Source organism: Enterobacter sp. DVT3837, from assembly GCF_056238685.1.
Genome location: NZ_JBWDLA010000002.1, coordinates 1,435,267 through 1,489,712, shown reverse-complemented (window position 1 = coordinate 1,489,712; position 54,446 = coordinate 1,435,267). Strand labels below are relative to the sequence as shown.

At 57.8% G+C, this 54,446-nt stretch carries 59 protein-coding genes, 1 tRNA gene, 2 pseudogenes and 2 riboswitches (2 of these 64 only partly in view); of the genes and pseudogenes, 42 read left to right on the top strand and 20 right to left on the bottom strand.

The genetic code is table 11. The features are described from left to right. The 4 genes from AC0XWG_RS22260 to AC0XWG_RS22245 all read right to left on the bottom strand — a co-directional run. A protein-coding gene (locus AC0XWG_RS22260) for an acyl carrier protein (RefSeq protein ID WP_008499867.1) crosses the window boundary here: on the bottom strand, positions 1-142 show its 5' portion. Its footprint begins 77 nt before the window's first position; only the first 142 of its 219 coding nucleotides appear in the window; its start codon is at positions 140-142; the stop codon falls past the left edge of the window. Positions 143-159: 17 nt separating this feature from the next. Beyond that, the gene (locus tag AC0XWG_RS22255; RefSeq protein WP_128348106.1) at positions 160-1,593 is read right to left on the bottom strand and encodes an AMP-binding protein; all 1,434 of its coding nucleotides are present in this window, start codon (positions 1,591-1,593) and stop codon (positions 160-162) included. Then, the gene (locus AC0XWG_RS22250; RefSeq protein ID WP_049008462.1) at positions 1,590-2,708 is read right to left on the bottom strand and encodes an MBOAT family O-acyltransferase; all 1,119 of its coding nucleotides are present in this window, start codon (positions 2,706-2,708) and stop codon (positions 1,590-1,592) included. The genes AC0XWG_RS22255 and AC0XWG_RS22250 overlap by 4 nt, the downstream gene beginning before the upstream one ends. 128 nt (positions 2,709-2,836) lie before the next feature. Beyond that, positions 2,837-3,973, bottom strand: a complete 1,137-nt coding sequence (locus AC0XWG_RS22245) for a D-alanyl-lipoteichoic acid biosynthesis protein DltD (protein ID WP_028019195.1) — start codon at positions 3,971-3,973, stop codon at positions 2,837-2,839. Positions 3,974-4,252: 279 nt separating this feature from the next. Here AC0XWG_RS22245 and AC0XWG_RS22240 point away from each other — a divergent pair. Next, positions 4,253-4,340: transfer RNA gene (locus AC0XWG_RS22240), tRNA-Ser, on the top strand. Positions 4,341-4,381: 41 nt separating this feature from the next. On the opposite strand, the gene AC0XWG_RS22235 is transcribed toward AC0XWG_RS22240, so the two are convergent. Further along, positions 4,382-4,576, bottom strand: a complete 195-nt coding sequence (locus tag AC0XWG_RS22235; protein ID WP_129324420.1) for a hypothetical protein — start codon at positions 4,574-4,576, stop codon at positions 4,382-4,384. Between the two features lie 245 nt (positions 4,577-4,821). Here AC0XWG_RS22235 and AC0XWG_RS22230 point away from each other — a divergent pair. The 23 genes and pseudogenes from AC0XWG_RS22230 to cobT all read left to right on the top strand — a co-directional run. Further along, positions 4,822-5,271 (top strand): annotated as a pseudogene (locus AC0XWG_RS22230) (LysR family transcriptional regulator); the annotation flags it as partial. Positions 5,272-5,328: 57 nt separating this feature from the next. Further along, positions 5,329-6,026 (top strand): IS1 family transposase gene (locus tag AC0XWG_RS22225; RefSeq protein ID WP_223216367.1). Its coding sequence is split into 2 segments (ribosomal slippage): positions 5,329-5,578 and positions 5,578-6,026, totalling 699 coding nucleotides; the frame shifts between segments, so codons are not numbered across the junction. A 140-nt stretch (positions 6,027-6,166) separates the two neighbouring features. Next, positions 6,167-6,341: riboswitch (cobalamin riboswitch) on the top strand. 100 nt (positions 6,342-6,441) lie between these two features. Then, positions 6,442-7,821 (top strand): cobyrinate a,c-diamide synthase, encoded by a 1,380-nt coding sequence (locus AC0XWG_RS22220; protein ID WP_475681089.1) that lies wholly within the window; start codon positions 6,442-6,444, stop codon positions 7,819-7,821. Then, positions 7,818-8,777, top strand: a complete 960-nt coding sequence (gene cbiB / locus AC0XWG_RS22215) for an adenosylcobinamide-phosphate synthase CbiB (protein WP_475681088.1) — start codon at positions 7,818-7,820, stop codon at positions 8,775-8,777. The genes AC0XWG_RS22220 and cbiB overlap by 4 nt, the downstream gene beginning before the upstream one ends. Before the next feature lie 12 nt (positions 8,778-8,789). Continuing rightward, entirely contained in the window at positions 8,790-9,422 is a 633-nt protein-coding gene (locus AC0XWG_RS22210; RefSeq protein WP_049008368.1) for a cobalt-precorrin-8 methylmutase, read from the top strand. Then, positions 9,419-10,558, top strand: coding sequence for a cobalt-precorrin-5B (C(1))-methyltransferase CbiD (gene cbiD / locus AC0XWG_RS22205; protein WP_475681087.1), 1,140 nt, complete (start codon positions 9,419-9,421; stop codon positions 10,556-10,558). Before AC0XWG_RS22210 ends, cbiD begins: the two co-directional genes overlap by 4 nt. Beyond that, positions 10,552-11,157 carry a cobalt-precorrin-7 (C(5))-methyltransferase gene (locus AC0XWG_RS22200; protein WP_475681086.1) on the top strand — a complete coding sequence of 202 codons (606 nt, stop codon included), beginning with the start codon at positions 10,552-10,554 and terminating at the stop codon, positions 11,155-11,157. The genes cbiD and AC0XWG_RS22200 overlap by 7 nt, the downstream gene beginning before the upstream one ends. Then, positions 11,147-11,716 (top strand): decarboxylating cobalt-precorrin-6B (C(15))-methyltransferase, encoded by a 570-nt coding sequence (locus tag AC0XWG_RS22195; protein ID WP_475681085.1) that lies wholly within the window; start codon positions 11,147-11,149, stop codon positions 11,714-11,716. Before AC0XWG_RS22200 ends, AC0XWG_RS22195 begins: the two co-directional genes overlap by 11 nt. Next, positions 11,709-12,482: a cobalt-precorrin-4 methyltransferase gene (locus tag AC0XWG_RS22190; RefSeq protein WP_475681084.1), complete on the top strand. Its 774-nt coding sequence runs from the start codon at positions 11,709-11,711 to the stop codon at positions 12,480-12,482. The genes AC0XWG_RS22195 and AC0XWG_RS22190 overlap by 8 nt, the downstream gene beginning before the upstream one ends. Next, a complete protein-coding gene (gene cbiG / locus AC0XWG_RS22185; RefSeq protein WP_475681083.1) occupies positions 12,463-13,518 on the top strand; it encodes a cobalt-precorrin 5A hydrolase in 1,056 nt (351 codons plus the stop codon). The genes AC0XWG_RS22190 and cbiG overlap by 20 nt, the downstream gene beginning before the upstream one ends. Continuing rightward, on the top strand, positions 13,518-14,243 hold the full coding sequence (locus AC0XWG_RS22180) for a precorrin-3B C(17)-methyltransferase (protein WP_475681082.1): 726 nt from the start codon (positions 13,518-13,520) through the stop codon (positions 14,241-14,243). Before cbiG ends, AC0XWG_RS22180 begins: the two co-directional genes overlap by 1 nt. Further along, positions 14,240-15,025 carry a cobalt-precorrin-6A reductase gene (locus AC0XWG_RS22175; RefSeq protein ID WP_475681081.1) on the top strand — a complete coding sequence of 262 codons (786 nt, stop codon included), beginning with the start codon at positions 14,240-14,242 and terminating at the stop codon, positions 15,023-15,025. Before AC0XWG_RS22180 ends, AC0XWG_RS22175 begins: the two co-directional genes overlap by 4 nt. A gap of 10 nt (positions 15,026-15,035) precedes the next feature. Then, positions 15,036-15,830 (top strand): sirohydrochlorin cobaltochelatase, encoded by a 795-nt coding sequence (gene cbiK, locus AC0XWG_RS22170; RefSeq protein ID WP_475681080.1) that lies wholly within the window; start codon positions 15,036-15,038, stop codon positions 15,828-15,830. After that, on the top strand, positions 15,827-16,540 hold the full coding sequence (locus AC0XWG_RS22165) for a cobalt-factor II C(20)-methyltransferase (protein ID WP_475681079.1): 714 nt from the start codon (positions 15,827-15,829) through the stop codon (positions 16,538-16,540). The genes cbiK and AC0XWG_RS22165 overlap by 4 nt, the downstream gene beginning before the upstream one ends. Beyond that, a complete protein-coding gene (cbiM, locus tag AC0XWG_RS22160) occupies positions 16,537-17,274 on the top strand; it encodes a cobalt ECF transporter S component CbiM (protein WP_462071117.1) in 738 nt (245 codons plus the stop codon). Before AC0XWG_RS22165 ends, cbiM begins: the two co-directional genes overlap by 4 nt. A 1-nt stretch (position 17,275) precedes the next feature. Next, on the top strand, positions 17,276-17,557 hold the full coding sequence (locus tag AC0XWG_RS22155; RefSeq protein WP_028019167.1) for an energy-coupling factor ABC transporter substrate-binding protein: 282 nt from the start codon (positions 17,276-17,278) through the stop codon (positions 17,555-17,557). After that, complete coding sequence (locus AC0XWG_RS22150) at positions 17,544-18,221, top strand: energy-coupling factor ABC transporter transmembrane protein (RefSeq protein WP_108090290.1); 678 nt, start codon at positions 17,544-17,546, stop codon at positions 18,219-18,221. Before AC0XWG_RS22155 ends, AC0XWG_RS22150 begins: the two co-directional genes overlap by 14 nt. 11 nt (positions 18,222-18,232) lie before the next feature. Next, positions 18,233-19,051, top strand: coding sequence for an energy-coupling factor ABC transporter ATP-binding protein (locus tag AC0XWG_RS22145; RefSeq protein ID WP_475681078.1), 819 nt, complete (start codon positions 18,233-18,235; stop codon positions 19,049-19,051). Then, complete coding sequence (locus AC0XWG_RS22140; protein ID WP_475681077.1) at positions 19,048-20,571, top strand: cobyric acid synthase; 1,524 nt, start codon at positions 19,048-19,050, stop codon at positions 20,569-20,571. The genes AC0XWG_RS22145 and AC0XWG_RS22140 overlap by 4 nt, the downstream gene beginning before the upstream one ends. Further along, on the top strand, positions 20,568-21,119 hold the full coding sequence (gene cobU / locus AC0XWG_RS22135; protein WP_049008387.1) for a bifunctional adenosylcobinamide kinase/adenosylcobinamide-phosphate guanylyltransferase: 552 nt from the start codon (positions 20,568-20,570) through the stop codon (positions 21,117-21,119). The genes AC0XWG_RS22140 and cobU overlap by 4 nt, the downstream gene beginning before the upstream one ends. Next, positions 21,110-21,868, top strand: coding sequence for an adenosylcobinamide-GDP ribazoletransferase (gene cobS, locus AC0XWG_RS22130; RefSeq protein ID WP_475681076.1), 759 nt, complete (start codon positions 21,110-21,112; stop codon positions 21,866-21,868). Before cobU ends, cobS begins: the two co-directional genes overlap by 10 nt. Before the next feature lie 3 nt (positions 21,869-21,871). Continuing rightward, entirely contained in the window at positions 21,872-22,480 is a 609-nt protein-coding gene (gene cobC, locus AC0XWG_RS22125) for an alpha-ribazole phosphatase (protein ID WP_475681075.1), read from the top strand. A gap of 10 nt (positions 22,481-22,490) precedes the next feature. Then, positions 22,491-23,546 carry a nicotinate-nucleotide--dimethylbenzimidazole phosphoribosyltransferase gene (cobT, locus tag AC0XWG_RS22120; RefSeq protein ID WP_475681074.1) on the top strand — a complete coding sequence of 352 codons (1,056 nt, stop codon included), beginning with the start codon at positions 22,491-22,493 and terminating at the stop codon, positions 23,544-23,546. A gap of 114 nt (positions 23,547-23,660) precedes the next feature. On the opposite strand, the gene AC0XWG_RS22115 is transcribed toward cobT, so the two are convergent. Beyond that, positions 23,661-24,518 carry an AraC family transcriptional regulator gene (locus tag AC0XWG_RS22115; protein WP_028019160.1) on the bottom strand — a complete coding sequence of 286 codons (858 nt, stop codon included), beginning with the start codon at positions 24,516-24,518 and terminating at the stop codon, positions 23,661-23,663. Positions 24,519-24,746: 228 nt separating this feature from the next. On the opposite strand from AC0XWG_RS22115, the gene AC0XWG_RS22110 reads away from it, so the two are divergent. The 4 genes from AC0XWG_RS22110 to AC0XWG_RS22095 are packed head-to-tail and all read left to right on the top strand — an operon-like array spanning position 24,747 to position 29,661. Then, positions 24,747-26,585: a DUF2264 domain-containing protein gene (locus AC0XWG_RS22110; RefSeq protein ID WP_475681073.1), complete on the top strand. Its 1,839-nt coding sequence runs from the start codon at positions 24,747-24,749 to the stop codon at positions 26,583-26,585. Beyond that, entirely contained in the window at positions 26,582-27,862 is a 1,281-nt protein-coding gene (locus tag AC0XWG_RS22105) for an oligosaccharide MFS transporter (RefSeq protein ID WP_475681072.1), read from the top strand. Before AC0XWG_RS22110 ends, AC0XWG_RS22105 begins: the two co-directional genes overlap by 4 nt. Before the next feature lie 13 nt (positions 27,863-27,875). After that, positions 27,876-29,066 (top strand): glycoside hydrolase family 88 protein, encoded by a 1,191-nt coding sequence (locus tag AC0XWG_RS22100; protein ID WP_336212316.1) that lies wholly within the window; start codon positions 27,876-27,878, stop codon positions 29,064-29,066. 22 nt (positions 29,067-29,088) lie between these two features. Next, the gene (locus tag AC0XWG_RS22095) at positions 29,089-29,661 is read left to right on the top strand and encodes a DJ-1 family glyoxalase III (protein ID WP_475681071.1); all 573 of its coding nucleotides are present in this window, start codon (positions 29,089-29,091) and stop codon (positions 29,659-29,661) included. A gap of 37 nt (positions 29,662-29,698) precedes the next feature. On the opposite strand, the gene AC0XWG_RS22090 is transcribed toward AC0XWG_RS22095, so the two are convergent. Genes AC0XWG_RS22090 through hpxO form a run of 3 tightly spaced genes read right to left on the bottom strand, consistent with a single transcriptional unit; the run spans position 29,699 to position 32,852 of the window. Continuing rightward, positions 29,699-30,634, bottom strand: a complete 936-nt coding sequence (locus AC0XWG_RS22090; protein ID WP_475681070.1) for a PDR/VanB family oxidoreductase — start codon at positions 30,632-30,634, stop codon at positions 29,699-29,701. Between the two features lie 11 nt (positions 30,635-30,645). Then, positions 30,646-31,680: a molybdenum cofactor-independent xanthine hydroxylase subunit HpxD gene (gene hpxD / locus AC0XWG_RS22085; RefSeq protein ID WP_475681069.1), complete on the bottom strand. Its 1,035-nt coding sequence runs from the start codon at positions 31,678-31,680 to the stop codon at positions 30,646-30,648. A 17-nt stretch (positions 31,681-31,697) separates the two neighbouring features. Then, a complete protein-coding gene (hpxO, locus tag AC0XWG_RS22080) occupies positions 31,698-32,852 on the bottom strand; it encodes an FAD-dependent urate hydroxylase HpxO (RefSeq protein ID WP_049008400.1) in 1,155 nt (384 codons plus the stop codon). 169 nt (positions 32,853-33,021) lie between these two features. Between hpxO and uraD the strand changes: the two genes are divergently transcribed. Then, positions 33,022-33,522, top strand: coding sequence for a 2-oxo-4-hydroxy-4-carboxy-5-ureidoimidazoline decarboxylase (gene uraD, locus AC0XWG_RS22075; protein ID WP_475681068.1), 501 nt, complete (start codon positions 33,022-33,024; stop codon positions 33,520-33,522). Beyond that, positions 33,519-33,842 (top strand): hydroxyisourate hydrolase, encoded by a 324-nt coding sequence (uraH, locus tag AC0XWG_RS22070; RefSeq protein WP_028019151.1) that lies wholly within the window; start codon positions 33,519-33,521, stop codon positions 33,840-33,842. Before uraD ends, uraH begins: the two co-directional genes overlap by 4 nt. Here the strand turns inward: uraH and guaD are convergent. Next, on the bottom strand, positions 33,822-35,138 hold the full coding sequence (gene guaD, locus AC0XWG_RS22065) for a guanine deaminase (protein WP_475681130.1): 1,317 nt from the start codon (positions 35,136-35,138) through the stop codon (positions 33,822-33,824). The genes uraH and guaD overlap by 21 nt on opposite strands. A gap of 102 nt (positions 35,139-35,240) precedes the next feature. Continuing rightward, a complete protein-coding gene (locus AC0XWG_RS22060; RefSeq protein ID WP_475681067.1) occupies positions 35,241-36,737 on the bottom strand; it encodes an NCS1 family nucleobase:cation symporter-1 in 1,497 nt (498 codons plus the stop codon). A gap of 144 nt (positions 36,738-36,881) precedes the next feature. On the opposite strand from AC0XWG_RS22060, the gene AC0XWG_RS22055 reads away from it, so the two are divergent. The 3 genes and pseudogenes from AC0XWG_RS22055 (at position 36,882) to puuE (ending at position 39,286) form a co-directional block, all read left to right on the top strand. After that, complete coding sequence (locus AC0XWG_RS22055) at positions 36,882-37,598, top strand: GntR family transcriptional regulator (RefSeq protein WP_475681066.1); 717 nt, start codon at positions 36,882-36,884, stop codon at positions 37,596-37,598. Further along, a pseudogene (gene hpxA / locus AC0XWG_RS22050) lies at positions 37,598-38,469 on the top strand (allantoin racemase). The gene AC0XWG_RS22055 and the pseudogene hpxA overlap by 1 nt, the downstream one beginning before the upstream one ends. Further along, positions 38,387-39,286: an allantoinase PuuE gene (puuE, locus tag AC0XWG_RS22045; RefSeq protein WP_229255562.1), complete on the top strand. Its 900-nt coding sequence runs from the start codon at positions 38,387-38,389 to the stop codon at positions 39,284-39,286. Before hpxA ends, puuE begins: the two are co-directional and overlap by 83 nt. A gap of 49 nt (positions 39,287-39,335) precedes the next feature. On the opposite strand, the gene hpxZ is transcribed toward puuE, so the two are convergent. Genes hpxZ through hpxW form a run of 4 tightly spaced genes read right to left on the bottom strand, consistent with a single transcriptional unit; the run spans position 39,336 to position 42,895 of the window. Further along, positions 39,336-39,722 (bottom strand): oxalurate catabolism protein HpxZ, encoded by a 387-nt coding sequence (gene hpxZ / locus AC0XWG_RS22040; protein WP_108090272.1) that lies wholly within the window; start codon positions 39,720-39,722, stop codon positions 39,336-39,338. Continuing rightward, positions 39,719-41,116, bottom strand: a complete 1,398-nt coding sequence (locus AC0XWG_RS22035; RefSeq protein WP_332617483.1) for an AtzE family amidohydrolase — start codon at positions 41,114-41,116, stop codon at positions 39,719-39,721. The genes hpxZ and AC0XWG_RS22035 overlap by 4 nt, the downstream gene beginning before the upstream one ends. Beyond that, on the bottom strand, positions 41,113-41,301 hold the full coding sequence (gene hpxX / locus AC0XWG_RS22030) for an oxalurate catabolism protein HpxX (protein WP_028019140.1): 189 nt from the start codon (positions 41,299-41,301) through the stop codon (positions 41,113-41,115). The genes AC0XWG_RS22035 and hpxX overlap by 4 nt, the downstream gene beginning before the upstream one ends. Positions 41,302-41,311: 10 nt before the next feature. Then, positions 41,312-42,895 carry an oxamate amidohydrolase gene (gene hpxW, locus AC0XWG_RS22025; protein ID WP_475681065.1) on the bottom strand — a complete coding sequence of 528 codons (1,584 nt, stop codon included), beginning with the start codon at positions 42,893-42,895 and terminating at the stop codon, positions 41,312-41,314. A 142-nt stretch (positions 42,896-43,037) separates the two neighbouring features. Here hpxW and hpxU point away from each other — a divergent pair, with 142 nt between their 5' ends. From hpxU to hpxK, 7 genes are all read left to right on the top strand, one after another. Further along, entirely contained in the window at positions 43,038-43,877 is an 840-nt protein-coding gene (gene hpxU / locus AC0XWG_RS22020; RefSeq protein ID WP_049008433.1) for a MurR/RpiR family transcriptional regulator HpxU, read from the top strand. 191 nt (positions 43,878-44,068) lie between these two features. Next, positions 44,069-44,851, top strand: coding sequence for a transporter substrate-binding domain-containing protein (locus AC0XWG_RS22015; RefSeq protein WP_049008434.1), 783 nt, complete (start codon positions 44,069-44,071; stop codon positions 44,849-44,851). Positions 44,852-44,855: 4 nt separating this feature from the next. Next, complete coding sequence (locus AC0XWG_RS22010; RefSeq protein ID WP_028019136.1) at positions 44,856-45,521, top strand: amino acid ABC transporter permease; 666 nt, start codon at positions 44,856-44,858, stop codon at positions 45,519-45,521. Beyond that, a complete protein-coding gene (locus AC0XWG_RS22005; protein ID WP_475681129.1) occupies positions 45,521-46,177 on the top strand; it encodes an amino acid ABC transporter permease in 657 nt (218 codons plus the stop codon). Before AC0XWG_RS22010 ends, AC0XWG_RS22005 begins: the two co-directional genes overlap by 1 nt. Then, the gene (locus AC0XWG_RS22000) at positions 46,158-46,895 is read left to right on the top strand and encodes an amino acid ABC transporter ATP-binding protein (protein WP_008499843.1); all 738 of its coding nucleotides are present in this window, start codon (positions 46,158-46,160) and stop codon (positions 46,893-46,895) included. The genes AC0XWG_RS22005 and AC0XWG_RS22000 overlap by 20 nt, the downstream gene beginning before the upstream one ends. Before the next feature lie 15 nt (positions 46,896-46,910). Further along, a complete protein-coding gene (locus tag AC0XWG_RS21995) occupies positions 46,911-48,152 on the top strand; it encodes a pyridoxal-phosphate-dependent aminotransferase family protein (protein ID WP_475681064.1) in 1,242 nt (413 codons plus the stop codon). Further along, positions 48,149-49,378: an allantoate amidohydrolase gene (gene hpxK / locus AC0XWG_RS21990; protein WP_475681063.1), complete on the top strand. Its 1,230-nt coding sequence runs from the start codon at positions 48,149-48,151 to the stop codon at positions 49,376-49,378. The genes AC0XWG_RS21995 and hpxK overlap by 4 nt, the downstream gene beginning before the upstream one ends. Here hpxK and cybB read toward each other — a convergent pair. Then, positions 49,371-49,922, bottom strand: coding sequence for a cytochrome b561 (gene cybB / locus AC0XWG_RS21985; RefSeq protein ID WP_475681062.1), 552 nt, complete (start codon positions 49,920-49,922; stop codon positions 49,371-49,373). The genes hpxK and cybB overlap by 8 nt on opposite strands. 95 nt (positions 49,923-50,017) lie before the next feature. Then, positions 50,018-51,019 carry a magnesium transporter gene (locus AC0XWG_RS21980; protein WP_475681061.1) on the bottom strand — a complete coding sequence of 334 codons (1,002 nt, stop codon included), beginning with the start codon at positions 51,017-51,019 and terminating at the stop codon, positions 50,018-50,020. A gap of 60 nt (positions 51,020-51,079) precedes the next feature. After that, positions 51,080-51,249, bottom strand: a riboswitch (M-box (ykoK) riboswitch). 159 nt (positions 51,250-51,408) lie between these two features. Here AC0XWG_RS21980 and AC0XWG_RS21975 point away from each other — a divergent pair. After that, a complete protein-coding gene (locus tag AC0XWG_RS21975) occupies positions 51,409-51,912 on the top strand; it encodes a DedA family protein (protein WP_049008442.1) in 504 nt (167 codons plus the stop codon). A 1-nt stretch (position 51,913) separates the two neighbouring features. Here the strand turns inward: AC0XWG_RS21975 and AC0XWG_RS21970 are convergent, their stop codons facing one another. Beyond that, complete coding sequence (locus AC0XWG_RS21970; RefSeq protein WP_128348145.1) at positions 51,914-52,663, bottom strand: SDR family oxidoreductase; 750 nt, start codon at positions 52,661-52,663, stop codon at positions 51,914-51,916. Positions 52,664-52,763: 100 nt separating this feature from the next. Between AC0XWG_RS21970 and AC0XWG_RS21965 the strand changes: the two genes are divergently transcribed. Then, positions 52,764-53,123: a winged helix-turn-helix transcriptional regulator gene (locus AC0XWG_RS21965; RefSeq protein ID WP_475681060.1), complete on the top strand. Its 360-nt coding sequence runs from the start codon at positions 52,764-52,766 to the stop codon at positions 53,121-53,123. Position 53,124: 1 nt separating this feature from the next. Here AC0XWG_RS21965 and AC0XWG_RS21960 read toward each other — a convergent pair whose 3' ends face one another. Continuing rightward, positions 53,125-53,919 (bottom strand): SDR family NAD(P)-dependent oxidoreductase, encoded by a 795-nt coding sequence (locus tag AC0XWG_RS21960; RefSeq protein WP_475681059.1) that lies wholly within the window; start codon positions 53,917-53,919, stop codon positions 53,125-53,127. Positions 53,920-54,045: 126 nt separating this feature from the next. Further along, positions 54,046-54,446, bottom strand: the 3' portion of a protein-coding gene (locus AC0XWG_RS21955) for a winged helix-turn-helix transcriptional regulator (protein ID WP_114978276.1). 43 nt of this gene lie beyond the right edge of the window; only the last 401 of its 444 coding nucleotides appear in the window; its start codon lies off the right edge, out of view; its stop codon occupies positions 54,046-54,048.

The following is a 54,446-nucleotide window of genomic DNA, read 5'->3' as shown; positions in this document are numbered from 1 at the left end:
TACAGCCGTAAACGTCCTGCACTTCCAGTACCATGTCGACCGCCAGAATGGAGTCGAGAATGTCGGATTCAATCAGTTCATCGTGAAAGCCCACCTTGCGGGATAACACTTTTTCGAACAGGGCGAGAATTTCTTGTTCCATAATTTTTCCTGGAGTTATTAATTTGTGCGGGCGTAAGCGTCCAGCAACTTGCGGTCAATTTTGCCGTTAGGATTCAGCGGCAAAGCGTCTTTTACGATAATTTGTGAAGGCACCATATAGGGTGGAACTACCTTCGACAGCGAGGTTTTGATCGCCTCCGGCGCCATATCCGTCACGCAGAATGCGGCAATGCGCAGCACGCTGCCGCAGGATTTCATCAGCGGCAGCACCACGGCTTCGTTGATGCCGGACATAGCCAGCAGGCGGTTTTCAATCTCGTTGATTTCAATACGGTAGCCATTCAGCTTGACCTGGCTATCGTTGCGGCCCTGGCAATAGATGAGCCCATCTTCATAGCCCAGATCGCCTGTCCGGTAACCGCGGAACATTTCACTCTCCCGACGCAATAATTTTGCTGCGTTCTCCTGAGGGAGACCGAGGTAGCCGCGCATGACGTTTTTACCCCAGATAATCAGCTCGCCCTCGGCGGAAATTTCCATTCTGCTGTCGGGCATCATGACCCCAACCGGCAGCACGGCGCTGTCGCTGTTGAGGATCTCATCCGTTATCTCGACCACGGTTGTCGCGATGGTCGCTTCCGTTGGGCCATAGGAGTTAATGATTTCGGCCTGCGGGAAACGGCGGCGTAACTGTTTAACCAGCGCTTTATTTAACACTTCACCAATAAAGATAAAGACGTTCAGTGCAGGCAAATACTCACTGTTGAACTGCGGTGAAAGCAGCTGCTGGTATGCAAAAGAGGGGGTGGAAACCCAGGCTGAAACGGCGTTGATTTTCAGTCGCTCCAGCCAGTTCTCTTTCTGAATATCGTCTTTGGCATTCAGCACGATGTGTCCGCCCATTGCCAGATTCGCCAGCAAAGGGATCAGGGAGAGATCAAAGCTGAACACCGCGTGGTTCATCAGGACCGGTTTTTCCGGCAGTGAAAAGTCCTGGCTGACCCATTTCATGAAGTGCCACACGCTTTCACGCCCAATCTGCACCCCTTTAGGCTTGCCGGTGCTGCCTGAGGTAAACATGATATAGGCCAGATCCTGCTCCTCCAGAACCTTGCCCGCCTCGCCGGTGGCAATGAACTGCTTTGTTGCCACGTCATAGTAGTAAGGGGCACTGGCCAGATGGCAGATCTCACGCAGTCGTTCCTGCGGATAAATACAGTCCACCGGGATGTACGGAATGTTGTGCAGCAGGCAGCTATAAATAGCCACCGCGAACTCAGCCTGCTGATGACCGTACAATACCACCGGTGTGCCGTCGCCAGGCTGGCAGCGTCGATAACGCTGCGCCCAGTCCGCCACGGCGGAGGAAAGTTGCAACCAGCTTAAGGCTTCGTCGCTGCCGGTGATGGCCAGCTGCTGCGGAGAGGCAGGATCGAACAATGCTGCACGTAAGAAATCCTGCAGTTCCTGAAGATCAGAGTGATTTTTCATAGAGGTGACATTCCACTAAAGATGTAAAGGGAGCCCGCGGCGCTTCCCAGCGTCAGAATTCGCCCCAAAAACGCAACAGCCGGATACTGCAAGCCGCGGTTCAATGCCGGGCTGCGTTTGGCTGACCACAGCAGCATGTTATGAGCAACAGAAATTGCGCCAAACAGCGCGCCGCTAATGACGTAATGGCGTTCCAGGCCATTCCATGCCCCCATACAGAACAGGGTGCAAAAAATACCGATATTTTGCGCCAGCGTTTTGTTCTGGCGGAAAAAATTGACCTTCATCAGGTTCATATAGACGGGCATAAAGACCACATCACGCAGCCATTCAGACAGGCTGATGTGGAAGCGACGCCAGAAATCCTGCGGGTTTTTCGCAAGAAGCGGCATATTGAAGTTTGCCGGAATATTCAGCCCGAACAGGCGGCCTGCGCCGATGGCCATATTGCTGTAACCTGCAAAATCAAAGTAGAGGTAGGCGCTATAGGCAATCGACATCACCACGCCCACGGTCAGCGTAAACGGCTTATGGCTCCAGGGCTGCACGACAAGCGAATCGATCAGCATGGCAAACAGGAACTTCTGGATAATGCCGGTAATGATTTGCTCTAAGGCCACTAAAAACTGTTCACGGTTAAGTGCAAACACGGGCTTGCTGACATCATTCATCCATGTCCGCCAGCGGTACATAGGGCCAGCCAGGATAATAAAAGGCATAAAGAGATAGCAGAAATAATGCAGGAAATTCTGGCCTTCTTTTTTACTGCGATAGAGCAATACATCAATTGCGCGGAACGTCATAAAAGAGAGGCCAATCATGCCCCAGTGGTTATTTAAGTGTAATTTCACCAGGAACAACGGCAATAATGTTAAAACGACCGCCTGCCACGTTTTTAACCATCCTTTGGCTTTTAACGTGGCGAAAACATAAAAACTGAAAAAAACGGCTACGGGAACAAGGTAATCACCCTGAAAAATATAGCCCCAACCTAATGCTGTCAGTATGGAGAATGCTGATAACCAGGTCAGACGATGGCGTAATACGCGGTTAACCGCCGCAAACACCAGGGCGGATGAAAACAAATAGACAAAAAACATTCCTGAGCTATACATCATTCGGCCTCAGAACTTTTGATATTCAAAATGCAGCTGCATGCTCATGCTGTCATCAACAGAGGTCCATGCGACAACGGTGATTGCCAACAGGAGATAAAGGAAAAAAAGACGGATCGCGATTTTCATCATTTAAAACTCTGTGCAATAAAGCGAATCATAGGAACCCAGGCCAGTTCGGAAGGGTGCAAACGATCCCAGTTCCAGCCATTCTGATAAGGCATGGCGTACATATCTAAATAAGGGATCTGGTTCTTTTCCAGAATGGTTTTAATTTGCTTATCAACCGGGCGGAAGGTATCGGTATTGTAAAGTGCCCAGGGATTAACCGGGTCGACGATAGCAATCACCTGCACGTGACGTTCTTTCAGCAGCTGGACGGTTTTACTGAACGCGGCGATTTGCGCAGGCACGACCGGCGTGTCATCCCACTGTTGCGGTTTACCGTCCTCTTCGTAAATCGTTTTGTCCATCCACAGCGTGGCCGCGCTCTGCTGGCGTTTTTTATTTAACTCGCGCGCGTTCGCCAGCTCTTTATCCCAGTCTGGGGCGATGTGGGTGGTTGGCTGCTGCGGCCAGGGCTGTACCGTCTGGGGCGTGATGTTGAGCAGCGCCAGCCAGTCGTTTTTTATCAGGGTGCAGACGTTCGCAAACTGGAAGCTCAGCTCGTCCCACATCAGATCGGGGTGCCAGCCAAAGACACGCATTTGGCCAAAGGTTAAATGGCTTATGTCTTTACTATCAATATGCTTTAAATAATTAACCAGCAGCGGTCGCGCCTGCGGATCTTTCATCAGCGGATTAAAAATAGAACCGGGGAAATTATCGGCATAGATAGCAGGAGGCAGACCTTTTGAGTAAAAACTGTCAGGTGCCAGAAGCAACACAACTTTACTGTTTGCGTTAAGGCTATTTTTAAAACGTGAGAACAGTAAGAATTGCGTTTCGTCATCGACAAATGCATCGCCATACGCCACGACGGGCTTGTGCAATTGCTTATTAAAGTAATTATATACAGCGTAATGTTCATCTTCAGAGGTGGCGACCTCTGATGCACCGATGAAGAAAATAGCATTCCCTTCTAAGGCATGGGAAATGGTGGCTATTTTTTCCGCTTGTTCTTTAGGTGTGCCCGCCATTGATTTAATCAGTGGCTGAAAGGCGAGGGGCGGATCGAAGCTTGTCACCAACGGGTGAACACACAGGAACAAAATGGCCAGTGTCGCCATCAGGATGTGTAAGCAAAGCGTATTTTTGATTTTCATCATCAACCAGTAAGATTACATGACAGTAATTTTTTGAAGTCTGTTGTCATTTCGATTTATAACAATTACACAACAAAAGGCCATCTGTTTATGTGGCATTCTATACCAGAGCGATTTAAACGGATGAGCGTTGCTGTGTTACGGTATGTACAAGGGTGCAGAGACTGATGTGAGGTAAGCACCTGGGTGACTTTTTGCGCAGTTAAACGCCTGTGGGGAAAAATAGAAAAATTCCTGCTTTACAAGGCGCTAATAGATGTTTATAGTGCGCCTCACTTTGGAAGCGTGGCCGAGCGGTTGAAGGCACCGGTCTTGAAAACCGGCGACCCGAAAGGGTTCTAGAGTTCGAATCTCTACGCTTCCGCCAAATTCGAAACCCAGGTCGTTATGCGACCTGGGTTTTTTGTTTTAGCCGGTTTCAGCATGCGATTCAGTCATGCTGATGTGGCGCTGGAACGGTGTTCTTCCATACACAGTGTGTATCAGCTGCAGGGCGCGCAGCGTGTTGTCAACAGGACAAAAAACCTGCTCAATTTTTAGCATAATGTTTTGTTTTATATTTTTTAACGTCCAGCCCTGGCTATTACTATTTTTAATGCCCATACGGTTTTTCGTATAATAAGACGCTGTCTCCATTACGAGAGACATCATAGTGAACAGGTTCTTAATAATTTTTCATGTTTCATTTAATTTTCTGCAAATAGTTTGGTCTGACACGCAAAACTGATTAAATCATGGTGTGGATCACTGCCGACAGAACATAACTAAAATATAATGGCGGTATCGTTCTGAAGCAGGGTTTATTCGCTTCAAAAAATTACTATTATCCACCATGAATGGAAGACATGATGAGAGGAAAAATCCCCAAGAGCGAGTTGCTGGTGACGTTCGAAGTTGTGGCGCGTCACGAAAGCTATACCCGCGCGGCAGAAGAGCTGGCGTTAACGCAGAGTGCAGTGTTCAGACAGGTGACGGCCCTGGAGGAGTTTTTACACACCTCATTATTTAACCATGCCAAAAAACGGATTTTTCTAAATGCAGCTGGAAAGCATTATCTGAATATCGTGAAAGAGACGCTTAATAGGCTGGAGCGCGATACAAATATGATAATGAGCTGGCAGCCTGCCGTTCAGGTGGTGGAGTTAGCGGTAAATCCTACCTTCAGTACGCACTGGCTGATCCCCAATTTATGGGAGTTTAATAAATTAAATCCTGATATTATTGTCAACATTCACTCGCTGGCTAATATCGGCGATTTTTTAAATCGTGAATACGATGCGGCTATTATGCGCGCAGATTTGGTAATGGTGCCAACTTACTGATTTAGTGTACGATGGTGTTTTTGAGGTGCTCCCGTGGCTTCCATCTCCATCAGTTGTCCCTCCTGCTCAGCTACTGAAGGCGTGGTGCGTAACGGTAAAAGTACTGCCGGACATCAGCGCTATCTCTGCTCTCACTGCCGTAAAACATGGCAACTGCAGTTCACTTACACCGCTTCTCAACCCGGTACGCACCAGAAAATCATTGATATGGCCATGAATGGTGTTGGATGCCGGGCAACCGCCCGCATTATGGGCGTTGGCCTCAACACGATTTTACGTCACTTAAAAAACTCAGGCCGCAGTCGGTAACCTCGCGCATACAGCCGGGCAGTGACGTCATCGTCTGCGCGGAAATGGACGAACAGTGGGGCTACGTCGGTGCTAAATCACGTCAGCGCTGGCTGTTTTACGCGTATGACAGGATACGGAGGACGGTTGTGGCGCACGTCTTCGGTGAACGCACTCTGGCCACACTGGAGCGTCTTCTGAGCCTGCTGTCGGCCTTTGAGGTCGTGGTATGGATGACGGATGGCTGGCCGCTGTATGAATCCCGCCTGAAGGGAAAGCTGCACGTAATCAGCAAGCGTTACACTCAGCGAATTGAGCGGCATAACCTGAATCTGAGACAACATCTGGCAAGGCTGGGACGGAAGTCACTGTCGTTCTCAAAATCGGTGGAGCTGCATGACAAGGTCATCGGGCATTATCTGAACATAAAACACTATCAGTAAGTTGGAGTCATTACCGAGGAAGGCGTCAATTATTCTGGCGCCACATTTTACTCAGCGTGTATTTCATTACGGTTAAGTATTTGCCTAAGATGAAGTGAAACGCCGTAAATAGCATTGCTGTTTTATAACGCGCTATTTTCTCATTATGTAAGCCGACCGGTTTGCCACATTTGTGGTAGGGAAGGGGGTGACAATCCCCCGCAGCCCCCGCTGCTGTGATGCTGACGACCCCGTAATGACCACTGATCGTGAGATTGGGAAGGACGGGCGAGGAGGACGCTAAGCCAGAAGACCTGCCTGTCGGGAACGTTCAACAACTTCGGTGGGAAGTGGGTTGTACTGATGCATCATACAGTCGAAAGACTGGGGTTACGTGTATCTATACCTCCCGACCACCCTGGACAGGATCAGGGCCATGGCGGCAAAGCAGTACGCGTTTGTTCTTGCAGGTACCGGAAGCGGTTGTGGTAAAACCACGGTGACGCTAGGCCTGTTGAGTCTGTTAAAACAGCGTGGGTTACGCGTCCAGCCATATAAAGTGGGCCCTGACTACCTTGATACCGGCTGGCATACCAAAGTCAGCGGTACGTCCTCCCGCAACCTCGACAGCTTCATGCTTCCTGAGCCGATACTCAACGCGCTGTTCTGCGAGCATATGCAGCAGGCGGATATCGCGGTGATTGAAGGTGTGATGGGGCTGTATGACGGCTACGGCACCGACCCGAACTATTGCAGCACCGCCGCGATGGCAAAACAGCTGGGCTGCCCGGTGATTCTGCTGGTGGATGGCAAGGCGGTTTCTACTTCAATTGCCGCCACGGTAATGGGCTTTCAGCGATTTGATCCCACCCTCAATATTGCCGGGGTGATTGTCAATCGCGTCAACAGCGAATCACATTATCAGTTGCTCAAAACGGCAATTGAACACTACTGCACGGTACCCGTCCTGGGTTATGTCCCCCGCGTTGAAGGCGTCGGTTTGCCCGAGCGCCATCTGGGACTGGTCACCGCCCGGGAGTCGGTCGCGGACCTGCAGACCTGGCAGAATTTTTCCGCCATTCTCGAACGTACGCTGGACATCGGGCAACTTCTCTCGCTCAGCCAGATGGCGTCGCTGCCGCAGGGCTCCTGGCCCGCGCTCCCTGACGGGGACGCCGGGCGCGGGTTGACGCTCGCGATGGCCGATGACGAGGCCTTCAACTTCTATTACGCGGATAACATCACGCTGCTCGAACGTACCGGGGTCGACATTATCCGCTTTAGCCCGCTGCGCGATACCCATTTACCTGACTGCCAGATGGTCTGGCTTGGGGGCGGTTACCCGGAGCTGTACGCGGCACGGCTTGCGGAAAACACCACGATGCTTGCCAGCCTGCGGGAGGCGCACCGGCGAGGCGTAGCGATCTACGCCGAGTGTGGTGGGCTGATGTATCTCGGCAGCACGCTCGAAGATAGCGAGGGGGCCACGCACCGGATGGCCAATGTTATCCCCGGCCACAGCAGGATGGGTAAACGGCTGACCCGTTTTGGCTATTGTGAGGCGCAGGCGCGCCAGCCCACGCTGCTGGCCGATAGCGGAGAGGTGCTGCGTGGGCATGAATTTCACTATTCCGACTTCTCTCCCCAAACCCCCGCGGTACTGGCGTGTCGCAAAGTACGCGATGGCGTGACGATGCAGGAGTGGACGGGCGGCTGGCAGGTTGGCAACACGTTCGCAAGCTATCTGCACCTCCACTTTGCCCAACGCCCCATGATGCTCAACCGCTGGCTGACGGCGGCGAGGGGGGCACTATGACCCTGCTGGCCTGGTGCGTCGCGTGGCTGCTCGATGTCACTATCGGCGACCCGCAAAACTGGCCGCATCCGGTGCGCTGGATAGGCAACCTGATCAATGCGATGCAGCGGAGTATTCGCCGCTGCTGTCATAGCGACACGGCGCTACGCGTTGGCGGCGGCGTCATGTGGCTGGTAGTGGTGGGGCTGACCTGGGGCATAGCCTGGGGCGTACTGGCGCTCGGACGGATGGTTCATCCCTGGCTGGGCTGGGCGATTGAAGTGTGGATGATGTTTACCGTGCTGGCCGGGCGCTGCCTGGCAAACGCTGCACGGGACGTTGAAGGTCCTCTGCGAGCGGGCGACCTTGATGAAAGCCGCGAAAAACTCTCCTGGATAGTGGGACGCGATACGTCTCAACTTCAGCCGGAACAGATCAACCGGGCGGTGGTGGAGACCGTCGCGGAGAACACGGTCGATGGCGTTATCGCCCCACTGTTTTTCCTCATGCTGGGCGGTGCGCCACTGGCGATGGCCTATAAGGCGGTGAATACCCTCGATTCAATGGTGGGCTACAAGCACGAAAAATACCGCGCGATCGGCATGGTCAGCGCCCGTATGGATGACCTGGCGAACTATATCCCCGCTCGTCTGAGCTGGCTTCTGTTGAGCATCGCGGCGTGGCTATGCCGTGACGATTTCTCCCGCGCGCTGCGCGTCGGCTGGCGCGACCGCTACAACCACAGCAGCCCCAACTGCGCGTGGGCAGAAGCGACGGTCGCCGGCGCGCTGGGCATCCGGCTTGGCGGACCCAACGACTATTTTGGCCAGCGCGTAGAAAAGCCGTGGATTGGCGACGCGCAGCGCCCGATTGCGGTAGACGACATTTCCCGAACGATTCGACTGATGTGGGTTTCCTCCACCCTGGCGCTGGCGCTGTTTATCGCAGCACGCTGGTTGATGGTTGGCGTGGCCTGAGGACAAGAGACAATGCAATACATCCAGCAACCCCAGGCGATTGAAGCCAAAAGTTTCGACATCATTGGCGAAATCATTCGCGAAACGCGGCCGGAATACCGGTTTGCCAGCCCGCTGCATGAGGCGATCGTCAAGCGGGTGATCCATACCACCGCAGATTTTGACTGGCTGGATATTCTCTGGTTTTCAGATGATGCGCTGGAACAGCTTTGCGCGGCGCTCCGTCGCCCGTCAGTTATCTATACCGATACCACGATGGCGCTCTCCGGGATCAACAAAACGCTGCTGGCGACGTTCGGGGGTGAATGTCGCTGCTATATCAGCGACCCGCGGGTGGTGGCGCAGGCAAAAGCGCAGGGAATAACCCGCTCGATGGCGGCGGTGGATATCGCGGTGACGGAAGAGAGCGAGAAGGTCTTCGTTTTTGGTAACGCGCCAACGGCGCTGTTTCGCCTGCTTGAGCATGATGTTGCCGTCAGCGGCGTGGTGGGTGTTCCGGTGGGTTTTGTGGGAGCGGCGGAATCGAAAGAGGCGCTGACGCACAGCAATTTGCCCGCGATTGCGGCCCTTGGGCGCAAAGGCGGCAGCAATGTGGCGGCGGCGATTGTGAACGCCATGCTCTATTACCTGCAGGGGGCGCGATGAGCGATTCAACCTTCGATGCCCCGGTATGGCATAACGGGAAGGCGTTACGTAAAGGCTACACCACCGGTTCCTGCGCGACCGCGGCAGCGAAAGTCGCCGCACTGATGGTGCTGCGCCAGCATCTTATTCATCAGATCTCCATTGTGACCCCCTCCGGCGTCACGCTATGTCTGAACGTGGAGTCGCCGCACATTGAAGGTCAGCAGGCGATTGCGGCCATCCGCAAAGACGGGGGGGATGACGTCGACGCCACACACGGCATGCTGATTTTCGCCCGCGTGACGCTCAACGACAGCGGCGAGATTACGCTTTCGGGTGGCGAAGGCGTGGGGACCGTCACGCGTAAAGGAATTGGCCTACCCATCGGCAGCGCGGCGATCAACCGCACGCCGCGTCACACCATTGAGTCCGCAGTGCGCGAGGCGATTGGTCCGACGCGCGGGGCTGACGTTGAGATCTTTGCGCCTGAAGGTGAAGCGCGGGCGCAGAAAACCTACAACTCACGCCTCGGGATCCTGGGCGGGATTTCGATCATCGGCACCACCGGTATTGTCACACCGATGTCAGAGGAGAGCTGGAAACGCTCGCTCTCTCTGGAGCTGGAGATTAAACGCGCGGCGGGGCTGGAACGGGTCGTGCTGGTGCCGGGCAATCATGGCGAGCGTTTTGTGCGCGAGCAGATGGGCATTGATGAAGATGTCGTGGTCACCATGAGCAACTTTGTCGGCTACATGATCGAAGAGTCCGTGCGGCTGGGGTTTCGCCAGATAGTGCTGGTCGGCCATCCCGGCAAGCTCGTCAAAATTGCCGCCGGGGTTTTCCACACCCACAGCCATATCGCCGATGCGCGCATGGAAACGCTGGTGGCGCATCTGGCGCTGCTCGGCGCGCCGCTGGAGTTACTGACCCTCGTCAGCGATTGTGATACCACCGAGGCGGCGATGGAGCATATCGAAACCTGGGGTTTTCAGGCTATTTACAGCCACCTCGCCAAACGTATCTGCCTGCGCGTGATGCAGATGCTGCGCTTTACCAAAACACCGCCGACCTGTGACGCCATTCTGTTTTCCTTTGATAACCAGGTGCTGGGTAGCAACCGCCCGGTCGAGGCGATTGCCCGGGAGCTGCAATGTTAACGGTTGTGGGGATGGGACCTGCGGGATTGCATCTGATGACGCCCGCTGCGCGTGAAGCCATTGAGTGTGCCGATGCGCTGGTCGGCGGAAAACGTCATCTGCTGCAGTTCCCGGCGTTTTGCGGCGAGACCTTTGTCCTGGGCGCTAACATTCCGGCGCTGCTGGCCTGGATTGAGGCGCGTCAGGCGAAAAAGGTGGTGATTGTCGCCTCCGGCGATCCGCTGTTTTACGGTATCGGAACGCGAATGGTGGCGCATTTCGGTATTGCGCGCGTGCGCATTATTCCCGGCATCAGCGCAGTGCAGTACCTGTGTGCGCAGGCGGGCATTGATATGAATGAGATGTGGCTCACCAGCAGCCATGGTCGCAGCGTGAATGTGGACGAACTGGCACGGCATCGCAAAGTGGCGATGGTCACCGATAGCCAGTGCGGGCCGAAAGAGATTGCCGCGCAGCTGGTGGCACGCGGTAAGGGCCATCGCTGGATGGTGATTGGTGAAAACCTGGCGATGGAAAACGAACGGATCCACTGGCTGCCCGTCAGTGCGGTCAGTGCCGACTATGAAATGAATGCAGTGGTGATCCTCGATGAAAGATGAACTGTTTTTGCGCGGTGAAACGGTGCCGATGACCAAAGAGGCGGTACGCGCCCTGGCCATCGCAAAGCTTGCGCTGCACTGCGCCAGCCACCTGATTGATGTCGGCGCGGGGACAGGGAGCGTGTCGATAGAGGCGGCGCTGCAGTTTCCCTCGCTGCGCGTGACGGCCATTGAACGTAACCCTGCGGCTCTGCAGCTGCTTGCAGAAAATCGCCAGCATTTTGCCTGTCACAATATCGCTATTTTGCCGGGCGTAGCGCCGTTGCCGGTGGCGGATAAGGCCGATGCGGTATTTATGGGCGGCAGCGGTGGCCATCTGACATCGCTTATTGACTGGTCCATGCGCCAGCTACATCCAGGCGGACGTCTGGTGATGACGTTTATCCTGATGGAAAACCTCAATACCGCGCTGGCCCATCTGCAGCAGATTGGCGCGCAGGACATTGATTGCCTGCAAATGCAGGTCTCCGCACTGGCCCCGCTTGGCAGCGGCCACTATTTCAAACCGAACAATCCCGTTTTTGTTATCGCCTGTCAGAAGGAAGAACATCATGTCTGAGACGTTTGATTCCCGTTGCGTGTGGTTTGTCGGTGCAGGTCCCGGCGATCGAGAGCTCATTACGCTCAAGGGATACCGGCTGCTGCAGCAGGCGCAGGTGGTCATCTATGCCGGTTCGCTTATCAATACCGAACTGTTGGCCTATTGCCCACAGGGGGCGGAATGCCACGACAGCGCGGAACTCCATTTAGAACAGATAATCGACCTGATGGCGGCTGGCGTAATGGCCGGAAAAACGGTGGTACGTTTACAGACCGGTGATGTTTCGCTCTACGGTTCCGTCCGGGAACAGGGGGAAGTGTTGACCAAACGCGGAATCGCCTGGCAGGTGGTGCCCGGCGTCAGCGCCTTCCTCGGCGCTGCGGCGGAGCTTGGGGTGGAGTACACCGTGCCTGAAGTCTCGCAGAGCCTGATTATTACCCGCCTCGAAGGTCGTACGCCGGTGCCGGCGCGTGAACAGCTGGAGTCATTTGCCAGCCATCAGACCTCAATGGCGATTTATCTTTCGGTCCAGCGTATTCATCGGGTGGCGGAACGCCTGATTGAAGGTGGTTATCCAGACACCACGCCCGTTGCCGTCATTTATAAAGCGACCTGGCCGGAAAGCCAGACCGTACGCGGCACGCTGGCGGACATCGCCGACAAGGTACGCGAGGCGGGGATCCGCAAAACGGCGCTCATTCTGGTCGGGAAATTCCTGGGCGAGGAGTATCACTACTCAAAACTCTATGCCGCGGATTTTAGCCATGAATACCGTAAAGCCTGAGTCCATCGCGCTTTTTTGCCTGACCCCGGGCGGCGTGCGGCTGGCGAAGCGGCTGGCGGCGATGCTGCCGGTAACCTGCTTTACCAGCGAGCGTTTGCAGGAAGAGGGCTTTGTTCCCTTCGACGGCGGCTTTGCCCCGGCGGTTCGCGAGGCGTTCACGCACTACCCGTCGCTGATTTTTATCGGCGCAACCGGCATTGCGGTGCGCGTCCTGGCACCGTTAATCCACGACAAACTGAGCGACCCGGCGGTGGTGGTGATCGATGAACGCGGGCAGCACGTGATTAGCCTGCTTTCCGGCCATGCTGGTGGTGCGAATGCGTTAACCCGCCACCTGGCGGGAATACTGGGGGCTGACCCGGTGATTACCACCGCCACGGACGTCAACGAGATGGCCGCGCTGGATACCCTTGCCTTCCAGCTGAATGCCCGAATGAGCGATTTCCGAACGACGGTAAAAATCGTCAACCAGATGCTGGTGAGCCACCAGCGGGTAGGGCTGTGGTGGGATGCGGAACTCGATGACGACGTCAGTCAGTGCGATCGGCGCGGGTTTATCACCGTGAGCGACCTGCAGCACCTGCCGGAACTGGATGCGCTGGTGTGTATTACGCTGCGAAACACGCTGCCGGAACTGCCATTGCCGCACTGGAAGCTGGTCCCTCAGCGGGTCGTGGCGGGCATCGGCTGTCGACGCGACACGCCGTTTCCGCTGCTGGCGACGCTGCTGGCGCGTCAGCTTGAGGCGCAACGGTTCGACCCGCTGGCCCTAAAAGCGATTGGCAGCGTCTCCCTTAAAAAAGACGAAGCGGGCCTGCTCCAGCTTGCCGCCTGCTGGGGTGTGCCGTTTGAAACCTTTACCGCTGACGCGCTGCGTGAGCACGAACATCGCTTTCCGGCTTCACCGTTTGTACGCCAGACGGTTGGAGTGGGGAGCGTCTCGGGACCGGCAGCGTGGCTGCTGAGCCATGGGCAACTACGAGGCGAAACCCTGCGCGAACAGGGCGTCACTATCACTTTGGGAGTTTCACACTGATGTTAACCGTAATTGGAATCGGCCCTGGCTCGCAGGCCATGATGACCATGGAAGCCGTAGACGCGCTGCAGGCGGCAGAAATCATCGTTGGCTACAAAACCTACACCCATCTGGTGAAGGCCTTCACCGGCGACAAACAGGTGATCAAAACCGGTATGTGCAAAGAGATTGAGCGCTGTCAGGCAGCGATCGAACTGGCGCAGGCCGGGCATAACGTCGCGCTTATCAGCAGCGGCGACGCCGGTATTTATGGGATGGCGGGGCTGGTGCTGGAGTTGGTCAGCAAACAGAAGCTGGACGTTGAGGTTCGCCTGATCCCCGGAATGACGGCCAGTATCGCCGCCGCATCTCTGCTTGGCGCACCGCTGATGCACGATTTTTGCCACATCAGCTTAAGCGATCTGCTGACGCCGTGGCCGGTCATCGAAAAACGTATTGTCGCCGCGGGAGAAGCGGACTTCGTCATCTGTTTCTATAACCCGCGCAGCCGGGGTCGTGAGGGCCATCTGGCACGGGCGTTTGAGCTGCTGTCCGCCAGCAAAAGCCCGCAAACGCCGGTAGGGGTAGTGAAGTCTGCCGGGCGTAAAAAGCAGGATAAGTGGCTGACCACGCTGGGCGATATGGACTTTGAGCCGGTCGATATGACAAGCCTGGTGATCGTCGGAAATAAAGCCACCTTCGTTCAGGAGGGGCTGATGATCACCCCCCGGGGCTATGTGCTGTGAACTATGGCGACGTACTGGTCATGGGCGGCACCAGCGATGCCCGCTCGATCTGCCAGCAACTGGATGCGGCGGGCGTGGCCTACACCCTGTCGGTGGCGACGCCCACCGGGCAGTGGCTGGCGGGCGACATTAACGGTCGGGTGCGCTGTGGCCGCCTGGAGCCACAACAGATGGTTGACTGGCTGGCGGAAAACAGGACCCGCTGGGTGATTGACGCTTCGCATCCCTACGCTGAGGTGGTCAGCCGCAACATCCTGACGGCCTGTGAAACGGTGGGCGTGTTACTTAGCCGCTATCAGCGCCCCGAACAGCTCAGCGAGCTGACGCATCCGCTGCTCTACAGCGTGCCGGGAATTGAAGAGGCCTGCGAGATCGCACGGCGGTTTGGCGAACGCGTGCTGTTGACCACCGGCAGTAAAGATCTGGCGCGCTGGCGCGCCGGGCTGCCGGAGAAAACGCTGCTGGCCCGGGTTTTGCCAGTGCCCGAGGTCATCGAGCAATGCGCCGGACTTGGCTTTGGCGTCACCGAGATCTTCGCTATGTGCGGGCCCTTCAGCGCTGAATTTAACGCGGCGTTTTATCGCCAGTGCCGGGCAGACGTGATGATAACCAAAGCCTCCGGTGCGGAAGGTGGCTATCAGGAGAAGGTTCAACCCTGTCTGGATGCGGGCATCCCCTGCATCGTGATTACACGCCCGGCACCGCTGGTGACGGGAGAGGAATTACTGGAAAGTCAGGCCGCATTCGCCGGGCGTTTAGCGCGCTGGCTGGCCGCTGTTTAAGGAGTTAGAGATGAAAAAGGCGCTTCTGGTGGTCAGCTTTGGTACCAGCTACCACGATACCTGCGAGAAGAATATTGTGGCGTGCGAGCATGCGCTGGCGGAAAGCTGCCCTGACCGCGAGCTGTTTCGGGCATTCACCTCCGGGATGATCATTCGCAAGCTCAAACAGCGTGACGGCATTGAGATCGACACGCCGCTGCAGGCGCTGAAAAAGCTTGCGGCTCAGGGATATCAGGACGTGGCGATCCAGTCTCTGCACATCATCAACGGCGATGAGTACGAAAAAATTGTCCGTGAAGTGCAGAGCCTGCGCCCGCTGTTTACCCGCCTGACGCTGGGGGCACCGCTACTGAGCAGCCACGACGATTACGCGCAGCTGATGCGCGCGTTGCAACAGCAGATGCCGACACTTGGGGCCACGGAAAAAGTGGTGTTTATGGGCCACGGTGCCAGCCATCATGCCTTTGCGGCCTATGCCTGCCTCGACCACATGATGATGGCCCAGGGCTTCCCGGCCCGCGTCGGCGCGGTGGAGAGCTATCCGGAAGTCGACATCCTGATTGAGAGCCTCGGTAAAGAAGGCGTCACCGCCGTGCATCTGATGCCGCTGATGCTGGTGGCAGGCGATCACGCCATCAACGATATGGCCTCTGACGACGAGGACTCCTGGAAGACGTTGTTTAACGCCGCCGGGATCACGGCGACGCCATGGCTGAGCGGGCTGGGTGAAAACCCGGCGGTACGCGCAATGTTTGTCGCCCATCTCCAGCAGGCGCTGAGCGTCACGATGGAGGAGGCGGCATGAGCGGCAAACTGTACGCCCTGAGTACCGGGCCGGGCGCGCCGGATCTTATCACCGTGCGTGCCTCACGGATCCTTGGTTCGCTGGATATTCTCTACGCCCCGGCGGGCCGCAAAGGCGGTGATAGCCTGGCGCTTTCTATCGTCCGGGCGTTTATCGGCGAACAGACCGAAATCCGCTGCTGCCACTTTCCCATGAGCGCCGACAGTGCTGAAAAGGAGGCGGTGTGGGATGAGGTGGCCGACGCGTTAGTGCGTGAGGTGAACGACGGGAAACAGGTTGGTTTTATCACCCTTGGCGATGCCATGCTGTTCAGCACCTGGGTGTTCTTACTTCAGCGCATTGGCAGCCCGGACTGGCTGGAGATTGTGCCCGGCGTGACGTCGTTTGCCGAGATTGCCGCGCGTTCAAAAATGCCGCTGGCGATGGAACAGCAGTCGTTGGCGGTGATTTCCTGTACTGCGCCGGAAGCAGAAATTGCACTGGCGCTGCAGCAACACGACAGCCTGGTGCTGATGAAGGTCTATGGCCGGTTTGCGCGCATCAAAGCGCTACTGACGCAGGCCGGACTGCTGGACTGTGCACTGATGATGTCAGAGGCCACGCTCCCCGGCGAGCAGTGCTGGCGGCATCTGGATGAGGTTGCTGATGACCAGCCGTTACCCTATTTCTCGACCATTCTGGTCAACAAACAGTGGGAGTATGCGCAATGAAACTCGAACAACAGCTTAAACAGCTGTCATTAAGTGGCCTGGCGGCGGCGCTATTGCTGATGGTGGTGCCGGAGCAGGCGTTCGCGATGCATATCATGGAAGGGTTTTTACCGCCGATGTGGGCGCTGGCGTGGTGGCTGCTCTTCTTACCGTGTCTATGGTACGGGCTGGTGCGCCTGCGTCGTATCGTGCAGGAGGATAATCACCAGAAAGTTCTGCTGGCGCTGTGCGGGGCGTTTATTTTCGTGCTGTCGGCGCTGAAGATCCCATCGGTAACCGGCAGTTGCTCGCATCCGACCGGCGTGGGGCTCGCCGTGATTCTGTTCGGGCCGGGCGTCGTCGCCATTCTTGGCGCCATCGTGCTGCTGTTTCAGGCGCTGCTGCTGGCGCACGGCGGGTTAACCACGCTTGGCGCGAACGGCATGTCGATGGCGGTGATTGGGCCGGTTGTCGGGTACATGGTGTGGAAGATGGCCTGCCGTGCCGGGCTTCGCCGTGACGTCGGGGTATTTTTGTGCGCCATGCTGGCGGATCTGGTGACCTATTTTGTCACCTCGGTCCAGCTTGGCGCGGCGTTCCCGGACCCGGCGACGGGTGCCGCGGGCTCGATGGTGAAATTCATGGGCATTTTCTGCCTGACGCAAATCCCCATTGCCATCGCGGAGGGCTTGTTAACCGTCATGATTTATGACCAGTTGACCAAACGTCGGCTGATTACCGCACAAGGATACTGAGATGAAAAAGACGCTGATGCTGTTGGCGATGGTGCTCGCCCTGATCGTAATGCCATTTTTTATCGATCACGGTGGCGAATTTGGTGGCTCGGATGGTGAAGCCGAAAATCAAATCCAGGTTGTGGCACCTCATTACACGCCATGGTTCACGCCGCTCTATGAACCCGCCAGCGGCGAAATTGAAAGTCTGCTGTTTACGCTCCAGGGATCTATTGGCGCAGCGGTGATTTTCTATATTTTGGGCTACACCAAAGGCAGACAGCGCCGTGATGACCGGGCTTGACAGGCTGAGCTACCAGAGCCGTTGGGCTCAGGTTGCGCCGGAACGCAAGTTTCTGCTCTGGCTGGCGCTGATGACTCTGGCGTTTGCGCTGCCGCCGCTGGGGCAGGGGATCGTCCTGGCGCTGACGGCGGGACTGACCTGCTGGCTGCTGCGGATGACCTTCTGGCGCTGGTGTCGCTGGATGTCGCTGCCGTTTGGCTTTCTGCTGGTCGGGGTACTGACGATCCTCTTTAGCGTCACCCGTGATCCGCATACGCTGGCGATGAGCGTTCCGGTGGGGCACTACTGGCTGGGGATAACCGCTTCCGGGCTGACCGCCGCTAACGAAACCTTCTGGCGCAGCCTTACCGCGCTGGCGGCAACCTTCTGGCTGGTGCTGAACCTGCCGTTTCCGCAGCTGATTGTGCTGCTTAAGCGGGCGCGCGTGCCGCGCCTGCTTACCGAGCAGATTCTGCTGACCTGGCGCTTTATTTTTATTCTGTTAGACGAAGCGCTGGCGATTCACCGCGCGCAGACGCTGCGTTTTGGCTATCGTAGCCTGCCAAAAAGTTATCGCTCGCTGGCGATGCTGGTCGGTTTGCTGTTTACCCGGGTGCTGATTCGCTATCAGCAGATGGCGACCACGCTGGATATTAAACTCTACCAGGGTGATTTTCCCCTGTAAGGAATCGCACCATGCTTACCACCGCCGATCTCTGGTTTCGCTATCAGGAGACGCATGTACTCAAAGGGTTGACGCTGGATTTTTCGACGCATGCCGTCACCGGGCTTGTGGGGGCCAATGGCTGCGGAAAGTCGACGTTATTTATGAACCTGAGCGGTCTGCTGAAGCCGCAGCAGGGGGCGGTGCTGTGGCAGGGGAAGCCGCTGGACTACAGCAAGCGTGGACTGCTGGCGCTCCGTCAACAGGTCGCAACGGTGTTTCAGGACCCCGATCAGCAGATCTTCTATACCGATATCGATAGCGACATCGCCTTCAGCCTGCGTAACCTGGGCGTAGCGGAACCGGAGATTGCGCGGCGCGTCGACGATGCGCTGACGCTGGTCGACGCGCAACGTTTTCGCCAGCAGCCGATCCAGTGCCTCAGCCACGGACAAAAGAAGCGGGTCGCCATTGCCGGGGCGCTGGTGCTGGGGGCGCGCTATCTTCTGCTGGACGAGCCCACGGCCGGGCTTGATCCTTCAGGACGCTCGCAGATGATCGAGATCATCAGGCGCATTGTGGCACAGGGGAACCACGTGGTGATCTCCAGCCATGATATTGACCTGATTTACGAAGTCAGCGATGCCGTTTACGTGCTGCGCCAGGGAGAAGTGCTGGCGCACGGCGCACCGGGTGAGGTCTTCGCCAGCGGCGAACTGATGGAACGGGCCGGATTAACGCAGCCCTGGCTCGTCAAACTGCACGCGCAGCTTGGCCTGCCGTTGTGTAAAACCGAAGATGAATTTTTCAGCCGTATGCGACAAAAAAACGTAATGAAGGAGGCCTCATGACGCAGGCAATTATGTTGCAGGGCACCGCTTCTGACGTCGGCAAAAGCGTCCTGGTGGCGGGGCTGTGCCGGATTTTCTATCAGGATGGCCTGCGTACCGCGCCGTTTAAGTCGCAGAATATGGCGCTCAATTCCGGAATCACGCCGGAGGGAAAAGAGATGGGGCGCGCGCAGATCCTTCAGGCGCAGGCGGCGGGGATTACGCCGGACGTACGGATGAATCCGGTATTGTTAAAACCAACCAGCGACCGTAAAGCGCAGGTGGTGCTGATGGGGCAGGTGGCGACCGATATGGACGCGGTCAGCTACCACGAGTACAAACCGCGCCTGCGGGAGCAGATCCGCGATGTCTATAACAGCCTGGCCGGGGAATATGACGTGCTGGTGCTGGAAGGTGCGGGCAGCCCGGCGGAGATCAACCTGCGCGATCGCGATATCGTCAACATGGGCATGGCCGAAATGGCGCAGTGCCCGGTGATCCTCGTAGCGGACATTGACAGAGGAGGCGTATTTGCCGCCATCTACGGTACGCTGGCGCTTCTGCACGACCACGAGCGGGCGCGCGTGAAAGGGGTCATCATCAATAAATTTCGTGGCGATGTTGCGCTGCTTTACTCGGGCATTGAGCAGATTGAAAACCTGACCGGCGTGCCGGTACTGGGCGTTATGCCGTGGCTGGATGTCGATCTGGAAGATGAAGACGGCGTGGCGCTGCAAAAGGGAAAATACCTGCGAACCGCGCAGCGCGATATCGACATCGCCGTGGTGCAGGTACCGCATATCTCCAATTTCACCGATTTTAACGCGCTGGCGGCGCAGCCCGATGTTCGCGTGCGCTATGTCCGTTATCCCCAGGAGCTGGCGGGGGCTGACCTCGTGATTCTACCCGGCAGTAAAAATACGCTGGGGGATCTGGCCTGGCTGCGGGAAAGCGGTATGGCGCACGCTGTGCTCCAGTCACACCAGCAGAACGTACCCGTCATGGGCATTTGCGGCGGCTACCAGATGCTTGGCGACACCATCATCGATGAGGTGGAATCTGGTATGGGAACCCAGCCAGGGCTGGGTCTGCTCCATACCATGACCCGCTTCGCGCAGCGAAAAACCACGACGCAGGTTTCGGCGCAGATGGCGTCGGCGCTCCCGGCGTGGCTTAAGTCGGCAGCGGGCATTAAGGTGCAGGGCTATGAGATTCATATGGGAGAGACCCGGCTGACAGCCGACGATTATCCGGCACTGTTTCTGGAAAAAGAGGGCGAGCGCATAGCGGACGGCGCCATCAGCGCTGACGGGCAGGTGATAGGGACGTATCTCCACGGGCTATTCGATAACGATGCCTTCACGCGCGCGATGGTGGATGGCTTACGCCAGCGCAAAGGACTGGCGCCATTAGACGTTGCGGTAGATTACGCGGGCTACAAAGCGCAACAGTTTGATCTCTTAGCCAGCGCGATGAGAGAACACATTGATATTAAAAAGATCTATCAAATAATGCAGGAGCATCAGGAGGTGGGGGCATGATTTTAGTCACCGGAGGCGCGCGCAGCGGGAAAAGTGCGCACGTCGAACAGCTGGCGGCGCAGCAGTGCGAGCGCGTGCTGTATATCGCGACGTCGGTGATTACCGATGAAGAGATGGCGCTGCGCGTTGACAAGCACCGCGCACAGCGTCCTGCGCACTGGCGAACCTGGGAAGGGTATCGCGATCTGGGCGACGTGATTCGCCATCAGGTGCAGCCGGGCGAAGGCGTGGTTCTGGAATGCGTCACCACCCTGTTGTCGAACCTGCTCTATGACGCCAGCGGCGGCGCTTCGCCGGAGACCCTCGATTTTTCCGCGCTTGAGGCGGTGCTGCAACAGCAGGTGGACGACCTGATTGCGGCCTGCCAGCAGTCGGCGGGGCCGGTTTATATTGTGACCAATGAGCTGGGCATGAGCATCACGCCCGAGAATCGGCTGGCGCGTCATTTTGTTGATATTGCCGGTCGCGCGAACCAAAGGCTGGCGCAGGCGGCGCAGGAAGTGTGGCTGGTTGTCTCGGGAATTGGAGTAAAGATTAAATGCCGTTAAAAATGTTGTGGGCGACGCTGGGATTTATTACCCGCATTCCGGTGCCGCAAAAATGGAGCGACGGCGTTGAATTTTCACAGTATGGCCGTGGCGTCCCCTGGTTCCCCGTGGTGGGCCTGATCGTTGGGGTTTTGGCCGCCTTAGGCTATCTGGCGGTGAGCCAGACCGGCGGGGGGATTTATATCGGTGCCGTCGCCTGGGTACTGGCGCTGGTGCTGCTGACCGGTGGGTTTCATCTGGACGGTCTGGCGGACACTTGTGATGGCGTGTTTTCTGCCCGCACCCGCGAACGGATGCTGGAGATTATGCGCGATAGCCGGTTGGGGACCTACGGCGGTCTGGCTATCGTATTCTGCATCCTTATCAAGGTCGCAGCGGCGATCTCCCTGGCTCACCTTCCGGTTAATACCCTGTTTGCGCTGCTGGTGTGCGCGCCGATCGTCGGGCGAACGGGAATGGTGTTGGTCATGTACCGGCAGCACTATGCGCGCGAAGGTGCAGGAATGGCAAACGCCTATCTCGGCCATATCAGCGGCAAAGAGACGGTCATCACCCTCTGCATCGGCGTGGCGCTCGTGGGGCTGCTGGCGGGGATGCAGGGGCTTGTCGCCAGCGTCATCACCTGGATTGTCGTCAACGCGGTAAAGATCTTTTTAAGCCGCCGACTGAACGGGCTGACGGGGGATACCCTTGGCGCGATGGAGGAGATCGGCGAAATGGCCTTCCTTCTGGCGCTTCTGTGGGTCTGATGTATGCGTATTTTTCTGGTCCGACACGGTCAAACAACCGCTAACATCAGCGGCGTGTTTTACGGGAGCACCGATCTGTCGCTCTCGCCGCAGGGTATTGCGCAAAGCCAGCGTGTTGCCGGGTACCTGTCCGGGGTCGCGTTCGGGCACACGCGCGTCAGCGCGCTCCAGCGCTCGCAGCAAACGGCGCGGTTTATCGTGCCGACAGCCCATGATATCCATGTTGATGCGCGTCTTAATGAGCTGGATTTTGGTGAATGGGAGATGCGGCACTTCAGTGACATCGAAAAAGAATATTCCGCGTCGTGGCAGCGCTGGATGGATGACTGGCAAAACGCCACGCCGGACGGTGGCGAGGCGTTCCCGCATTTCGCCGCGCGCGTCAGGGCGGCGGCGGATGAGATGAGTCAACTACAGCAGCGCGAAGACACGCTTATTGTGGCGCATCAGGGCGTGCTGAGCCTGCTGCTGGCAACCTGGTTAGGGATGCCCGTGGCGGCAATGTGGCATTTCCCGTTCAGTCACGATGCCTACACGGTCGTTGAAAATCGGGCCGGGCATTGGGTGTTACGCGTATTTAATGGCAGAAACGTTTGGCAAACTGAGGAATGAGGGTGTGAGGATGGGGACAGTGAAGGAGCTGGCGGCGGCCATCAGACCGCTTGATAAACAGAAGATTCAGGCGGCCTCACGGCATGTCGATGGCTTAATAAAGCCGACAAACAGCCTCGGTCGGCTGGAGAGTCTGGCTATACAGCTTTCGGGAATGTGGGGACTCGACAGGCTCGATAATCTGCAAAAAGAGATTATCGTCATGTGCGCCGACCATGGCGTATTTGATGAAGGTGTGGCCGTGACGCCGAAAGTGGTGACCTGGCTTCAGGCCGTCAATATGCAAAAGGGGTTGACCGGGGTGTGCGTGCTGGCCCGCAATAGCCAGACGTCGGTGCTGCCCGTTGACATCGGTATTGACGGTGAGCCTATCGACAATATGCTCAGCCTTAAACTCTCGCGTGGCAGCGGTAATATTGCTCAGGGTCCGGCGATGAGCCGTCAGGATGCCGAGCACCTGCTGCTGGCGAGCGCCAGCCTCGTTAAACAACGCGCTCTGGAGGGGATCTCCGTCTTTGGCGTTGGCGAGCTGGGTATTGCCAACACGACACCGGCCTCGGCAATCATCAGCGTGCTGACCGATAGCGATCCGCATGATGTGGTGGGGATTGGGGCCAATTTGCCGCAGGACCGGGTGCAGCATAAGGAAAACATTGTCCGTCAGGCGATACGCATTAACCAGCCGGATGCGCGCGATGCGGTTGATGTTCTGGCCAAAGTCGGCGGCTATGACCTGGTGGGCATGACCGGGGTGATATTGGGCGCTGGCGCATGCGGATTGCCCGTGGTGTTAGACGGTTTTCTCTCGTATGCCGCGGCCATCGCCGCCTGTCAGATTGCACCAGAGGTTAAGAGCTACTGTATTCCCTCTCATTTTTCCGCCGAAAAAGGTGCCAGACGTGCGCTGGAGCACCTTGGGCTGGCGCCGTTTATCCATCTTGATATGCGTCTTGGCGAAGGGAGCGGTGCCGCGCTGGCAATGTCTATCGTCAGTGCGGCCTGCGCAATGTACTGCGAGATGGGGCAACTGGCGCAAAGCGGCATTGAGTTGCCGGTTCCGGCATGACGGAAAGGCAAAAAACCTGCGATAGCAGTATCGCAGGTTTTTTTGTGTACAGGAAACCCCAGCCCGGCAGGTAGCCGGAAAGCGTTCAGCTTTGGGCCAGTCATCAAAACCACGTTAACAGGGCATTCTGGTGCTGAGGATACGACGTCGATACTGCAGTGGCGTCTGACGCATCATCTTTTTAAAGCAGGTGATGAAATAGGTCACCTCGCTAAACCCGACGGCCAGGGCAATAGTGTCAATACTCTCATCGCTGTACCGTAACAGATCGCAGCTGCTTTTTATCCGCCGGGTCAGCAAATATTCGTGGATGCTGCCCCCGGTCTGCTGGCGGAAAATGCGTGAGGTATAGCTGCGCGAAAGCCCCAGGTCGTGCGCTAGCTGGTCGAGCGAAAACTTGCTGGCATAGTGGGCTTCTATCCAGCTCATAATCCGCGAGGCGACGGTCTGCTGGCGCGGCGGGTAGGGCTGAGGTTGCTCGGGAAGAAATGTCATGAGCTGCATCACCAGAAATGCCACCTCGCAGGCCTCGGTCTGCTCGTTGCCCTCCAGGCGCTGGAACTGCTCAAGGATCCTCTCGATAAACGCCGCGTGCTCGCTGAGATCGTAGATTTGCGCGGGCAGATTGCTGGCGGCCAGCGCGGCGAACCTGGCCTGATGGCGCGGGAAGGCGCTAAGCGCACTTTCGACGACCGCTTGCTCAATGTGCATAGTGGTGCGGTGATAGGGGTTTTTATCGCTATGATCGACCTGCACTTTGTGCAAACGGAAGGGCGGGAAGATAAATAATCGCCCCGGACGGGCGGTGTAGTGCTGATTATCCACCACCACGATGCCGTAGCCGCTGGAAATGTAGAGCAATTCAACGCATTGATGCCAGTGGTAGTAAATTGCGCTGCTGGCGTACAGGCGGTTAAAAGAAATGGCCTGCCGATCGAGCGTAATGCGTTCCAGCAGCTGCGTTTCACCCATTTTACCTCCAGGACAACAGATTTAAATTTTTAGGCCATCATTTGTAATTTATCCTCCTCACGATCGATAAAATCCAGCAAAAATGAAATGGTGGTTCAATTTTGTGAGTCTGCTCACTCAGTGCCGGGAATAAAAGCAGTTACTCTTCATCCAGACGTCGCACTCGTGGCTTTAAAAAGCCTAATAACAATAAGTTATCTCTACCCTCGTGTAATGCGGGAGGACCCTGTGCAACCTGAAAATATTAATCTGGATAATCCACTGACAAGTCGTGAAGAGGTGCTACGGCTGGTTAACGATATGCTAAACGCAGTGGCGCCTTACTTTAAAAACGACGCCAGCCGCATTGATTTAGCGAACTTTACCGCTCACTACGGCCAGCAGGTCGCGAGTATGGAAACGTTTTCCCGTCTCCTGTGGGGCGTGACGCCGTTGTTGGCTGGCGGCAGTGAGCCGCAACACTTCTCCTTTTATTTACAGGCGATAAAAAACGGTACCAATCCGCAACATGCCGATTACTGGGGCGACGTTGCGCCTTACGATCAGCGAATCGTCGAGATGGCGGCCTACGGGCTGCTGCTGGCGCTGGCGGGCGATACCGTACTGGCACACTTCTCTGAGACCGAGAAAGAGAATTTATGGCGCTGGCTAAAGCAGTGCGAGACCCAGGATATCCCCGATAACAACTGGCACTTCTTTCCTATTCTGGTGCAGGTCGGCTTCCATTATTGCGGCATGCCGGCCAACTCGCAGGTGCTTGAAAATCATTTTGCTGCCATGGAGCACTACTATCTCGGCGATGGCTGGTACGCGGATGGTCCGGGGCGGCCGCGCGACTATTATATCTCAATGGGCTTTCATTTCTATGGCCTGATTTACGCGAAGCTCATGGTCGATGTCGATCCAAAGCGTTGTGCAACGCTGCGTCACCGGGCCGCGCGTTTCTCCTCTGACTTCATCCATTTCTTCGCCGAAGACGGCGCGGCGATCCCGTTTGGCCGGAGCCTGACCTACCGCTTTGCCGAGGCGGCGTTCTGGAGTGCGGCGGCCTTCGCCGGGCTGGAGGTCTTTTCGCCTGGGGTGATTAAGGGCATCGTTCTGCGCCATCTGCGCTGGTGGCTGAAGCAGCCGATGTTCGACCGCGACGGCGTACTCAGCGTCGGTTACAGCTACCCGAACCTGGCGATGGCGGAAGACTACAACGCGCCGGGTTCGCCGTACTGGGGCCTGAAGACCCTGCTGGTGCTGGCACTAGAAGAGGGCGATGCCTTCTGGCAGGCGGCTGAGCTGCCGCTGCCGCCGTTGCCCGTCCAGCACACGATAGCCCACGCGGATCAGGTGGTGGTGCGTCAGGCCGATCACTTGTGGATGCTGACTTCCGGCCAGCTGGAGCTAAACAACTTCGTCAATACCGAAGCGAAATACTGCAAATTTGCCTATTCCACCCGCTTTGGCTTCACCATCGAACGCGGGCGCTACGGCCTGAACCACGCCGCGCCCGATTCGATGCTGCTGCTGGCCGAAAAAGATAACTACTGGCGTGGCCGCCGCGAATGCCAGCACGTGGTCACCGCAGACGGCACCATTTACAGCATCTGGCTGCCGTGGCGCGATGTGGTGATTGAGAGCTGGCTGCTGGCGCTGGGCGACTGGCAACTGCGCGTCCATCGTATCAATACCCGGCGCGCGCTGGATTGCGCGGAGGGTGGCTTTAGCCTGGCGAACCGCCCGCAGCCGCAGGTACACGAGAGCGACAACGCCTGCTGGTTACGCAATCCCCAGGATGTATCAGCCATTTTCTGTCTGCATCCGCACGCCCGCCGCGGCGAGACGGTGTTGACGCCGCCAAACAGTAATCTGTTGTTCGCCGAGCGCGCGGCGGTGCCGCTGCTGCGCGGCGAACTCGACCCCGGTAAGCATGTGTTGATAAGCGCGGTGTGGGCGGGAAATGCCGCCGACTTCGATCCGCAACGCTGTCCACAGGCCATCATTAGCGATGATGCGGTACGCTTCGTGACGGCACGACAAGAAATGACGCTCGTTCTGGCCGAGGAGGCATCGCTATGAGCACATCATCGTCCGTACGCGCCGCACAGTACAAAATGAGTACCTTTGTTTTCCTTTACTTCTTCACGTGGTCATCCAGCTTTGGCCTGTACGCCTTATGGCTGAGCCAGAAAGTGGGCCTGGATAGCATCACCATCGGCAGCGTGTTCGCCATCAATGGCGTCTTCGCGGTGGTCCTGAAGCCGGTGTATGGCTACATCATGGACAAAATCGGCATGAGCAAGTGGCTGCTCTATTTTGTCTGCGCCATTTCTGCGCTGATGGCGCCTTTCTTTGCGCTGGTGTATCAGCCGCTGCTGCAAAGCCATGCGATGGCGGGGATTATCATCGGCGCGCTGTATCTGAGCCTGGGCTGGTACGCCGGCGTGGCGGCGTCTGAATCTTACGCCGACCGCTTTAGCCGCCTGTACGGGCTGGAGTTTGGCCGCATCAGAATGTGGGGTTCGCTGGGCTGGGCGATGGCGGCTTCGGTCTCCGGGCTGTTGTTTAACTTCACGCCGCTGGCCAACTTTCTGCTCAGCAGCGGTACCTCGGTACTGATGCTGCTGGTGCTGATTAGCCTCAAAATCGGCGATGAGCAGCTGCGCAATAACAGCGTCATCTCCGCCAATAAGATCGTTTTTGCCGATGTGTTGATGCTGCTGAAAAACCGCAAATTCTGGATGTTCAGCCTCTACGTCGCCGGGGTGGCGTGGATGATGTTTATCGCCGAACAGCAGTTCCCGCGCTACTTCGTATCATTCTTCGCTACCAAAGAGCAGGGAAATGCCTGGTACGGCTACCTGAGCACCGTCCAGTCGGGGATGGAGTTCGTGATGATGATGTTTATCCCGTGGCTGGTGAACCACTACGGCGCTAAGCGCGGCCTGCTGTTCTGCGGCTGCGTGGTAGGAGCACGGCTGATCGCCTCCGGACTGACCAGCGACCCGATTGTTATCTCCATCATCAAACCGTTTTATGGCGTCGAGATCGCGCTGCTGCTGATATCGGTCTTCAAATACATCGCCGAACATTTCCATCGTCGGGTTAACGCCACGATGTACCTGCTGGGCTACCAGGCGATGATTTACGTTGGCTCGATTGTGGTTGCTCCGCCTGCCGGCTACCTGTACGACAGGATAGGCTTTGAGCATACCTATCTGCTGATGGGCTGCTGCGCCCTGATATTTACTCTGATTTCCGCCTTTACGCTGTCGCGCTGCCAGTCGACGCGCGATTCCTCACGCCCCTTTGCTCCGGCTTTAGAGACCGCCCCGGTTGAACCGGCCAAACATTAGTTCAGGAGTTGTTATGACCAAATCTGTTATCACCGAAGCGCTGCGGCCAATCGAACTGCATCAGGTTGATCGCCTGGCGCTGAGCCAGAAGCTGGAAGCGGCCTTAACCCGCGTAACGCGCAAGATCGACAACAATATTGTCGCCTTCGGCGATAAGTTCCCCGGCGAAGCCTGTGAGAATGGGGTCTGGCCGCGCACCGATAACGTGGAGTGGACCACCAGCTTTTGGCCAGGCCAGCTGTGGCTGGCCTGGGAGATGACCGGCAAAGCGCATTATCGCGAAGCTGCCGAGCGCTATTTACCGTCGTTCGCCAGGCGCATTGAGCAGCGTATCGACACCGCAACGCACGATCTCGGGTTCCTCTATTCGCTCTCCTGCATCAGCGCCTGGCGGCTCACCGGCAACGAAGCCGCTCGCCAGTCGGCGCTGCTGGCTGCCGAGCGTCTGATGGAGCGTTTTAACCCGACGGCCAACATTATTCAGGCGTGGGGTGATTTAAACGATCCGGAGCAGCAGGGGCGAATGATCATCGACTGTAATATGAACCTGCCGCTGCTGTACTGGGCCAGCGAACAGACCGGGGATCCGCGCTACGCGCACGCGGCGACGGCTCACGCTGGACAGGCCGCGAACTATATCGTGCGTGAAGATGCCTCGACGTATCACACCTACTATATGGATGTGCAGACGGGGGCGCCGCGCTTTGGCAACACCCATCAGGGCTACAGCGATACCTCGTGCTGGTCGCGCGGCCAGGCGTGGGGCATTTACGGCTTTCTGCTCAGCTATCAGCATACCGGCGATAAGCAGATGGTTGAGCTGTCACGCAGCCTGGCGCATTACTTCCTCAACCGTCTGCCGGAAGATGATGTTTGCCACTGGGATCTGGCCCTGCTCGGTACCGACGCCGTGCGCGACAGTTCAGCGGCGGCGATTGCCGCCTGCGGCCTGCTGGAGCTGGTCAAGGCGCTGCCGACGCTCGACGCAAACCGTGCGTATTATGAAGAGATGGCGCTGCGCATTGCGCTGTCGCTGACCGATAACTACCTTGCTCGTGACGACGATCCGACCGAAGGGCTGCTGCAGCACTCGGTTTATCATATGGGCAGCGGTAAGGGCGTCGATCAGTGCTGTAGCTGGGGGGACTATTTCTATCTTGAGCTGCTGGCGCGGCTGCGACAGATTTGGCATCCGTACTGGTAACCCTTAAGCCATGGAGAACAAGATGAAAAGCGTAGCCGTGCTATTAGCCCCCGGTTTTGAAGAGGGGGAAGCGATTGTCACTATCGATATCCTGCGCCGCCTGAATATTACGGTTCAGACGATTGCCTGCGGCGAGAGTCGCGAAGTGGTGAGTTATCACGCCATCTCGATGGTGGCGGATAGCATCCTGAAGGCCTGCGTTGATCAGACCTTTGACGCCGTGGTGTTACCGGGCGGCCCGGAAGGCGGCGTTAACATGAGGAAAAGCGCGGAGGCGATCGCCTTCATTCGGCGGCATGATGAAGCGGGCAAATATATCTGCCCGATTTGCTCCGCCGCCGCCCGCGTGCTGAGCGGCAACGGACTGCTCAAGGGGCGTCGCTATGTCTGTTCCGGCGATTTTTGGAAAACCGTCAGCGATGGCATGTACGTTGATGCCGACGTGGTGGAAGACGGCAATCTGCTGTGCGGCCGCGGGCTGGGTAACGTATTTGATTTCGCCTTTACCCTGGCAGCGCGATTACAGGGCGATGAGACATTGGCGCGCGAGCAGGCCAGTCATATTAATTACCCCTTATCCGGACAACTTGTTTGAAAAACCTCCGGCTATGCCGGAGGCTATTTATTTCGTTTTACAACCCGATCACCAGCTCCCCGGAATGACTCCGCGAACAGCACAGCGCCACATGCTGATTTACCGCGCTTTTTTCCGCTTCCGACTGCACGCTATCCCGGTGATCCACCACGCCGTCGATCACCGGCGTCAGGCAGGCCCCACAGATCCCCATTTCACAGGACAGCGGCACGTCCACGCCGTTTGCCTGTAACACCTGGGCGATAGTTTTATCCGCTGGCACCGGCCAGCGCTCGCCGGTGGAGGCCAGTTTGACCGTAAAAATCTCACCCGTTTCACCGCAGGAGAGAGGGGCAACAGGCTGGAACGCCTCGCTGTGAAGTTGGGCGTCCTCCCAACCCTTCGCCGTCGCGACCTCCCGCACTTTTTCCATGAATCCTGCCGGACCGCAGATCCAGGCGTGAAGTCCCGCCTCAGCCGCCGGGAGATGCTCTGCCAGCGCTGTGCGCGGGCTGGCGGTATGAATGATGCACTCAGCAAACGGCGAGAGTTCGCGCGCAAACGCCGCGCTTTCGCGGTTTCTGACGTAATAGTGCAGCGTAAATGGCATTCCGGCCGCCTTCAGCTGCAGGGCCATCGCATACAGCGGCGTAATGCCAATGCCCGCCGCCAGCAGCAAAACCCGTTCTGCCGGAAGAAGCGGAAACAGGTTGCGTGGGGCAGAGATCAATAATTTCTGTCCGGGACGCAGCGTATCGTGCACATAGCGCGACCCGCCGCGCGAGGCGGTTTCCCGGCCCACGCAGATAAGATAGCTCTCGTCCTGACATGACCCGGTCAGGGAATACTGGCGCACCACCCCGCAGGGCAGGTGCACGTCAATATGCGCCCCGGGCTGCCATGCCGGCAGCGCTTCACCGTTTTCAGCGATCAGCCGGACGGCGAGACTTTTATCCCCTTCACGCCATATCCCGTCAACAATCACGCTCAACATATCGGCCTCCGTCATACCAGGAAAAATTCGCCAAAGCCCATTTTTTTCAGTCCACGGCGGTAGGCAATTGAGCTTTTATCTGCGGGAATATGGGCTTCCAGCGTCAGGTCCAGCGGCAGGCTTTCCGGGCGCTGGGTTTCGACCATCAAACGATCCTCTTCAAAAATGCGCAGATTGAAGGCATGCACATCTTCCACCGGAATATGCAGGTCAAAATTACGCGCGATAGGGGCGAACATGCGGGTGACGCGTGATGACACGGGCGACGCGGCATTCATGATCACCAGCCTCGATTCTCCCGGAAAATGAATCGTCAGGGTGGCGGTAAACGGCAGATGCATTTCAAAATGGCGTAGCCACTGAAACCCTTCCGGCGCCTGCACGTCCGAGCTGGCGGGATAGTTACTGACTGAACTCCAGTAATCCGCCACGAATCCGAACGGCGTCTCCTGCGGCTGATAGGCGGGTACAAGCTGATTATTGGGATCGGCAAAGGTATCGGTGTGGATCCACGCAAAGTGCGCCACGTCCAGAAAGCCCTCCACCTGTCGTCCGGCGAAGCCGTTCACCTCAAACGCCGGGCAGTTGATCTGCTGAAATCCGTCGTCATCCCAGTGCGGCATGGTGGGCAGCGGCGCAGGATTGTCCGGGTCAAACGCCAGGCAGGTCCAGATCAACCCAAAGCGCTCCTCCACGGCGTAGTTAATCAGGTTCAGCTTCGCCGGAACGGGTTGGTCGGGGCTGGACGGAATGCGGTTACAGCGCCCGTCTTCCCCAAAGCGTAAACCGTGGTAAGGGCAGATGATCCCGTGCTCGTCGTGAAAGCCGAGCGTCAGCGGTACGCCACGGTGAGGACAAACGTCACGGGCGACCACGACCCGATCGTGGATCCGGTAAATCACCAGCTGTTCATCGAGCAGGGTCGCTTTGACCGGTGCCGGGCCGACGTCGCAGGCTCGGGCGACGGGGTGCCAGCATTTCGCCAGGCGCAGCCAGTCCTCAGGCTCAAAGGTACAATGGGCGGGTGGAGTCGGTTCTCTTTTCATCGTTATCCCTCTTGTGTTCAGCCTAATGGTCCGCCCTGAATGGTGTCGCACAGACCCTTGATGATGCGCTCTCCGGTCTCCTCTTTGAGCTCCTGATACCAGGCCTGCGTCAGCGCCATATCTTTCCCGTGGGTGACGTCGCAGCGTTTGCGGGCTTTTAGCACCAGGTCGCGAACCCGGTCGCAGCGCAGCGCTTCGTACTGTCGCAGTGCCAGCATGATGTTATGGTTTTCACGCAGACAGTCCCCGAGCACCACCGCATCCTCCATGGCGGCGCAACCGCCCTGGCCGATATCCGGCGTGGTGCTGTGCCCGGCATCGCCGAGCAGCGCCACCTTGCCGCGTACCAGGCTGTCGAACGGTTCGATATCGTGAATTTCGATGCGGTTGGTCGTTTCAGGTTCCAGCGCCGCGATGAGCTTCTGCACCGGCGGCGCCCAGCCGCGGAAGTAACCGGTGAGATCGGCCCGCACCGTCGTGCGATCTTCTGCCAGCCCGAGGGGAAGCGGAACATCAAAAAAGAAGTAGAAACGACCGCCGGAGACGGGCATCAGCGACACGCGTTTGCCTTCGCCCACGAAGGTTGTCCACTGGTGAGCGGGAGCTATCTCTTCATCAATCTTCACCAGCCCGTTCCAGTTAACGTAGCCCGCATAGCGGCGCTCGGGCGTATATCCCAGCACGTACGGACGAACCGCCGAGTGGCTGCCGTCGGCGGCAATCAGGAAATCCCCGGTTGCGGTAGTGCCATCGGTGAAGGTCACCGTGACGCCAGCGTCATCTTCACTGACATGTTCGACGCGCTTGCCAAACTGAACCTTGTCGCGCCCCCAGAAGTCCAGCATTTCGCGCTGGAGTTCAGCGCGCGAGACGGGGCAGGGACGCCCTCCGGTACGCTCAACCAGCGGGGCAAGGCTAAAGCGGGTCAGGGTCTCGCCGCGTCGGTAATCCTTGTAGGCCATAAAACGCATCGGACCGCCGTAAGTCTCGATGATGTCGCCCATGCCGAGGTGCTGCATACATTTCACCCCATTAGGCCAGATGGAGATGGCCGCCCCGACGGGCCTGATCTCTTTTACGGCTTCAAACACGGTACAGTCGATGCCCGCTTTCTTCAGCGCGACGGCGGCGCTCAGGCCGCCAATACCCGCGCCAATGACGATTGCTCTCATGCTTCTCTCCTTTTGCAGGGTGTAATGAGAGTGAGCAATTTGCGTACCAGGCTGCAGAGCGGCGAAAAGGGCATTGTGAGAGGTGACGTTGCACTGCTAAGGTGCGCTGGCGCGGTAAAAGTGGCGCGATTTGTGCAACAGCCAGAAGGATTGTGATAAAGGAGCCACTATGATCGCACTGCACGACTTCAATCATCTTCCTGACAAAGATGCTCTTGCGCTGCTACGCCCCTGCGTAGCCATTCCTGCCTGGGCCGAGGCGCTGGTTCGCGGGCGGCCTTACCCGAGCCGGGGGGCATTGTTCAACGCGGCCACGGCACAGGCGCAAACCTGGGATGATGCGGCGTTAGCGCAAGCCCTGAGCGCGCATCCGCGCATCGGGGAAAAACTAACCGGTTCACAGGCCGAGGCAGCGCTGTCCCGTCAGGAGCAGGGGGCGGTGAATGACCGCGACGCAACCCTTGCGCAGGCATTGCGCGAAGGTAATGCCCGTTATGAAGCCCGTTTCGGACGCGTATTTCTGATCCGCGCCAAAGGCCGCAGCGGAGAGGACATTTTACAGGCGCTGCACGCGCGGCTGGAGAACAGCGATGCGCAGGAAGTCCGTGCCGCGCTGGAACAGCTGCGGGACATTACGCTACTACGGCTGGAAGGAGTCATAAACGAATGAGCACCTTAAGTACGCATATTCTGGATATTTCGACGGGAAAACCGGCACAGGGGGTGACGGTTTATCTGCAACAGGAAGGAAAAACGCTGGCTACGGACGTGACCAACGCGCAGGGGCGCATTACCACGTTCGTTCCCTTTCTGCCCGCAGGCCGCTATCGGCTGGTGGCGGAGATCGGTGAATGGTTTCGCGAAACTGGCCGCGACACCCTCTATCCCTGTGCGCAAATTGATTTTGTGACGGGAGGAACGGCAGAGGAGCACTTCCATCTGCCGTTTGTGATTGCGCCCGGTGGGTGGTCAACCTACCGGGGCAGTTGACCAGACCCGCTCGCCGTTGACCCAGGTCTCGCTGATATTGCGCTCGTCGCCCAGAGTCATCAGCACGAAAAGCTGCTCGTAGATATCTTTGCAGCGACGATTGCGCAGGCGTTGTAACGGCGTCACGTCAGGGTCAATCACGATGAAATCGGCTTCTTTACCCGGTGTGAAGTTGCCAATCTTGTCGTCCAGCCTGAGCGCGTGCGCGCCACCCAGCGTGGCGTGATAAAACGCTTCGCTGGCGCGCAGGCGGTAGCTCTGCAATTGACCGACTTTGTAGGCTTCCCCCAGGGTGCGCAGCATGCTGAAGGTGGTGCCTGCGCCTACGTCAGTGCCGATGCCCATCCGCACCTTGTGCTGCCAACAGGCGGGCAGGCGAAACAGCCCGCTACCGAGAAACAGATTGGAGGTGGGGCAAAATGCGACAGCGGAGCCGGTCTCATGCAGGCAGCGCCATTCGCTCTCATGCAGATGGATCCCGTGGGCAAACACGCTGCGCTCGCCGGTCAGGCCGTAGTGGTGATACACGTCCAGATAACGTTCGTGCTCTGGCCAGAGATCGCCCACCCAGGCCACTTCATTCGGGTTTTCGCTGAGATGGGTCTGCATCCACGTATCCGGAAACTCTTCTCTGAGTAAACTCACCGCCGCGAGCAGCTCGGGTGAAGACGTCGGTGCAAAACGCGGGGTAATGGCATACCCCAACCGTCCCCGGTGGTGCCAGCGCTGGATCAGCTCACGCGTCTGCCGGTAGCTCTGTTTCGCGTCTTCGCTGAGATAGTCCGGGGTGTTCCTGTCCATCATCACCTTGCCGGCGATAAGGCGCATGTTGAGGCGCAGGGCTTCGGTAAACAGCGCCTCGACCGATTCGGGATGCAGCGTACAAAACACCAGCGCGGTAGTGGTGCCATGGCTCACCAGCTGGTTAATGAAAAATTCGGCAATCTCTTTCGCATACACCTCATCGGAAAACTGGCTCTCCACCGGGAACGTATAGGTGGTCAGCCACTCCAGTAGCTGCTCGCCAAACGCACCGATCATCTCCGTTTGCGGATAATGGACGTGGGTATCGACAAAACCGGGCATCAGCAGTTTGCCGCGCAGGTCGGTGTAGCCTTTGTGAGGATCAAGATACTGCTCGCCATCCTGCCACGCCATTTGCGCCTGAATTTTACCGTTCTGTATGAACAGCAGTCCGTCCTCAAGATAGCGTGCGTGTTGGGCGATAGCGTCTGCACTGTCGCAGACCTGGGCAATATCAAAAAATGCACCGCGGATCGCTGTCTGGTATTCCATCATGGTTCCTGCCTTTATGTTTGCGTAGCGGAGTCATGAGAATGAGCAAAAAGGGTGCCAGCTTGAGGAAGGCCGCAGGAAACCTGCGGCCAGAAGGAAGGGTTACTCTTTTTGCGTCGCCACGCGGGAGTTAAATTGCGGGGCAGCAGCCACTTCGCGCTCTTCCCGTGCCAGCCAGCGGTAGGTCACGCCACCGAGGAAGACGCCGATAAACCAGCTAAAGTTCGCCACTTCGTGCAGGGTCGGGATGAAGCTTATCACCAGCCCTATGCCAACGGACGGAAGCAGCGCAGCGATGGCTTTCGGGTTAAAGCCGTTGCGATACCAGTATTTGCCTTTTGGCGTGTCGTCAAACAGATCGTCCACAGAGACTTTCCCGCGCTTAATCAGGTAGAAGTCCGCAATCAGAATACCAAACAGTGGGCCGATAAACGCCCCGAGCACGTCCAGGGTGTAGTGGATAAGCTCCGGAGAGTTGAACAGGTTCCACGGGGTGAGCAGAATCGAACCAACGGCGGCAATCATCCCCCCGGTGCGGAAGCTGATTTTCTGCGGCGAGCAGTTAGAGAAATCAAACGCCGGGGAGACAAAGTTCGCCACGATGTTGATCCCGATGGTGGCGGTGATCATCGTCAGCAGACCAATTGCCACGGCCAGATCGTTGCCCACGCGGCTGACGGTTTCAATTGGGTCGGTGATCATGCGGCCAAACAGCGACTGGGTGCCGGAGACAATCACCACGGTAACGATGGAGAACAGCAGGAAGTTAAACGGCAGTCCCCAGCGGTTTCCACGGCGAATTTCACCCATGCTTTTGCCGTAACGCGAGAAATCACCAAAGTTGAGCAGCGGGCCGGAGAAGTAAGAGACCACCAGCGCGGTCGCCGTGATCATCTGCCAGGTCTGCTCACCCGCGCTCAGGGATTTACTGGCAAGGGTAAAGGAGATCCCGTCGAACCCGGTCTTGTATACAATCCAGCCCGCCAGCGCCAGCATCACCACGTACACCGCCGGACCGGCAATATCAATAAAGCGCTTGATGGCGCTCATGCCGTGCCAGAAGACCATCGCCTGCAATACCCACATAATGGCAAAGCAGATCCAGCCCAGGTGCGACAACCCGAGGAACGCGTCGGTGGTGAGCGAAGAGAGCGATGGCCAGAACTTCAGCGCCACCAGCATCAGGGCGTTGGCGGCCAGATAGGTCTGAATGCCGTACCACGCGAAGGCGATAAGCCCGCGGATCACCGCCGGAATGTTCGCCCCGAAGACGCCAAATGCCTGACGGCTGATCACCGCATAGGGCACACCCGCCATCTGGCTCGGTTTGGCCACCAGGTTGGCGCACAGCTGCACAATGCAAATCCCCACCAGCAGGCAGAGCAACACCTGCCAGCTTGCCAGCCCGAGCGTAAAGAAGCTCGCGGCAACTACATAACCCCCCATGCTGTGAACGTCGGACATCCAGAAAGAAAAGATGTTGTACCAGCTCCAGTTCTGGTCACGCGTCGGTGCCAGATCCTCATTGCAAAGCCGTGGGCTGTAAACCGCACCGGAATCAGCGGCCGTACCTTGCTGCGTATTTTGTCTGTTTGGCATGAAACCTGCTCCTGTGAATGAAAACCCGTTAAGTGGGAGTGCAACGGGTGTTGCAGGATCCAGGCCAAAATAATAAATCTTGTATGCAATATTTTATTTTTATGTATACGATTCGATATCGGAAAGTAAAAAGTGGAGTGGGTAATGAACAACGTAAACAGTCTGCACGCCGCGCCAGACCTGCAGGACAAAGACGAATCCATCTTTCAGGCGTTGATGACTGCGATTGTCGAACATCAGCTACTGCCGGGGAGTAAGTTGCCGGAAGAAGCGCTGGCCGAGGTCTTCGGCGTGAGCCGCACGGGCATCCGCAAGGTGCTGCAACGACTCGCGGCTGTGCAAATGGTCACGTTAACGCCCAAACGTGGTGCACATGTCGCCAGCCCGACAGTAGAAGAGGCGCAACATATCTTTCGCACACGTGCTCTGCTGGAGGTTGCCAACCTGCCGGATGTACTTGCCCACTGCCAGCCGCCACATCTGGCAGCACTGGAAGCCATTATTCGTCAGGAGCAGCAGGCGCACGAGGCGTACGACGGCCCGGCGGCAATCCGCCATTCCGCCAATTTTCACATTCAGCTGCAGGCTATTTCCGGAAACCAGGTGCTGACGAAGATGGTGACCAGCCTGAGCCAGCGCTCCTCGCTGGTGATTGCCACCTGGGGAGCTCCGTGGCGTCAGGGTTGCCGCTGCAACGATCACGAACAGCTTGTGGAGCTGCTGCGCCAGAAAGCGCTCCAGCCGCTAAGCGATGCCCTGATGCACCATTTTGAACATATCGTCGCCAGCCTCTGCTTCGAGCGGGCGGGCGAGTGCCTGCCTGATTTTGCCCGGCTGTTTGCCGGCCACAAGGAGTCGTAATGTCTGTCTGTATACAAGTGATCAACCCCAACACCAGCCTCGCGATGACGGAAACCATCGGCGCGGCGGCCCGGGCGGTGGCGTCGCCGGGTACGGAGATCCTCGCGGTCTGTCCGACTGCAGGCGTGCCGTCGATAGAAGGCCATTTTGATGAGGCCATTGCCGCCGTTGGTGTCCTTGAGCAGATCAAAAAAGGCAGAGAGCAGGGCGTATCGGGTCACGTAATTGCCTGCTTTGGCGATCCGGGCCTGCTGGCGGCGCGCGAGCTGGCGCAGGGGCCGGTTGTCGGTATTGCTGAAGCCGCCATGCATATGGCCACGCTGGTGGCGACACGCTTTTCTATTGTCACCACGCTGCCGCGCACGCTGATCATCGCCCGTCACCTGCTGCACCAGTATGGCTTTCAGGATCATTGTGCAGCCCTGCACGCCATCGAGCTCCCGGTGCTGGCGCTGGAAGACGGCAGCGGTCTGGCGCAGGAAAAAGTACGCACGCGTTGTATACAGGCACTGAAAGAAGATGGCTGCGGGGCCATTGTGCTGGGCTGCGGAGGTATGGCGACGCTGGCGCAGGAGCTGACGCGCGAGCTGCGTGTGCCGGTCATCGACGGCGTCAGCGCGGCGGTAAAAATGGTGGAGTCGCTGGTAGCGTTGGGGTTATCGACCAGCAAGCATGGGGACCTGGCGTTCCCGGAGAAAAAAGCGTTAAGCGGGCAGTTTCAGGCATTAAATCCATTTTAATTTTGGGGGGTGGCAATGGGGCTTTTTGAACAGGATTACCCGCGGGATCTGCGTGGCTACGCAGGTACTCCGCCGCACGCGCAGTGGCCGAATCAGGCGCGCATCGCCGTGCAGTTTGTGCTCAATTATGAAGAAGGGGCGGAAAACCACGTTCTGCACGGCGATGCCGGTTCAGAGCAATTCCTGTCGGATATCATCGGTGCAGCCAGCTACCCCGATAAACATATGTCCATGGACTCCCTCTACGAATACGGCAGCCGCGCCGGGTTCTGGCGGATCCACAATGAATTTCAAAAGCGCGGTCTGCCGCTGACGGTCTTTGGCGTGGCGATGGCGCTGGCGCGTCACCCGGAGATCGTTGAGGCGATCAAAGCGGCGGATTACGACGTGGTCAGTCACGGCTGGCGCTGGATCCATTATCAGAATATGGACATCAGCCAGGAGCGTGAACATCTGCAGAAAGCGGTGCATGTGCTGACCGATCTGTTTGGCAAGCCGCCGACCGGCTGGTACACCGGACGCGACAGCCCTAACACGCGTCAGCTGGTGGTGGAGCACGGTGGTTTTGACTACGACAGCGACTACTATGGCGATGATTTACCCTTCTGGACGGAAGTGGCGTGCGGCGACGGTACCCGTAAACCACACCTGATTGTGCCATACACGCTGGATGCGAACGACATGCGCTTCGCGACCGCGCAGGGGTTTAACACCGCCGAGCAGTTTTATACGTATCTGAAGGACAGCTTTGATGTGCTGTATGAAGAGGGAGAAAGCGCGCCGAAGATGATGTCTATCGGCATGCACTGCCGCCTGCTGGGGCGTCCGGGGCGTTTTCGCGCGTTGCAGCGCTTTCTTGATTATGTGCAGCAGCATGAGCGGGTGTGGGTCTGTACCCGTCAGCAGATTGCCGACCACTGGCGGGAAGTGCATCCGTTTCAGAAGTAATGTGTCGTGTTTAGCCGGGTGGCGGTTACGCCTTACCCGGCCAGCTATCTTACGACATCACACTCACCTGTGCCGCCACGATCCGCCACCCACACGCAAACCGCACCCACGTCTGCTGCTGGCGTCCAATGCGTTCTGTGCCTTCGCGGGTAAACTCGGTGCTGCACACGGCGTAATCTTCACCGAAGGTGGTGATCAAGGTGCGACGCAACGTCCGCTGCAACCCGGCGGACGGACGTGCCGCGCGAAAGGCGCGGATTTCCTCAATGCCGTACAGGTTTTCTCCGGCGCCCAGCCGCACGGTGTTTTTATCGTGCCAGAACAGCTCGTCCAGCACCGCAATGTTGTTGCTCACCAGCGCGTCTTCATAGCGGTAAAACGCGGCCGTCACCTCTGTAACCACCCACGGGAGGTTAATGTCATCGTGATTCATCATGCTGCACTCTCCGCCGGACGGGCATCGGTTATTCCTCTCTCTTCCAGAACCCGCGCCACGCGCAGGCAGGCCTGCTCGTTAAACGGCGCGGCAATCAACTGCAGGCCAATCGGCGCACCTACGGCGGTGCGTAGCGGAACGGTGGTGACGGGTAAACCCAGAAACGAAATCGGCTGCGTCAGCATCCCCATGCTGGCGCGAACGGGTAGCTGCTGACCGTTGATTTCCATGAATTGCTCGCCAATCAGCGTGGCGCTGCGTGGCGTTGCCGGGGCGATAAGGATATCAGCCTGGGCGAATAAGGTTTTGAACGCCTGCCGGGCGTGCGCGCGAAAACGCTGGGCCTGGATGTACCAGGCGGAGGGGATCATCGCCCCGGCCAGCAGCCGCTCACGCGAGTGTGGTTCGAATCGTTCAGGCTCGCCGCGAAGCGCGGGCAGGTACTGATTTCCTCCTTCGGAGGCGCTGATGATAAACGCTGCGGAACGTGCCAGTTCGGCATCCGGGAAATGCAGTTCATCCTGCACGTCGAGCGCTTTTGCCACCCGCGCTACGGCGTCGCGGGCGTCCGCGTCGCACCAGGTGGTGAAATAGCCGCCAAGCACGGCGCAGCGCAGACCATCAAGCCCGCGATCGAGCAAGGGACGCGTCTGTTCGCGCGAGCTTTCTGCCTGAAAACCGTCGCTGGTATCCCGCCCTTGCAGCGCGTCGTATACCGACGCCAGATCGCTCACGCGGCGGGCAAACGGGCCGATATGGTCCAGACTTGCCACAAAAGGATGGCTACCGGAGCGCGATAAGCGGCCAAAAGTGGGCTTCAGGCCATATATCCCGCACAGGGAAGCCGGAACGCGAATGGAGCCGTTGGTGTCGGTTCCGAGCGAAAAGTGCACCAGCCCGGCGGCAACGGCGGCGGCAGATCCGCCGGACGATCCCCCCGCAATGCGCGCCATATCGTGCGGGTTATGCGTCGCGCCGTAGTGGCTATTTTCAGTGGTAAAGCCGTAGGCGTAGGCATCCATATTAACCATCCCGGTCAGCAACCCGCCGGCACTGCGCAACTGACGTACCGCAAAGCTGTCTGCGGCAGCGGCAGGGCGCTGGCTGAACAGTTCCGCCCCGGCAAGCGTGGTGTGTCCGGCAACGTCAAACAGGTTTTTCACCGCGTAGGGCACGCCTGCCAGCGGCGGCAATGGTCGCTTTTCCCGGCGCAGGGTGTCTATATTTTCTGCCTCGGCCAGCATGCGTTCTTCCGTTACGGCGGTCCAGGCGTTGATCTGCGGGTTAACGCGGGCAATTGCCTCAAGCGTCTGGCGGGCAATCTCGCTCGCGCTCAGCTCGCCCGCGCTCAGGGCCTGCTGGATCGCGCTGATACTCATCTCGTGTAGCGTCATGCTTTATACACTCCTGCAATCTCCAGACGGTCGTCGAGCGGCAGCGCCATCAGCGGCGCGGCCATGGCGGCAATGCGGCTGAACTGCAATTGCAGTTCGGCGCGACGGGGGGCGTCCAGCGTCACGCCGAGCACGGTTTCCATTTGCGCCAGATACGCGTGCCAGTCGGGTTGTTGTGTCGTCATTGTTTTCTCCTCAGAATCCGGCAGCCGCGCCGTTGCTGCGCGGGTCAAATGCCCCTTCGAACAGGCCGTTCGGGTGGCGGACAATCGCGCCCGCGTGGCCCATGGCTTCACTGAAGTCTGGGAATATTTCCACCTCATGACCCAGCGTCCGGAGCTGAGAAACCGTCTCAGCAGTGAAGCGGCCTTCCAGTTTTAACGTGTCCGAGGTTTGTCCCCAGGTGCGTCCCAACAGCCAGCGCGGGCGGGAGATGCTCTCCTGCAGCGGAACGCCCTGAACGACGTAGCGGGTAAAGAGCGTGGCCTGGGTTTGTGGTTGCCCGTCACCGCCCATCGAACCGTAGACCATCACGCGCCCGTCGTTCAGCCGTGCCGCCGCCGGGTTGAGGGTATGGAAGGGCTGTTTGCCAGGGGCAAGCGACAGAAGATGATCGGGGTCGAGGCTGAAAGAGGCGCCCCGGTTCTGCCAGACGATGCCGGTATCGGGTAGCACCACGCCGCTGCCGAACTCGTGATAAATACTCTGGATAAACGACACGGCAAGCCCGCTGTTATCCATCACGCCCATCCACACCGTATCGCCGGGGCCTTTTCCGGTGCCCCACGGTGCGGCGAGGCTGTCGTCAATGTGTCCGGCAAGCGTCTGAAGGGCAGCGGGTTCCAGCAGGCTCTGGATATCGGTTTTCAGCTCGCGCGGGTCGGTGATGTGGGCATCGCGCAGGCCAAAGGCCAGCTTGGTGGCTTCAACGATGCGGTGAATGGTTTCGGCGTCGTCGGCCTTCGCCATATTCAGGCGATCGGTAATGCCGAGTATTGCCAGCGAGACCAGCCCCTGCGTCGGCGGGGCGAGGTTAAAGACTTCTCCCTGCTGATGCTGCAAGCGCAGCGGCGTGGTGCGCCGGGCGGCATGCGCGTGTAAATCGGCCAGCGTAACGGGCAGACCCAGTTTCGCCATTCCCCGCGCCAGGCTCTCTGCCAGCGGGCCGCGGTAAAAGCTGTCCAGACCGTCCTCTACCAGGCGCGTCAGGGTCGTGGCCATGGCGGGCTGGTAAAAACGGCTCCCGACCTGCGGCGGTTTGCCGTCCACCAGCCAGGTTTCCGCGAATCCTGGGATCTCTTTCAGTTCCTCGTATTTACTGGCCGTGGCGCAGGCCTGAGAGGCAGTGACCGGCGTGCCATTCTGCGCGTAATCAATGGCGTCGGCCAGCAGGCGAGCCAGCGGCAGCGCCTTGCCGGTCATCTCGCGCGAGACCTTAAGCGCCTCGTCCCAGCCGCTGACCGTTCCGGCGACGGTCAGCGCCGCCTGAGGTCCGCGATGGGGAATATGTGCCAGCCCGTCGTAGGCGGCGAGCGTTGCCAGCGAACCCGCCGCACCGCTGGCGTCAATGGCGATCGGATCGCCTTCAGGCGGCACGATAAGCCAGAAGCCATCGCCACCCAGCCCGTTCATGTGCGGGTAAACCACGGCAACGGTGGCTGCCGCTGCGACCATCGCTTCTATCGCGCTGCCGCCTTCGCGCAGTACTGCCAGCGCGCTCTGGCTGGCAAGATGGTGGGGTGCAACGGCCATGCCGTGCGTGGAGACATTACTTTGCATGAAGCGTCCTCGTAACTCTGAAAGTCACAAGGTGCTGCAAAAGCTGTTCCAGTTCTGAAAGAAAAGTTTCAGTAAACTGGCACGTATAATGAAGGGTAGAATCAAAGGCAAAATGTGATGAAACAAAAGTTACAGAGGCGCTATGGAACAACTGGATGAACGTCTGAAAGCACAATACCCGTCACTGTCGCCGCAGGAGCAGCGGGTGGCGGATTTTATTTTCGATCACTTTGACGACCTGATTAGCTACAACAGCGCCGAGCTGGCGCAGCTCAGCGGGGTGTCGAAAGCCACCGTGAGTCGCCTGTTTAAGCGTCTTGGCTATGAGAAATATAAGGACATGCGCGACGAACTGCGCACGCTGCGCCAGAGCGGGATGCCGCTTACCGATAACCGTGACGCGGTGCAGGGTAATACGCTGCTGGCACGTCACTATAAACAGGAGATGGCGAACCTGACCCAGTGGGTCAATGCCCTCGACGCGCAGCAGTTTGCCGAGGCGATGGCCTGCATGGTGAAAGCGCGGCGCATTATCATTATTGGTATGCGTAACGCCTATCCGGCAGCCTTGCATCTCCGCCAGCAGCTGCTGCAGGCGCGCGGACAGGTGCTGGTGCTGCCGCAGCCCGGGCAGAGCCTGAGCGAGGAGCTGGTAGATTTAACCGCTGACGACCTGGTTATCATGATGGCTTTTCGCCGTCGCCCGCGTATTGTCCGCCCGCTGATGCAGCAGCTTCAGCAAAGCGGAATTCCGGTGCTGCTGATGTGCGAGCCGCAGGCGCACAGCCTGTTTCCGCTGGCGAGCTGGCAGCTTTGCGCCCCGCTGGACAGCGTTTCGGCCTATGACAGCTACTCCTCGGTCAACAGCCTGATCAACCTGCTGGCGAATGCCTTCCTGCATGAGATTCTCGATAAAGGCCGTCCGCGCATTCACGAGATTGCCTCCCTCTACCAGCAACTGGACGAACTCGAACAACGATAATGGGGCATCAGGCTGGTGCTTTGCATCTAAATGGTGCATATGGCGGGTCGGGAAAACACGCGTTTTTTCGACCCGCCTGCGTTTTATATGGCTTTACAAGAATATTTTCCGCTTCGCCTTATCTGGCACATTAGTTGCAAAATCACATTCAAAGAATCTTTTGTTTCATGTTAACGTTACGGGGAAGCACCATGAAAAAACTGTTGATTGCACTGACCGGGGCCGTATGTCTCTTCACACAACTGCCCGCAAAGGCGGACCAGCTTCAGGATATTGAGAAACGCGGCACCATCCGCATCGCCGTTCCGCAGGATTTCCCGCCGTTTGGCTCGGTGGGGACCGATCTGCAGCCGCAGGGGTATGACATCGACATGGCGCGTTATCTGGCTAAACAGATGAAGCTCAAGCTACAGCTGGTACCCGTGACCAGCGCCAACCGCGTGCCGTACCTGCAAACCGATAAGGTGGATCTGGTCATTTCAAGCCTCGGTAAAAACCCGGAGCGCGAGAAGGTTATCGATTTTAGCCGCGCCTACGCACCGTTCTTCCTCGGCGTGTTTGGCCCGAAAGGGGCAGAGCTGAAAGATGCCGCCGCGCTGAGCGGAAAAACCATCGGCGTGACGCGCGGGGCGGTGGAGGACATGGTGCTGACCAGCCTGGCACCGAAAGACGCTGACGTGAAACGCTATGAAGACAACAACACCACGCTGTCTGCCTACCTTTCCGGGCAGGTACAGTATGTGGCCACCGGCAACCTGGTGGTGGCGGCCATTTCCCGCCAGAACGCGGCTAAAGCCCCGGTACCGAGCTTTATGCTGAAGGACTCACCGTGCTTTATTGGGCTGAAAAAGAATGAACCGGCGCTGAAAGCAAAAGTGGATGCGTTGATTGAACAAGGCATCAAAGACGGCACGCTGAACGGCCTGTCTGAGCAATGGCTGAAAGCTCCGCTGCCGGCAAACCTTGGCGTCTGAGCCGATGACAGAGCAACTTCATTTCTCCGAACTCTGGCCACACTGGCCGGAGTTGCTGGCGGGGTTGTGGGTCACCATTCAACTGACCGTTATGGCAACTTTCGGCGGCCTGGCAATCGGTATTTTTGGGGCGGCCATTCGCAGCGGGCGGGCTACGTGGTTCAGCCGGATCTGGGGCGGTTACGTGGAGATTATTCGTAACACGCCGTTTGTGGTACAGCTGTTTTTTATCGTTTTCGGCCTGCCTAATCTGGGGCTGAAAATGACAGCCGGGGAAGCGGCACTGCTGGCGATGGTGGTGAATCTGGGGGCGTACAGCACCGAGATTATCCGGGCAGGCATTCAGGTCACGCCGAAAGGGCAGTGGGAGGCCGGACGCGTGCTGGGGCTCACCCGCCTGCAGACCTTTATTCGCGTGGTGCTGCCGCCTTCGCTGCAGCGCATTTACCCGGCGCTGGTGAGCCAGTGCATTATCGTAATGCTCGGCTCGTCGGTGGTGTCGCAGGTCTCGTATGAAGAGCTGACCTTCGCCGCCAACCTCATCCAGTCCCGAACGTTTTTGAGCTTTGAGGTTTACCTGGTGACAACCGGCATTTACTTAGCGCTGTCGATTACCCTGCGCCAGCTGATGATGGCGGCAGGACGGAAATGGCTGGGGGTGCAGGCATGATGACCACCTTTACCGACTGGGACATTATTCGCAACCTGCTGCTGGCCGGGCGCTGGACGGTGCTGCTGTCGCTGGTGGCGTTTATCGGCGGGGCGGTTGTGACGCTGCCGCTCCTGCTGCTGCGCCTCACGGGTGGACGCACGGTGAAGCGCATCATCCGCGGCTATATCGAGCTGTTTCAGGGCACGCCGCTGCTAATGCAGCTATTCCTGGCCTTCTTTGGCGTGGCGCTGTTCGGCATCGACGTTTCGCCGTGGACCGCCGCCTCGCTGGCGCTGACGTTCTACACCAGTGCCTTTTTGCTCGATATCTGGTTTGGCAGCATTCGTGCCCTGCCAAAAGGACAGTGGGAAGCGTCGCGCTGTCTCGGGCTGACGTTTGGCCAGACGCTGTTTCGCGTGGTCGCCCCGCAGGCGCTACGTATCGGCATCGCCCCAACGGTCGGTTTTGCCGTGCAGGTGATCAAAGGTACTGCGCTGGCGTCGATTATCGGCTTTATCGAGCTGACCAAGGCCGGGACGATGCTGACTAACGTCACGTACCAGCCGTTTAAGGTCTTTGCGCTGGTGGCGCTGGGCTACTTTATTCTGTGTTATCCGCTGTCCCGCTACAGCCGCTATCTGGAGACGAAATTCAATGCCTCTCATCACCATTAATCAGGTGCAGAAGTACTACGGCGATAACCATGTGCTCAAGGGGGTCGATCTGGATATCGACATGGGCCAGGTCATTTCGATTATCGGGCGCAGCGGGTCGGGGAAAAGCACGTTGCTGCGCTGCATCAACGGTCTGGAAGGGTATCAGGACGGCAGCATCAAACTCGGCGGCATGACCATTACCGACCGGGATTCCCAGGCGCGTGAAATCAGCCGCTCGGTCGGTATGGTGTTCCAGAGCTTCAACCTGTTCCCGCACATGACGGCGCTGGAAAACGTGATGCTGGCCCCGCGTCGTGTGCTGAAAAAAAGCGCCGCCGAATGCCGCGAGCTGGCGCAGCGCATGCTGGAGAAAGTCGGCCTCGGTGACCGTCTGGATTACTACCCGTCGAGCCTCTCCGGCGGCCAGCAGCAGCGCGTGGCGATTGCCCGCGCCCTGGCGATGTCGCCTAAAGTTTTACTCTGTGACGAGATCACCTCCGCACTTGACCCGGAGCTGGTGGGCGAAGTGCTCAAAGTGCTGGAGCAACTGGCGGCCGAAGGGATGACGCTGATACTTGTTACCCATGAAATGAATTTTGCCCGCGAAGTGGGCGACCGCGTGGTGTTTATGCACCAGGGGAAAGTCTGGGAGCAGGGCGACAGCAAAACGCTGTTTGCTAACCCGCAGACCACAGAACTGAAACAGTTCATCTCTTCCGTGCGCGGCCTCAATTAACCTAAGGACACAAAGATGGACATCGCTCAATTTCCGCAAATCAACCCGCCGCAGCGCCTGCTGATGGGGCCGGGCCCGATCAACGCCGACCCGCGCGTGCTGCGCGCCATGTCGAGCCAGCTGATCGGCCAGTACGATCCGGCCATGACCCACTACATGAACGAGGTGATGGCGCTCTATCGCGGTGTATTCCGCACCGAAAACCGCTGGACGATGCTGGTGGACGGCACATCCCGCGCGGGGATAGAAGCGATTCTGGTGTCAGCCATTCGTCCAGGGGACAAAGTGCTGGTACCGGTCTTTGGCCGCTTCGGTCATCTGCTGTGCGAAATTGCCCGCCGCTGCCGCGCGGAGGTGCACACCCTCGAAGTACCCTGGGGCGAGGTGTTCACCCCAGACCAGGTTGAAGATGCCATCAAACGCGTGCGCCCGCGCCTGCTGCTGACCGTGCAGGGCGATACTTCCACCACCATGCTGCAGCCGCTCGCGGAGCTGGGTGCCATATGCCGCCGTTACGACGTGCTGTTTTATACCGATGCCACCGCATCGCTCGGCGGTAACGCGCTGGAGACTGACGCCTGGGGGCTGGACGCGGTCTCGGCAGGGATGCAGAAGTGCCTCGGCGGTCCGTCGGGCACATCGCCGATCACCCTTAGCGCGCGAATGGAGGAGGCGATCCGCCGCCGCAAGTGCGTTGAGGAGGGCATTCGTACCGATGCCCACCGCGACGGCGACGAGGAGATGATCTACTCCAACTACTTCGATCTCGGTATGGTGATGGACTACTGGGGGCCAGAGCGTCTCAACCACCACACCGAAGCGACCACCGCGCTGTTCGGCGCCCGCGAATGCGCGCGTCTGATCCTGCAGGAAGGGCTGGATAACGGCATCGCTCGCCACAAGCTGCACGGCGATGCGCTGCTGAAAGGCATTCAGGCGATGGGGCTGGAAACCTTCGGCGACCTGCAGCACAAGATGAACAACGTGCTGGGGGTGGTGATCCCTCAGGGCGTGAATGGCGATCGGGTGCGCAAGCTGATGCTGGAGGATTTCGGGATTGAAATCGGTACGTCATTTGGCCCGCTGCACGGCAAAGTGTGGCGCATTGGCACTATGGGCTACAACGCGCGTAAAGACTGCGTGATGACCACCCTGAGCGCGCTGGAGTCGGTACTCAATTACCTGAAATTTACCACTACGCAGGGCGCGGCGATGCAGGCCGCGTGGGACCACTATCGCAGTGAGACGCCAGAATGAGCCCGGCGGCAGAACGGGTGATGGCGCGCGCCGACGCGCTGGCCGCCATCAGCGAAAGCCCGGATGCGCTGACACGGGTATATCTCTCCACGCAGCATTTACAGGCCAACCAGCTGGTTGGGCAGTGGATGAGCCAGGCGGGGATGACCGTCTGGCAGGACAGCGTGGGTAATATTTGCGGACGTTACGAAGGCGAGCGAGAGGGCGCCCGGGCGGTGTTGCTGGGTTCGCACCTGGACACCGTGCGCAATGCCGGGCGCTACGACGGTATGCTTGGGGTGCTCACCGCCATCGAAGTGGTGGACAGTCTGCATCAACAGGGGATTCGCCTGGCGCAGGCTATCGAGATTGTTGGCTTTGGCGACGAAGAAGGCACCCGCTTTGGCATCACGCTATTAGGTAGCCGTGGTCTGACGGGAACCTGGCCGCAGGGCTGGCTGGAGACGTGCGATGCCGGTGGCATCAGCGTGGCGCAGGCGATGGTGCAGGCAGGACTCGATCCTTCACGCGTGGCACTGGCGGCGCGACATCAGGACGATTTCAGCGCATGTCTCGAGTTGCATATCGAACAGGGGCCGTGTCTGGAGCAGGAAGGTCTGGCGCTGGGGGTGGTGGAAGCCATTAACGGCGCACGCCGCCTCAACTGTCGCTTCATCGGTGAAGCCGGCCATGCCGGGACCGTGCCCATGAATCATCGCAAAGACGCACTGGCGGCGGCCGCTGAATGGATGATGCAGGTTGAAAACGCCACTCTGCAACACGGCGGTAATCTGGTCGCGACGGTCGGTGAGCTGCGCTGTTTTCCCGGTGCGGTGAACGTGATCCCCGGCGAGGTTGCGCTTTCGCTTGATATTCGTGGCCCGCAGGATGCGCCGCTTGATGCGCTGCTCGGTGAACTGCTGTTGCAGGCGCAGTCGATAGCGGCCCGACGCGGGATGCATTTTGCTGCCGAAGAGTTTTACCGCATCGCCGCCACGCCGTGCGATACGCGTTTGCAGCGTCTGCTGGGGGAGGCCGTTGAGTCGGTACAAGGGCGCTCGTTATCCCTGCCCAGCGGTGCCGGGCATGACACTATCGCCCTGGCGGAGCGCTGGCCGGTCGGGATGCTGTTCGTGCGTTGCAAGGGGGGCATCAGCCACCATCCGGCGGAGTCGGTGATGGCTGAAGATGTCGCGCTGGCGATTGAGGCGTTTGGGCTCGCGGTCACATCGCTGGCGTCTATTTAGTGTTTTTCCGGGTTCGTAATGCGGGCAGCATCCTTTCCAGGGTGTTGTCATGCATGACGTAATGGTGAAACAGCGCAGCGGCAGCGTGCAGACCAATCAGGTAATAACCGGCATTGGCGACGATCTCATGGACCTCTTTCAACCCGTGTTGCAGGTTCACGTCTGGTGTGGCCGCGACGGGCAGTGCGATCCCGAAAAACGACCACTCAATCTGACCGAAGTAAAGAGAGGCCATGCCCAGCAGAGGAAGTGAAATGAACATCAGGTAGATCAATCCGTGAAGGGATTTTGAGGCAATCTCCTGCCAGCGTGGCGGGGCAGGAACAATATCCGGATCGCTGTTTCGCAGCTTCAGCACCACTCTGAGGATCATCAGCAGCAGAACGCTTAGCCCTGCCGTGTAGTGGATCAGCACCATAGTGGTTCGCGCGGGTGTTCCCTTCGGTGCGAACCCTTTCAGGTTCATGGTGGCATAGGCGACGATAATCACCAGTAGGACCAGCCAGTGAATTATTATCTGGCTTCGTGCATAGCTGTTTTTCATTTTTAACTCACCTTACAGGGTTATAAGGTGAGTTATAGAAGAAATAACTTAAGCAGACATTAACGGTCTTAGCCTGGACGACAAGGCGCGTTAAATTACTCCAGCCCCAGCGTATATTGCGCGATCTTGAAGTAAATAATCAGCCCGGTACCGTCGATCAGCGTGGCGATAAACGGCGCGGAGACGACGGCCGGATCAATGCCACAGCGCTTAAGCACCATCGGAATGACGGACGAGACAATCGCACTCCACAGCGTAATGCAGACCAGGGTCAGACTGACGATGAGCGTGATTTCCATCCCAATACCCATCATCCAGGCACGAATACACCCGGCCAGGCCGAGCGTGGCGGCTATCATCAGCGAGGTGCTCATCTCTTTACGCAGCACGCGGCCAACATCACGCAGATGCACTTCCCCCAGCGCCATGGCGCGCACCAGCGTGGAGGTGATCTGCGTTCCGCTGTTACCACCGGTACCAATCAGCAGCGGGATAAAGAACGCCAGTGCGATGGCGGATTCCAGCGCCTCTTCAAAATGCTGGATCACCGAGCTGGTATAAGCTTCTGCGACAAACAACAGCAGCAACCAGACGGAGCGTTTCTTCCACAGACTGAAGGCGCTGGTTTCCAGATAGGGTTTCTCCAGCGGCAGAGTCGCCCCCTGAAGCTGAGCATCTTCGGTGACGTCATCTTCCAGCAGATGTGCAATTTCGCGCTCGGTGAGGCAGCCAACCAGCTTTCCATGGGTGACCACAGGCACGACATCCGCACCACCGTGCGCCAGCAGGACGGCGACATCGGCGCGTTCATCCTCCGGTTTGACCTGCAGAAACTGCGAGATCATCAGCGCCCTCACCGGTTGTACCGTATCGGTGGTCTGCAGTAATTTGCGCACCGCAATCATGCCCGCCAGGCGACCATTATCTTCGATAAAAATATGCGACGGAATATCATCATCTTTTAATTTCTCAAAGAATTGCTCGCGTGCCAGCGCCACGCATAATGAAATATCGAGGACAATAAAATCGGTATTCATATATTGCGCGATGGCGCTGTCATTGAATGCCAGGTTTTGGTTGTGGATAGCGTAAGACATAGTGAATTCCCTTTGAATAATAAAATCTCTCAGGGGCGAGCAAGACAGGGCATGTCGAAGAGGAGATCCCCACGTCCTGGTTTCAGCACTGTACACCGTATCCCGCGAGGGAAGTTATACTGACAAAGCCTTGATTCGACAGTGCCTGTTTTACCCTGTGCCGGTTCTCTCGAACCCACCAGAGCGATAACGTGTATTTGTACAGGAGCCTCGCCATAACGAGATCGTTGTAAAACGAAAGAAATAATACGCTTATTTTATTTTACCGCTCAGGATTTTAAATAATGTTTAAGAATGGTTTAGGAGAATCTTATTAATGGAATGTTGAAGGTTTATTTAAGGTTGTTCATTTTAAATGGAGAGTGAAAAGAAAAATGGAGGAGGGGAAAATGACATGGCTCGACAATCTGCTGAATCATTTTGCGCTTTATCCGGCACACCTTTTTGCGGTGTTGTTTATCATGGCACTGAGTAAATCGACGGTGCTGATCTCTTCCGTGCTGCCGCCTGCCTCGGTGATGCTATTGGCGGGCATTACCGTCAGCCAGGCTAGCATGCATCCTGCGCTGGCATGGCTGGCCGTGGTGATGGGCGCAACGGTGGGTTCGGTGCTGAATTACCATATCGGTCAGTTGATGGGGAACACGCGGTGGGTGGCACGCTTCACCGCAAAACATGCCGGCAAATTTTTACGGGTGCAACATCAGCTACAGAAAAACGGCGTGCTGGTGCTGTTCACTGCGCGTTTTCTGGCGGTGTTGCGCTATATCGTGCCGCTGGCAGCGGGTATGCTCAGGCTTAACGTGGCGAAGGTTTACGTTGTCAGTCTGTTCTCTGCGGCCGTATGGGCGGCGCTGTACGTCGGCATTGTTACCGGCATCAGCGCCTTTTGAACTACAGGTTTCCTGTTCCGCCGTCGACCAGCAGTTCCGTACCTACCGTGTAGCTCGATTCGTCAGAGGCCAGATAGAGTGCGGCTTTCGCCAGCTCTTTCGGCGTCCCCATTCTTCCCAGCGGGACAAGGTTTGCAATATCCCCCTGTAAGGCTTTCTGCGCTTCGGCGCTTAACCCCAGCTTGTTGAGCGCCGGGGTTTCTACCGGACCCGGGCTTAAACCGTTGACGCGAATGCCGCGCGACAGCAGCTCTGCTGATAGCGTGCGGGCCAGCGACAGTAAGCCCGCCTTGCTTGCCGCATAAACGCTGCTGGTAGGCAGACCGATACGCGCGCTCACGGACCCACAGAGGATCACTGAGGAAGGATTATTGAGCAGCGGTAGCAGGGCCTGAATCAAAAAAAACGGCCCTTTCAGGTTGATGCGCATCAGACGATCCCAGGCATCTTCCTGCCACTCTTCCAGCAGACCGTGCGTCACGTCTCCGGCGTTGATAAAGACGGCATCTAGCCGCGGCCAGCGCGAGGCGAGCGTCTCCGTCAGCGCTTTTTGTGCGGCGATATCTCCCGCATCAGAGGGGAGCACCCAGGCTTTGTCGCCCAGAATGCGTTGCGCTTCGGCAAGGGTTTCCGGATGACGTCCGGTGACGGCCACGTGCGCCCCTTCGGCGATAAACTCCTGCGCGGTGGCAAGGCCTATGCCGCTGGTTCCGCCGGTAATCAGCGTATATTTACCTGCTAAACGACCCATGTTCTTCTCCTGAAATGACTCTGGAGAAAGCACTATAGAAACGTTAGTATCGAAAGGAAACCAGGTACCGTTTGGATACTAATGAGGCAAGAGGTGTGCGATGGCGGAATTACTCGATGTTCCCGGCGAAAAAAAATCTGACGTTTATCTGTGTCCGATGACCCAGTTTGTGAACCTGATTTCGGGTAAATGGGCGATCCCGATCCTCTATCGCCTGATTGTGTTGAATACACCGGTTCGCTTTGGCGATCTGCTGCGCGCCGCCGCTCCCATTACGCAAAAAGAGCTAACGAAACAATTGCGTTTGTTCGAGCAGCGCGGGCTGGTGTCGCGCACGATTTACCCGGAGATCCCGCCGCGAGTGGAGTATCAGATAACTGAACTGGGGTTAACCCTACAGGGCGCGCTCTCGCCGCTGGTCGCCTGGATGCATGAATACGGCGACCAGCTCAAACGATAGACTACTGTTTGACATAGCGCGGTGCAGGAATACCGGTGCGCGCGCTGTTAAACAGCTCAAGACGTGCGACTTCGTAGCGTTCCCACAGGCTGACGTCATGCATCGGTGGAATGGTGATCAGTTCGCCCTGATCCAGACCCGCCAGCGATGCGTCGACCATATCGTCGGTCGTCATCACCGAGCCTTCCGGCAGATCGTTAACCGTCACGCCAGAATGACTCCAGATCTCTGTAGCCGTGGCGGCAGGTAAAACAGCCTGAATACGCACATTGCTGTCGGCAAACTCTTCCTGTAGTCCGCGGGTAAAGCTAAGCACCCACGCCTTGGTGGCACTGTACAGCGCGCTACCCGCCCGCACATGCAGGGACAATACCGAGGCGATATTGATCAGCGTACCGCGATTGTTTTGCGCCAGACGCGGCAGGATCGCATACGTCAAACGCATCAATGCCGTGGTGTTAAGGGTATTAATCGCCTGATGCTGTGCCACATCGCCTGCGAGGAAGGGCGCCATCTGCGCCGTGCCCGCGTTGTTAATCAGCGTGTCGATAGCGGTATTGCTGCGCAGTTCCTCTTCCACGGCGCGGATCCCGGTTTCCTCGGTCAGATCGGCGACCAGAATATCGACTGAGACGCCATAGCGCTTACGAAGATCCGCGGCCAGCGTTTGCAGACGTGCTTCACGTCGGGTGACCAGCACCAGATTGGTACCACGTGCAGCCAGCCGATCGGCATAAACAGCGCCAATTCCGGAAGAGGCGCCCGTAATCAGGGCGGTAGTGAGTTGCGTAGTCATCGTGTGTTACCTCTGAGCAAAGTGGGTTATTTGGTTTCAATATGAAACTTAATTTACTCTCTGCTATTTGGTTTTATAATGCAACCATTTTGCTGGCAATTTTTTGTTTTTGCCTGGCAATGAGGTTCAGGAAGGAAGTTTTGGCACGATCTCTTCAGGTGTCAGTTCGCGGCCATCGTCGGCGATAAGTGCCAGTTTACGCAGAGGTTTACGCTGTTCGGTATCGACCAGCACGGTACCGAATTCGTCTTCAGCAAACAAAAATTCATTGCCCCACTGCGACAGAGCAACCAGTACCGTCTGCAGGGCGCGCCCTTTATCGGTCAGGACATACTCCTGCCAGGCGCTGCCGTCGGATGCCGGCTGGAGCGTGAGGATACCTTCGTCGACCAGCAGTTTCAGACGCGTGGTCAGCATGTTTTTCGCAATACCGAGGCTTTTCTGGAACTCACCGAAGCGCGTAATCCCCCGCAGCGCGTCGCGAACAATCAGCAATGACCACCAGTCGCCGATGATATCCAGCGAAC

Coding starts and splice junctions, on each gene's coding strand:
- AC0XWG_RS22255 (WP_128348106.1), bottom strand. CDS start 1,593: ATGAAAAATCACTCTGATCTTCAGGAACTGCAGGATTTCTTACGTGCA.
- AC0XWG_RS22250 (WP_049008462.1), bottom strand. CDS start 2,708: ATGTATAGCTCAGGAATGTTTTTTGTCTATTTGTTTTCATCCGCCCTG.
- AC0XWG_RS22245 (WP_028019195.1), bottom strand. CDS start 3,973: ATGAAAATCAAAAATACGCTTTGCTTACACATCCTGATGGCGACACTG.
- AC0XWG_RS22235 (WP_129324420.1), bottom strand. CDS start 4,576: ATGGGCATTAAAAATAGTAATAGCCAGGGCTGGACGTTAAAAAATATA.
- AC0XWG_RS22220 (WP_475681089.1), top strand. CDS start 6,442: ATGGCGGCAAAGCAGTACGCGTTTGTTCTTGCAGGTACCGGAAGCGGT.
- cbiB (WP_475681088.1), top strand. CDS start 7,818: ATGACCCTGCTGGCCTGGTGCGTCGCGTGGCTGCTCGATGTCACTATC.
- AC0XWG_RS22210 (WP_049008368.1), top strand. CDS start 8,790: ATGCAATACATCCAGCAACCCCAGGCGATTGAAGCCAAAAGTTTCGAC.
- cbiD (WP_475681087.1), top strand. CDS start 9,419: ATGAGCGATTCAACCTTCGATGCCCCGGTATGGCATAACGGGAAGGCG.
- AC0XWG_RS22200 (WP_475681086.1), top strand. CDS start 10,552: ATGTTAACGGTTGTGGGGATGGGACCTGCGGGATTGCATCTGATGACG.
- AC0XWG_RS22195 (WP_475681085.1), top strand. CDS start 11,147: ATGAAAGATGAACTGTTTTTGCGCGGTGAAACGGTGCCGATGACCAAA.
- AC0XWG_RS22190 (WP_475681084.1), top strand. CDS start 11,709: ATGTCTGAGACGTTTGATTCCCGTTGCGTGTGGTTTGTCGGTGCAGGT.
- cbiG (WP_475681083.1), top strand. CDS start 12,463: ATGAATACCGTAAAGCCTGAGTCCATCGCGCTTTTTTGCCTGACCCCG.
- AC0XWG_RS22180 (WP_475681082.1), top strand. CDS start 13,518: ATGTTAACCGTAATTGGAATCGGCCCTGGCTCGCAGGCCATGATGACC.
- cbiK (WP_475681080.1), top strand. CDS start 15,036: ATGAAAAAGGCGCTTCTGGTGGTCAGCTTTGGTACCAGCTACCACGAT.
- AC0XWG_RS22165 (WP_475681079.1), top strand. CDS start 15,827: ATGAGCGGCAAACTGTACGCCCTGAGTACCGGGCCGGGCGCGCCGGAT.
- cbiM (WP_462071117.1), top strand. CDS start 16,537: ATGAAACTCGAACAACAGCTTAAACAGCTGTCATTAAGTGGCCTGGCG.
- AC0XWG_RS22155 (WP_028019167.1), top strand. CDS start 17,276: ATGAAAAAGACGCTGATGCTGTTGGCGATGGTGCTCGCCCTGATCGTA.
- AC0XWG_RS22150 (WP_108090290.1), top strand. CDS start 17,544: ATGACCGGGCTTGACAGGCTGAGCTACCAGAGCCGTTGGGCTCAGGTT.
- AC0XWG_RS22145 (WP_475681078.1), top strand. CDS start 18,233: ATGCTTACCACCGCCGATCTCTGGTTTCGCTATCAGGAGACGCATGTA.
- AC0XWG_RS22140 (WP_475681077.1), top strand. CDS start 19,048: ATGACGCAGGCAATTATGTTGCAGGGCACCGCTTCTGACGTCGGCAAA.
- cobU (WP_049008387.1), top strand. CDS start 20,568: ATGATTTTAGTCACCGGAGGCGCGCGCAGCGGGAAAAGTGCGCACGTC.
- cobS (WP_475681076.1), top strand. CDS start 21,110: ATGCCGTTAAAAATGTTGTGGGCGACGCTGGGATTTATTACCCGCATT.
- cobC (WP_475681075.1), top strand. CDS start 21,872: ATGCGTATTTTTCTGGTCCGACACGGTCAAACAACCGCTAACATCAGC.
- cobT (WP_475681074.1), top strand. CDS start 22,491: ATGGGGACAGTGAAGGAGCTGGCGGCGGCCATCAGACCGCTTGATAAA.
- AC0XWG_RS22115 (WP_028019160.1), bottom strand. CDS start 24,518: ATGGGTGAAACGCAGCTGCTGGAACGCATTACGCTCGATCGGCAGGCC.
- AC0XWG_RS22105 (WP_475681072.1), top strand. CDS start 26,582: ATGAGCACATCATCGTCCGTACGCGCCGCACAGTACAAAATGAGTACC.
- AC0XWG_RS22100 (WP_336212316.1), top strand. CDS start 27,876: ATGACCAAATCTGTTATCACCGAAGCGCTGCGGCCAATCGAACTGCAT.
- AC0XWG_RS22095 (WP_475681071.1), top strand. CDS start 29,089: ATGAAAAGCGTAGCCGTGCTATTAGCCCCCGGTTTTGAAGAGGGGGAA.
- AC0XWG_RS22090 (WP_475681070.1), bottom strand. CDS start 30,634: ATGTTGAGCGTGATTGTTGACGGGATATGGCGTGAAGGGGATAAAAGT.
- hpxD (WP_475681069.1), bottom strand. CDS start 31,680: ATGAAAAGAGAACCGACTCCACCCGCCCATTGTACCTTTGAGCCTGAG.
- hpxO (WP_049008400.1), bottom strand. CDS start 32,852: ATGAGAGCAATCGTCATTGGCGCGGGTATTGGCGGCCTGAGCGCCGCC.
- uraD (WP_475681068.1), top strand. CDS start 33,022: ATGATCGCACTGCACGACTTCAATCATCTTCCTGACAAAGATGCTCTT.
- uraH (WP_028019151.1), top strand. CDS start 33,519: ATGAGCACCTTAAGTACGCATATTCTGGATATTTCGACGGGAAAACCG.
- guaD (WP_475681130.1), bottom strand. CDS start 35,138: ATGGAATACCAGACAGCGATCCGCGGTGCATTTTTTGATATTGCCCAG.
- AC0XWG_RS22060 (WP_475681067.1), bottom strand. CDS start 36,737: ATGCCAAACAGACAAAATACGCAGCAAGGTACGGCCGCTGATTCCGGT.
- AC0XWG_RS22055 (WP_475681066.1), top strand. CDS start 36,882: ATGAACAACGTAAACAGTCTGCACGCCGCGCCAGACCTGCAGGACAAA.
- hpxZ (WP_108090272.1), bottom strand. CDS start 39,722: ATGATGAATCACGATGACATTAACCTCCCGTGGGTGGTTACAGAGGTG.
- AC0XWG_RS22035 (WP_332617483.1), bottom strand. CDS start 41,116: ATGACGCTACACGAGATGAGTATCAGCGCGATCCAGCAGGCCCTGAGC.
- hpxX (WP_028019140.1), bottom strand. CDS start 41,301: ATGACGACACAACAACCCGACTGGCACGCGTATCTGGCGCAAATGGAA.
- hpxW (WP_475681065.1), bottom strand. CDS start 42,895: ATGCAAAGTAATGTCTCCACGCACGGCATGGCCGTTGCACCCCACCAT.
- hpxU (WP_049008433.1), top strand. CDS start 43,038: ATGGAACAACTGGATGAACGTCTGAAAGCACAATACCCGTCACTGTCG.
- AC0XWG_RS22015 (WP_049008434.1), top strand. CDS start 44,069: ATGAAAAAACTGTTGATTGCACTGACCGGGGCCGTATGTCTCTTCACA.
- AC0XWG_RS22010 (WP_028019136.1), top strand. CDS start 44,856: ATGACAGAGCAACTTCATTTCTCCGAACTCTGGCCACACTGGCCGGAG.
- AC0XWG_RS22005 (WP_475681129.1), top strand. CDS start 45,521: ATGACCACCTTTACCGACTGGGACATTATTCGCAACCTGCTGCTGGCC.
- AC0XWG_RS22000 (WP_008499843.1), top strand. CDS start 46,158: ATGCCTCTCATCACCATTAATCAGGTGCAGAAGTACTACGGCGATAAC.
- AC0XWG_RS21995 (WP_475681064.1), top strand. CDS start 46,911: ATGGACATCGCTCAATTTCCGCAAATCAACCCGCCGCAGCGCCTGCTG.
- hpxK (WP_475681063.1), top strand. CDS start 48,149: ATGAGCCCGGCGGCAGAACGGGTGATGGCGCGCGCCGACGCGCTGGCC.
- cybB (WP_475681062.1), bottom strand. CDS start 49,922: ATGAAAAACAGCTATGCACGAAGCCAGATAATAATTCACTGGCTGGTC.
- AC0XWG_RS21980 (WP_475681061.1), bottom strand. CDS start 51,019: ATGTCTTACGCTATCCACAACCAAAACCTGGCATTCAATGACAGCGCC.
- AC0XWG_RS21975 (WP_049008442.1), top strand. CDS start 51,409: ATGACATGGCTCGACAATCTGCTGAATCATTTTGCGCTTTATCCGGCA.
- AC0XWG_RS21970 (WP_128348145.1), bottom strand. CDS start 52,663: ATGGGTCGTTTAGCAGGTAAATATACGCTGATTACCGGCGGAACCAGC.
- AC0XWG_RS21965 (WP_475681060.1), top strand. CDS start 52,764: ATGGCGGAATTACTCGATGTTCCCGGCGAAAAAAAATCTGACGTTTAT.
- AC0XWG_RS21960 (WP_475681059.1), bottom strand. CDS start 53,919: ATGACTACGCAACTCACTACCGCCCTGATTACGGGCGCCTCTTCCGGA.